Annotated in this window: 54 protein-coding genes, 2 tRNA genes and 1 pseudogene (1 of these 57 cut by a window edge); 26 read left to right on the forward strand and 31 right to left on the reverse strand. The window is 56.9% G+C overall.

Annotated elements, in window-relative coordinates; translation table 11 throughout:
* Positions 1-94 precede the first annotated feature (94 nt).
* From AX755_RS04905 to AX755_RS04925, 5 genes are read right to left on the reverse strand one after another with little or no spacing between them, the layout of a single operon-like run.
* Positions 95-2,152, reverse strand: coding sequence for a beta-galactosidase (locus AX755_RS04905; protein ID WP_013097213.1), 2,058 nt, complete (start codon positions 2,150-2,152; stop codon positions 95-97).
* Positions 2,153-2,181: 29 nt separating this feature from the next.
* Positions 2,182-3,384 (reverse strand): glycoside hydrolase family 53 protein, encoded by a 1,203-nt coding sequence (locus tag AX755_RS04910; RefSeq protein WP_062856385.1) that lies wholly within the window; start codon positions 3,382-3,384, stop codon positions 2,182-2,184.
* Between the two features lie 2 nt (positions 3,385-3,386).
* A complete protein-coding gene (locus AX755_RS04915; protein WP_013097215.1) occupies positions 3,387-4,238 on the reverse strand; it encodes a sugar ABC transporter permease in 852 nt (283 codons plus the stop codon).
* An 11-nt stretch (positions 4,239-4,249) separates the two neighbouring features.
* Complete coding sequence (locus AX755_RS04920) at positions 4,250-5,554, reverse strand: carbohydrate ABC transporter permease (RefSeq protein WP_029883250.1); 1,305 nt, start codon at positions 5,552-5,554, stop codon at positions 4,250-4,252.
* Positions 5,555-5,611: 57 nt separating this feature from the next.
* Positions 5,612-6,826 carry an extracellular solute-binding protein gene (locus AX755_RS04925; RefSeq protein WP_013097217.1) on the reverse strand — a complete coding sequence of 405 codons (1,215 nt, stop codon included), beginning with the start codon at positions 6,824-6,826 and terminating at the stop codon, positions 5,612-5,614.
* Positions 6,827-7,147: 321 nt separating this feature from the next.
* Between AX755_RS04925 and AX755_RS04930 the strand changes: the two genes are divergently transcribed.
* Complete coding sequence (locus AX755_RS04930) at positions 7,148-8,263, forward strand: ABC transporter ATP-binding protein (RefSeq protein ID WP_062856386.1); 1,116 nt, start codon at positions 7,148-7,150, stop codon at positions 8,261-8,263.
* Here AX755_RS04930 and hpxK read toward each other — a convergent pair.
* The 7 genes from hpxK to hpxU all read right to left on the reverse strand — a co-directional run bounded on the left by hpxK (position 8,260) and on the right by hpxU (position 14,608).
* On the reverse strand, positions 8,260-9,498 hold the full coding sequence (gene hpxK / locus AX755_RS04935; protein WP_062856387.1) for an allantoate amidohydrolase: 1,239 nt from the start codon (positions 9,496-9,498) through the stop codon (positions 8,260-8,262). The genes AX755_RS04930 and hpxK overlap by 4 nt on opposite strands.
* Positions 9,495-10,736 (reverse strand): pyridoxal-phosphate-dependent aminotransferase family protein, encoded by a 1,242-nt coding sequence (locus AX755_RS04940; protein WP_038419062.1) that lies wholly within the window; start codon positions 10,734-10,736, stop codon positions 9,495-9,497. The genes hpxK and AX755_RS04940 overlap by 4 nt, the downstream gene beginning before the upstream one ends.
* Positions 10,737-10,749: 13 nt before the next feature.
* A complete protein-coding gene (locus AX755_RS04945; RefSeq protein WP_013097221.1) occupies positions 10,750-11,487 on the reverse strand; it encodes an amino acid ABC transporter ATP-binding protein in 738 nt (245 codons plus the stop codon).
* Entirely contained in the window at positions 11,468-12,124 is a 657-nt protein-coding gene (locus tag AX755_RS04950; RefSeq protein WP_020689664.1) for an amino acid ABC transporter permease, read from the reverse strand. Before AX755_RS04950 ends, AX755_RS04945 begins: the two co-directional genes overlap by 20 nt.
* Positions 12,124-12,789 (reverse strand): amino acid ABC transporter permease, encoded by a 666-nt coding sequence (locus AX755_RS04955; RefSeq protein WP_040021584.1) that lies wholly within the window; start codon positions 12,787-12,789, stop codon positions 12,124-12,126. The genes AX755_RS04950 and AX755_RS04955 overlap by 1 nt, the downstream gene beginning before the upstream one ends.
* Positions 12,790-12,793: 4 nt before the next feature.
* Positions 12,794-13,576: a transporter substrate-binding domain-containing protein gene (locus AX755_RS04960; RefSeq protein ID WP_040021585.1), complete on the reverse strand. Its 783-nt coding sequence runs from the start codon at positions 13,574-13,576 to the stop codon at positions 12,794-12,796.
* Between the two features lie 192 nt (positions 13,577-13,768).
* Complete coding sequence (gene hpxU, locus AX755_RS04965; protein ID WP_062856388.1) at positions 13,769-14,608, reverse strand: MurR/RpiR family transcriptional regulator HpxU; 840 nt, start codon at positions 14,606-14,608, stop codon at positions 13,769-13,771.
* Between the two features lie 145 nt (positions 14,609-14,753).
* Between hpxU and hpxW the strand changes: the two genes are divergently transcribed.
* From hpxW to hpxZ, 4 genes are read left to right on the forward strand one after another with little or no spacing between them, the layout of a single operon-like run.
* Positions 14,754-16,337, forward strand: a complete 1,584-nt coding sequence (gene hpxW, locus AX755_RS04970; RefSeq protein WP_062856389.1) for an oxamate amidohydrolase — start codon at positions 14,754-14,756, stop codon at positions 16,335-16,337.
* Between the two features lie 10 nt (positions 16,338-16,347).
* Positions 16,348-16,536: an oxalurate catabolism protein HpxX gene (gene hpxX / locus AX755_RS04975; protein WP_023620993.1), complete on the forward strand. Its 189-nt coding sequence runs from the start codon at positions 16,348-16,350 to the stop codon at positions 16,534-16,536.
* Positions 16,533-17,930, forward strand: coding sequence for an AtzE family amidohydrolase (locus tag AX755_RS04980; RefSeq protein WP_062856390.1), 1,398 nt, complete (start codon positions 16,533-16,535; stop codon positions 17,928-17,930). Before hpxX ends, AX755_RS04980 begins: the two co-directional genes overlap by 4 nt.
* Positions 17,927-18,313, forward strand: coding sequence for an oxalurate catabolism protein HpxZ (gene hpxZ, locus AX755_RS04985; protein ID WP_020689671.1), 387 nt, complete (start codon positions 17,927-17,929; stop codon positions 18,311-18,313). The genes AX755_RS04980 and hpxZ overlap by 4 nt, the downstream gene beginning before the upstream one ends.
* 81 nt (positions 18,314-18,394) lie before the next feature.
* Here the strand turns inward: hpxZ and puuE are convergent, their stop codons facing one another.
* The 3 genes and pseudogenes from puuE to AX755_RS05000 all read right to left on the reverse strand — a co-directional run bounded on the left by puuE (position 18,395) and on the right by AX755_RS05000 (position 20,804).
* Positions 18,395-19,294 (reverse strand): allantoinase PuuE, encoded by a 900-nt coding sequence (puuE, locus tag AX755_RS04990; protein WP_227160187.1) that lies wholly within the window; start codon positions 19,292-19,294, stop codon positions 18,395-18,397.
* Positions 19,212-20,088 (reverse strand): annotated as a pseudogene (gene hpxA, locus AX755_RS04995) (allantoin racemase). Before hpxA ends, puuE begins: the two are co-directional and overlap by 83 nt.
* Positions 20,088-20,804, reverse strand: a complete 717-nt coding sequence (locus AX755_RS05000) for a GntR family transcriptional regulator (RefSeq protein ID WP_062856392.1) — start codon at positions 20,802-20,804, stop codon at positions 20,088-20,090. Before AX755_RS05000 ends, hpxA begins: the two are co-directional and overlap by 1 nt.
* A gap of 144 nt (positions 20,805-20,948) precedes the next feature.
* On the opposite strand from AX755_RS05000, the gene AX755_RS05005 reads away from it, so the two are divergent.
* Both AX755_RS05005 and guaD read left to right on the forward strand, forming a co-directional pair.
* On the forward strand, positions 20,949-22,457 hold the full coding sequence (locus AX755_RS05005; protein WP_038985560.1) for an NCS1 family nucleobase:cation symporter-1: 1,509 nt from the start codon (positions 20,949-20,951) through the stop codon (positions 22,455-22,457).
* Complete coding sequence (gene guaD / locus AX755_RS05010; protein ID WP_062856393.1) at positions 22,457-23,773, forward strand: guanine deaminase; 1,317 nt, start codon at positions 22,457-22,459, stop codon at positions 23,771-23,773. The genes AX755_RS05005 and guaD overlap by 1 nt, the downstream gene beginning before the upstream one ends.
* Here the strand turns inward: guaD and uraH are convergent.
* The gene (gene uraH / locus AX755_RS05015; protein WP_013097234.1) at positions 23,753-24,076 is read right to left on the reverse strand and encodes a hydroxyisourate hydrolase; all 324 of its coding nucleotides are present in this window, start codon (positions 24,074-24,076) and stop codon (positions 23,753-23,755) included. The two genes, guaD and uraH, sit on opposite strands and share 21 nt — an antisense overlap.
* A complete protein-coding gene (gene uraD / locus AX755_RS05020) occupies positions 24,073-24,573 on the reverse strand; it encodes a 2-oxo-4-hydroxy-4-carboxy-5-ureidoimidazoline decarboxylase (RefSeq protein WP_045295752.1) in 501 nt (166 codons plus the stop codon). Before uraD ends, uraH begins: the two co-directional genes overlap by 4 nt.
* 240 nt (positions 24,574-24,813) lie before the next feature.
* On the opposite strand from uraD, the gene hpxO reads away from it, so the two are divergent.
* Genes hpxO through AX755_RS05035 form a run of 3 tightly spaced genes read left to right on the forward strand, consistent with a single transcriptional unit; the run spans position 24,814 to position 27,983 of the window.
* A complete protein-coding gene (gene hpxO, locus AX755_RS05025; protein WP_062856394.1) occupies positions 24,814-25,968 on the forward strand; it encodes an FAD-dependent urate hydroxylase HpxO in 1,155 nt (384 codons plus the stop codon).
* A 17-nt stretch (positions 25,969-25,985) separates the two neighbouring features.
* Positions 25,986-27,020: a molybdenum cofactor-independent xanthine hydroxylase subunit HpxD gene (gene hpxD / locus AX755_RS05030; protein WP_062856395.1), complete on the forward strand. Its 1,035-nt coding sequence runs from the start codon at positions 25,986-25,988 to the stop codon at positions 27,018-27,020.
* 12 nt (positions 27,021-27,032) lie between these two features.
* On the forward strand, positions 27,033-27,983 hold the full coding sequence (locus AX755_RS05035) for a PDR/VanB family oxidoreductase (RefSeq protein WP_061772039.1): 951 nt from the start codon (positions 27,033-27,035) through the stop codon (positions 27,981-27,983).
* Between the two features lie 44 nt (positions 27,984-28,027).
* Here AX755_RS05035 and AX755_RS05040 read toward each other — a convergent pair.
* Positions 28,028-28,115: transfer RNA gene (locus AX755_RS05040), tRNA-Ser, on the reverse strand.
* A 236-nt stretch (positions 28,116-28,351) separates the two neighbouring features.
* On the opposite strand from AX755_RS05040, the gene AX755_RS05045 reads away from it, so the two are divergent.
* The 3 genes from AX755_RS05045 to AX755_RS05055 are packed head-to-tail and all read left to right on the forward strand — an operon-like array spanning position 28,352 to position 31,157.
* Positions 28,352-29,356: an ABC transporter substrate-binding protein gene (locus AX755_RS05045; RefSeq protein WP_062856396.1), complete on the forward strand. Its 1,005-nt coding sequence runs from the start codon at positions 28,352-28,354 to the stop codon at positions 29,354-29,356.
* Positions 29,356-30,387: a FecCD family ABC transporter permease gene (locus tag AX755_RS05050; protein ID WP_062856397.1), complete on the forward strand. Its 1,032-nt coding sequence runs from the start codon at positions 29,356-29,358 to the stop codon at positions 30,385-30,387. Before AX755_RS05045 ends, AX755_RS05050 begins: the two co-directional genes overlap by 1 nt.
* Positions 30,384-31,157, forward strand: a complete 774-nt coding sequence (locus tag AX755_RS05055; protein WP_058661152.1) for an ABC transporter ATP-binding protein — start codon at positions 30,384-30,386, stop codon at positions 31,155-31,157. The genes AX755_RS05050 and AX755_RS05055 overlap by 4 nt, the downstream gene beginning before the upstream one ends.
* A 49-nt stretch (positions 31,158-31,206) precedes the next feature.
* Here the strand turns inward: AX755_RS05055 and AX755_RS05060 are convergent.
* Together AX755_RS05060 and AX755_RS05065 are read right to left on the reverse strand one after the other, a co-directional pair.
* Positions 31,207-31,294 (reverse strand) — tRNA-Ser (locus AX755_RS05060).
* Positions 31,295-31,437: 143 nt separating this feature from the next.
* Complete coding sequence (locus tag AX755_RS05065; RefSeq protein ID WP_062856398.1) at positions 31,438-33,066, reverse strand: ABC transporter substrate-binding protein; 1,629 nt, start codon at positions 33,064-33,066, stop codon at positions 31,438-31,440.
* A 269-nt stretch (positions 33,067-33,335) separates the two neighbouring features.
* On the opposite strand from AX755_RS05065, the gene yccA reads away from it, so the two are divergent.
* A complete protein-coding gene (gene yccA / locus AX755_RS05075; RefSeq protein WP_013097244.1) occupies positions 33,336-33,995 on the forward strand; it encodes an FtsH protease modulator YccA in 660 nt (219 codons plus the stop codon).
* Between the two features lie 87 nt (positions 33,996-34,082).
* Positions 34,083-34,412 carry a sulfurtransferase TusE gene (tusE, locus tag AX755_RS05080; RefSeq protein ID WP_013097245.1) on the forward strand — a complete coding sequence of 110 codons (330 nt, stop codon included), beginning with the start codon at positions 34,083-34,085 and terminating at the stop codon, positions 34,410-34,412.
* Here tusE and yccX read toward each other — a convergent pair.
* Positions 34,409-34,690 (reverse strand): acylphosphatase, encoded by a 282-nt coding sequence (gene yccX / locus AX755_RS05085; protein WP_013097246.1) that lies wholly within the window; start codon positions 34,688-34,690, stop codon positions 34,409-34,411. The genes tusE and yccX overlap by 4 nt on opposite strands.
* A 92-nt stretch (positions 34,691-34,782) precedes the next feature.
* Between yccX and rlmI the strand changes: the two genes are divergently transcribed.
* Both rlmI and hspQ read left to right on the forward strand, forming a co-directional pair.
* Positions 34,783-35,973, forward strand: coding sequence for a 23S rRNA (cytosine(1962)-C(5))-methyltransferase RlmI (gene rlmI, locus AX755_RS05090; protein ID WP_013097247.1), 1,191 nt, complete (start codon positions 34,783-34,785; stop codon positions 35,971-35,973).
* A gap of 60 nt (positions 35,974-36,033) precedes the next feature.
* Positions 36,034-36,351, forward strand: coding sequence for a heat shock protein HspQ (gene hspQ, locus AX755_RS05095; protein ID WP_013097248.1), 318 nt, complete (start codon positions 36,034-36,036; stop codon positions 36,349-36,351).
* Between the two features lie 33 nt (positions 36,352-36,384).
* Here the strand turns inward: hspQ and AX755_RS05100 are convergent, their stop codons facing one another.
* Positions 36,385-36,801 (reverse strand): CoA-binding protein, encoded by a 417-nt coding sequence (locus AX755_RS05100; protein ID WP_020689684.1) that lies wholly within the window; start codon positions 36,799-36,801, stop codon positions 36,385-36,387.
* 172 nt (positions 36,802-36,973) lie between these two features.
* Between AX755_RS05100 and csgI the strand changes: the two genes are divergently transcribed.
* Together csgI and mgsA are read left to right on the forward strand one after the other, a co-directional pair.
* Positions 36,974-37,636 carry a curli synthesis inhibitor gene (gene csgI / locus AX755_RS05105; protein ID WP_047351962.1) on the forward strand — a complete coding sequence of 221 codons (663 nt, stop codon included), beginning with the start codon at positions 36,974-36,976 and terminating at the stop codon, positions 37,634-37,636.
* 80 nt (positions 37,637-37,716) lie between these two features.
* On the forward strand, positions 37,717-38,175 hold the full coding sequence (gene mgsA, locus AX755_RS05110; RefSeq protein ID WP_013097251.1) for a methylglyoxal synthase: 459 nt from the start codon (positions 37,717-37,719) through the stop codon (positions 38,173-38,175).
* Positions 38,176-38,257: 82 nt separating this feature from the next.
* On the opposite strand, the gene helD is transcribed toward mgsA, so the two are convergent.
* Positions 38,258-40,312, reverse strand: a complete 2,055-nt coding sequence (gene helD, locus AX755_RS05115; protein ID WP_062856399.1) for a DNA helicase IV — start codon at positions 40,310-40,312, stop codon at positions 38,258-38,260.
* Positions 40,313-40,434: 122 nt separating this feature from the next.
* Between helD and AX755_RS05120 the strand changes: the two genes are divergently transcribed.
* Both AX755_RS05120 and yccS read left to right on the forward strand, forming a co-directional pair.
* Positions 40,435-40,881: a YccF domain-containing protein gene (locus tag AX755_RS05120; protein WP_013097253.1), complete on the forward strand. Its 447-nt coding sequence runs from the start codon at positions 40,435-40,437 to the stop codon at positions 40,879-40,881.
* 19 nt (positions 40,882-40,900) lie between these two features.
* Complete coding sequence (gene yccS / locus AX755_RS05125) at positions 40,901-43,063, forward strand: YccS family putative transporter (RefSeq protein WP_062856400.1); 2,163 nt, start codon at positions 40,901-40,903, stop codon at positions 43,061-43,063.
* Here yccS and AX755_RS05130 read toward each other — a convergent pair.
* A complete protein-coding gene (locus AX755_RS05130; protein ID WP_013097255.1) occupies positions 43,020-43,646 on the reverse strand; it encodes a TfoX/Sxy family DNA transformation protein in 627 nt (208 codons plus the stop codon). The genes yccS and AX755_RS05130 overlap by 44 nt on opposite strands.
* Before the next feature lie 217 nt (positions 43,647-43,863).
* Between AX755_RS05130 and sulA the strand changes: the two genes are divergently transcribed.
* Both sulA and ompA read left to right on the forward strand, forming a co-directional pair.
* The gene (sulA, locus tag AX755_RS05135) at positions 43,864-44,373 is read left to right on the forward strand and encodes an SOS-induced cell division inhibitor SulA (RefSeq protein WP_013097256.1); all 510 of its coding nucleotides are present in this window, start codon (positions 43,864-43,866) and stop codon (positions 44,371-44,373) included.
* Positions 44,374-44,727: 354 nt separating this feature from the next.
* Complete coding sequence (ompA, locus tag AX755_RS05140; RefSeq protein ID WP_028027914.1) at positions 44,728-45,783, forward strand: porin OmpA; 1,056 nt, start codon at positions 44,728-44,730, stop codon at positions 45,781-45,783.
* Between the two features lie 63 nt (positions 45,784-45,846).
* Here ompA and matP read toward each other — a convergent pair whose 3' ends face one another.
* A complete protein-coding gene (gene matP, locus AX755_RS05145) occupies positions 45,847-46,299 on the reverse strand; it encodes a macrodomain Ter protein MatP (protein ID WP_013097258.1) in 453 nt (150 codons plus the stop codon).
* Positions 46,300-46,485: 186 nt separating this feature from the next.
* Here matP and AX755_RS05150 point away from each other — a divergent pair, with 186 nt between their 5' ends.
* Positions 46,486-48,246, forward strand: a complete 1,761-nt coding sequence (locus AX755_RS05150) for an AAA family ATPase (protein WP_040021614.1) — start codon at positions 46,486-46,488, stop codon at positions 48,244-48,246.
* 68 nt (positions 48,247-48,314) lie between these two features.
* Positions 48,315-48,833, forward strand: coding sequence for a bifunctional 3-hydroxydecanoyl-ACP dehydratase/trans-2-decenoyl-ACP isomerase (gene fabA, locus AX755_RS05155; protein ID WP_000227926.1), 519 nt, complete (start codon positions 48,315-48,317; stop codon positions 48,831-48,833).
* A gap of 72 nt (positions 48,834-48,905) precedes the next feature.
* Here fabA and rmf read toward each other — a convergent pair whose 3' ends face one another.
* The 6 genes from rmf to rlmKL form a co-directional block, all read right to left on the reverse strand.
* On the reverse strand, positions 48,906-49,073 hold the full coding sequence (rmf, locus tag AX755_RS05160; RefSeq protein WP_013097261.1) for a ribosome modulation factor: 168 nt from the start codon (positions 49,071-49,073) through the stop codon (positions 48,906-48,908).
* A gap of 256 nt (positions 49,074-49,329) precedes the next feature.
* Complete coding sequence (pqiC, locus tag AX755_RS05165) at positions 49,330-49,896, reverse strand: membrane integrity-associated transporter subunit PqiC (protein WP_013097262.1); 567 nt, start codon at positions 49,894-49,896, stop codon at positions 49,330-49,332.
* The gene (gene pqiB / locus AX755_RS05170) at positions 49,893-51,533 is read right to left on the reverse strand and encodes an intermembrane transport protein PqiB (RefSeq protein WP_045295738.1); all 1,641 of its coding nucleotides are present in this window, start codon (positions 51,531-51,533) and stop codon (positions 49,893-49,895) included. Before pqiB ends, pqiC begins: the two co-directional genes overlap by 4 nt.
* A 4-nt stretch (positions 51,534-51,537) precedes the next feature.
* Positions 51,538-52,791: a membrane integrity-associated transporter subunit PqiA gene (pqiA, locus tag AX755_RS05175; RefSeq protein ID WP_028027912.1), complete on the reverse strand. Its 1,254-nt coding sequence runs from the start codon at positions 52,789-52,791 to the stop codon at positions 51,538-51,540.
* 13 nt (positions 52,792-52,804) lie between these two features.
* Positions 52,805-54,712: an ABC transporter ATP-binding protein gene (locus AX755_RS05180; RefSeq protein WP_062856401.1), complete on the reverse strand. Its 1,908-nt coding sequence runs from the start codon at positions 54,710-54,712 to the stop codon at positions 52,805-52,807.
* A 12-nt stretch (positions 54,713-54,724) separates the two neighbouring features.
* The gene (gene rlmKL / locus AX755_RS05185; protein ID WP_062856402.1) at positions 54,725-56,833 is read right to left on the reverse strand and encodes a bifunctional 23S rRNA (guanine(2069)-N(7))-methyltransferase RlmK/23S rRNA (guanine(2445)-N(2))-methyltransferase RlmL; all 2,109 of its coding nucleotides are present in this window, start codon (positions 56,831-56,833) and stop codon (positions 54,725-54,727) included.
* A gap of 100 nt (positions 56,834-56,933) precedes the next feature.
* On the opposite strand from rlmKL, the gene AX755_RS05190 reads away from it, so the two are divergent.
* Positions 56,934-56,944, forward strand: partial view of a YcbX family protein gene (locus AX755_RS05190; RefSeq protein ID WP_062856403.1) — the start only. Its footprint extends 1,099 nt past the window's final position; 11 of the gene's 1,110 nt are visible here — the first part of the coding sequence; the start codon lies at positions 56,934-56,936; the stop codon falls past the right edge of the window.

Raw genomic sequence — 56,944 nt, forward strand, 5'->3', positions numbered from 1 at the left:
GAAAAAGCTGGGAAAAGAGTACAGTAATATGGTCATGGTGGCATGACCATATTACTGGGGATCCCTCAGCCCACAGGGAGAGGGAGAAAATCAATTACGCTTTACGCCTGAGCACCCGACAGTCCCAGGGCAGCAGAGCGGTATCGCCCGCAGCAGCGGCGTCTGTCATGCAGTCGGTATACCCCTGTGGCAGCGCGATGTACTGCTGCTGTGCCGTGTAGTTCTGCACAAACACCCAGGTGGTTTCGCCATCCGTGCGTGCCGTGGCAACCACGCCCGGCGGGAGTTCACCCTCGATGGCGCGCGGTAGTGCCAGCTCGTTGATAATTCCGGCGAAGAAATCGCGCTGGAACGGCAGATCGTTACGTGAAGCAACATGCCACGCCTTGCCTTTACCGACGCGGTTGACCGTTACCGCAGGGCGACCTGCGTAGAAATCATCGCGGTAGGTCGCCAGCACCTGTGCGGACTCAGCGTGGATCAGCTCGCATAAATGCCGCACCTGATACGGCCCCTGCAAACCTGCCGCGTTGCCTGCCAGCCCCTGAATCAGGTTGCGCTCCCCCTCGCCCAGGCACTCGATTTCTTCTGCCCAGATGCCCAGAAGCTTGCGCAGCGGGCCAGGGAAACCGCCCAGATGACAGAGATCGGTCTCATCCACCACGCCGGTCCAGTAGGTCGTCACCAGATGCCCGCCATTAGCCACAAAGGCTTCTGCCCGCTCGGCAAACCCTTCGCGTACCATATAAAGCATGGGGGCCACCACCAGCGCGTAGTCGCTCAGATCGCCGTCAGCGTCAATGACATCCACCGCAATGCCTTTTTCCCAGAACGGACGATAGTGCTCGTTGACGGTTTTTTCGTACTCCATTCCCATATTGCGCGGACCTTCGGCATCATCCAGCGCCCAGCGGTTTTGCTGGTCGAAGACAATCGCCACCCGGGCCTCGGTACGGCAACCTGCGACCTCCGGCAGGCGTGCCAGCATCTCGCCCAGGCGCGTCACTTCACGCCCGACGCGGGTATCCAGATGACCCACGTGGTCGATAACCGCGCCGTGGAATTTCTCCACCGACCCGCGGCTTTTACGCCACTGGAAGTACTGCACCGAATCCGCTCCGTGCGCCACCGCCTGCATCGACGAGAGAATATGCATCCCCGGCTTTTTCAGCTTGCTGGTTGGCTGCCAGTTGGTGGTGCTCGGCGTCGACTCCATCAGCACGAAGGGCTTACCGCCCTTCAGGCTACGCATCATGTCGTGATACATGGCGGTGTAGCAGGCGAGCGCCGTTTCGTCTTTCTCCTTGTGCCACATCGGGTAGCTGTCCCAGGAGATAAAGTCGATCGCCTTCGCAAGCTGCCAGTAGTCGTAGTCGTAGAAATACTCCATAAAGTTGGTGGTTACCGGCAGTTCCGCATTCGCTACTTTTAGTGGGGCCACTTCATGGCGGCAGAAATCGGTCACCTGTGCGGTATTGAAGCGACGCCAGTCGAGGTTGAGGCCGTGAATCGATACTTCTCCCTGCGGCGCAGGGGACTCTATCTGCGACCAGTCGGTGTAGGTGTGGCTCCAGAAGGTGCTCCACCACGCGTGGTTCAGCGCGTCCAGGGTTTTATAGCGCGCCTTCAGCCAGTCGCGAAAACGTGCCTGACACAGGTGACAGTGACATTCGCCGCCGTATTCATTAGAGATATGCCAGCCCAGCACCGCCGGATGGTGTGAATAACGCTCCGCCAGCAGGCGGTTAATGGTGAATGTCTTCTCACGGTACACTGGCGATGACATGCAGTGGTTATGCCGGCCTCCGTGCAGCGCGGGCACGCGGTTGCGCCCGACGCGCAGCACCTCAGGGTATTTTTGCGACATCCACGCCGGACGCGCGCCGCTTGGCGTAGCAAGGAAAATATGAATACCTGCCGCATACAGTTTTTCAATAATATTATCCAGCCACGCAAAATCATATTCCCCTTCACGCGGCTCCAGCTTTGCCCAGCTAAATATGCCCACCGACATCACATTACATTTTGCCTGCTGCATCATGGCAATATCTTTTTCAATAATACCGGGATAATTCTCCCATTGCTCCGGGTTATAGTCGGCGCCATGCAATAACGCCGCGACCTTTGGGCTTAAAGGCGCAAATTTATTCATATTAAAAACGTCCTGAATGAAGATAAAAATTATTTAAATACCGTTATTGATGGCAGCACTTTTCCCTGGCAATCAAATAACGCCTGATTCTCGCGGGCATTCCCCTCTTTCCATTCGTCATGGATATATTTCATGCCGGCTTTGGTCGCCCACGTGGTGCCCGGTACGGCAATCCAGGTCGGCTCCCAATAAAAGATGCCTTTGCCACGGTGGTCCGGAACATCAATAACGGACTGCATTAAATCGTGAATATAATCGTACTGGCCCTGAACGGTACCCGGATAGCCGCCGTCTTTTTCTTCTTTCGCCTGGAAGCTGTTCTCAGCGTTATCGCAGTTGTCCAGCGTATAGCCGTATGCCGCTTCCACCACAATCACGTCTTTGTTATAGCGCTTGCTGATGTCATCCATATTGGCCTTCAGCGCGCTAATCGGGCCGTTCCAGTAGGTGTACATTGACAGGCCGATGATATCGAATGGCACGTCGCGCTTCGCGATTTCGTCAAACCACCAGCGGAAGGTGTCATTTTTAGTCCCTTCGGCCAGGTGCAGCATGATTTTCACCTGCTCGCCGCCGGTCAGATTCTCTTTTAGCCCGCTAATGGCGGCGTTGAGCAGTCCGGCCAGACGGTCAAACTCGCCGCCGCCCTGCCCCCAGCTTTTGCCTTCCGGCCACAGCATGCCGCCGTTGATTTCGTTACCGATCTGCACCATGTCCGGCAGGACGCCCTCTTGCTTAAAGCGGGCGATGGTGTCGCGGGTGTAGTCATGGATCGCCGTTTTAAGCTGCGGGTAGTCCATCTTCTCCCAGGCTTTCGGCTTGAACTGTTTGCCCGGATCGGTCCAGAAATCGCTGTAGTGGAAATCGAGCAGCAGCTTCAGGCCCTGCGCCTTCACGCGCTTCGCCAGCGCAATCGTGTTTTCCAGGTTGTTACTGCCACCGCCATAGGTCTTGCCGCTCGCATCCTGTGGATCAACCCACAGGCGCAGGCGTACATAGTTCACGCCGTTGGCCTTCAGGATCGCAATCGCATCCTGCTGCTGGCCGTTCTGGTTATAGAATTTCGCGCCGTGTTGTTCGGCTTCCAGTAGGGTCGAAATATCCGCCCCCTTAATAAAATCTGCAGGCATGGCGTTAAACGGACGCGTTTTCACCGCGTCGGCAGCAAAAGCACTCGCGGCAAGGCCACATGAGAGGCAAACGGCGAGCAAAGCGGGTTTGAGTCTTTTCATGGTTATCCTTTGGTACTCCCGGAGGTCAGGCCGGAGACGAAGTATTTTTGTAACGCCAGGTAGAGGATCGCCACCGGCACCGCAATCAGGACCGCGCCTGCCGCGTAGGTGGTGTAGCTGGCACCCATTTTTTGCGCCACCAGGTTATAAAGCCCGATGGGTAAGGTGTATTTGTCCGGGGTGCGCAAAATGGTGCTGGAGAGGATGAAATCCCCCAGCGGCCCGGTGAAGGAGAACAGCGCCACCACCGCCACAATCGGCTTCGAAAGCGGCATGATAATTTCGATGAAAATCCGGAAATTACTGGCCCCGTCCATGCGCGCGGATTCATCCAGATCTTTCGGGATGGCATCGAGGTAGCCTTTCATCAGGTAAGTGTTCATCGGGATCATGCCGCCCACGTAGATCAGCACCAGCGCCAGATGGCTATTGATAAGGCCCAGCAACTGCGACAGCACGAAGATGGCAATCAGCGCCGAGAACTGGGGGATCATCTGCAGCAGCAGGAACAGCATCAGACCGTTCTGGCGCCCCTTAAAGCGAAAGCGCGAAAACGCGTAGGCGGTAAAGCTGACGCTGATTAAGGTCAGTACCATGGTCAGGAAGCTGATTTTCATTGAGTTCCAGTACCAGGTCATGTAGTTCACCTGGCCGTTGAACAGGTCGGCATAGTGCTGCACCGAGAAGTTCTCTGGAATAATCGACGAGCTCAGCAGACTATTACCCGCGTTAAACGACGCACCGACGGTCCACACCAGCGGGTAAATGATGATTATCGAGACCAGCACGATAACCAGCCAGGAGAGCGAGAGGCGAACCCACTTCTCACGTTTAATACTTTGTGATTGAGCCATTGTTACGTTCCTTACGCCATGTCGTCATTTTTGAACGATTTCGTGGCGCGGAACTGCCATAGCGCCAGCCCGACGACAAAGATCGACAGCAGGATAGTGATGGTCGCCGCAATCGCATATTGCGAAGAGGACATCGTCAGTTTGTAGATCCACGACACCAGGATATCCGTCCCACCCGCATTCGACCCTACCACCGCCGGTCCACCGTTATTAAACAGGTAGATGATGTTGAAATTATTGAAGTTGAAGGTGTATTGAGTGATCAGAATCGGCGCAATCGAGTAAAGCACCAGCGGCAGCGTGATGGTACGCAACTTAGTCGCGCTGCTGGCGCCGTCCATGGTCGCCGCTTCGTACAGATCGTCCGGAATGGCCTGCAGCACGCCGGTGGTCATAGCGAAAACAAACGGGAAGCCGAGCCAGGTCTGCATCATAATCAGCGCCGTTTTGGTCCAGAACGGATCGGTCATCCAGGCTTTTGGCGCGATGCCGAAGAAGGCCAGAATGGCGTTGTTGATCACCCCAAAGGAGTCGTTGAACATTCCGGCAAACACCAGGATGGTGACAAAGCCCGGCACCGCCCAGGGCAGAATGAAGATGGTGCGGATCAGCGGCTTAAAGCGCAGATCTTTCTGGTTCACCAGAATGGCCAGCAGCACGCCTACCGAACATTGCAGCGTGGTAGCGAGCAGGGTCCAGACCACTGTCCACTGCAGCACGTCGAAGAAGGTCGAACGCCAGATGGAGAGCGTGAAGATATTGATGAAGTTCTTAAACCCAACCCAGTCCACCAGCTTAGCCGGCGGCGTGTGGTAGAGGTTGTAGTTGGTAAAGGCGATAGCAAAGCCGAACAGGATCGGGAAAACCACTACAAACACCAGCAGGATAAAGCCGGGCGTGATCATCAGATACGGGAAGCCGTCGCTCAGCAGCATCTGGTACTGCTTGCGCACGCTGTTAAGCGCAAGTCCCGCATCGCGTTTTCTGCCATTCACCCACGCATCACGCATCGACAGGTACCAGACCATCACGCCAAACGCGGCGATCAGCACGCTGATGATCCCCTCAGCCAGCAGGAAGATGGAGTTGTCCCGCGGTACCTCCTCGCCCAGCGTCACCAGCCCCCACAGCCCTTCGCGCAGAAAATCGGCAAATACGCCGAGAAAACTGACCAGCAGTACCAGGAAGATGATCCCTTTCAGCCACTGACGATGGTAGAACTGGCCGAAGCCGGGGATGAACGCCAGCAGCAGGCCGGTCCAGGCATGGCGCCCGGCCCCGTGCGGTCTGGCAAAATTTTCCGGGATGATACTCACAGACAACTCCTTTCAAAAAAACGGGAGAGAGTCCTCCCGTTTTGTGACGGCAGAAAATTACTGGTTGCTGGCCTGCATGGCTTCGATTTGCATCTGGACCTGTTTTTCTGCGCTATCCAGCGCGGCTTTAGGATCCTGTTTGCCGGTCAGGCTCAACTCCAGCGCGGCGTTGGCTGGCCCCCAGACTTCACCCATTTCAGGGATGCCCGGCATGGCAGTTGCGCGCGCCGACTGTACCGCGACGGCACTCGCTTTTTCGTCGTTTTTGATAATCGGATCGTCGATCATCGCGGTAAGCGGCGGGATTTCACGCGTGGCGATGTAGCGCGTTTTCACATACTGCGGCTGGTTGATGAATTCGATAAATTTCTGCGCCAGGGCTTTATCTTTGCTCCACGTGGAGACAACGTAGCCTTTCACGCCAAGGAAAGAACTCATAGGCTTGCCGTCGGGCAGCGTTGGCAGCGGCGCAACGCCGTAGTTGATCCCTGCTGCTTCATACGGCTGGAATGCCCACGGCCCATTGATCACGGCTGCCGCTTTCTTCTCGGTGAACAGGGAGTCAATGGCGTTCAGACCGTTATCACCGACTATCCCGGCCGGGAAGATCCCGTCGGCGTAGAATTTTTTAAGGTACGTCACGGCCTCTACCGCGCCCGGCTTGTTCAGGCCAACGTCGCTGGCGTTATAGCCGCCCTTGTCGTTATGACCGAAGATGTAGCCGCCCATCGGAGAAATTGCCCCCCAGCTGTAGTAAATCTGGTCGAACTTGGCGAGCAGGCCGTACTGGTTTTTCGCGCGCTGCTGTTTCGAAAAGTCATACCAGTCCTGCAGCGAATTGAGGGGCTTGTCGATAAGGTCTTTGTTGTAGATCAGCACCAGCGTCTCGACCGCTTTCGGTACGCCGTAGAGGGCATTATCCATTTTGAAGGCATTGATTGAGGCCGGGGTGTACTGTTCGGTCTGCTTAGCCTCCAGATTCAGGGGGGTCAGCAACCCTTGCACTACGGCGCCGCCCAGCTGATCGTTAGGGATCACCAGCACGTCCGGGCCAATGCCCGCCGGGCCATCCAGACGCAGTTTTTCCAGCTGTTGGGCGTAAGGGGTTTCCTGGACGTTGACCTTAACGTCGTACTGTTTTTCAAAGTCAGCCACCGCCTCTTTTATACCGGATGACTTCTTGATGTCTTCCCAGACGTTAAGCTGCGTGGTGGCATGTACCTGCACCGAGAGCGTAGAGAGGATCAGAGCGGCAAGTAGGTTCTTTTTCATTACAAACCTCATGTGAAGGTATAACAATTTTATGGTTGTTATGACATTTAACGCCTTATCTGCCTCATCTAAAATTCAGCAAAACCAGATGCTGCACGTATGACATCAAATATCTTTGGTTTGGTATACGCTACCCTTCACGTCATGATAACTCTACAAAAAACTGTAAGTTGTGTGATCGTCATAACATTAATGGAAAATCTGTATAGGGCGCATGAATACTGGAAGTTATAGTCAATACAGACAAATTGCACCGTCCAGCTATGTTGAACCTGATTGTTATACGTAAAACATAGATAGCGGTTTACTCGGGGAACACTGATGTCAAACATACAGTTAAGGAATGTCACCAAGCGCTTTGGCGACACCGTCACCTTGCACAACGTGAATCTTGAAATTGAAGACGGGGAATTCGCCGTCTTTGTTGGCCCTTCCGGCTGCGGTAAATCGACCATGCTGCGCATGATTGCCGGTCTGGAGGAGATTAGCGAAGGTGAAGTCTTAATCGGTAATGAGGTCATGAATGACGTCGCGCCTTCCCACCGCGGCGTGGCCATGGTGTTTCAGTCCTACGCGCTCTATCCGCACATGACGGTCGCCGAAAACATGGGCTACGGGCTGAAAGTGAATAAGGTCCCAAAAGAACAGATCCGTCACCAGGTGGAGATGGTCGCAAAAACGCTGCAGCTCTCCCACCTGCTGGACCGCAAACCTAAACAGCTTTCGGGCGGGCAGCGCCAGCGCGTGGCAATAGGCCGCGCCATCGTGCGTAACCCGCGCGTCTTTATGTTTGATGAACCGCTCTCTAACCTGGACGCCGAACTGCGCGTCGAGATGCGTCTGCACCTTGCCCGCCTGCATCAGGAGCTGAAAACCACCATGGTGTATGTCACGCACGACCAGATCGAAGCGATGACCCTGGCCGACAAGATCGTGGTCATGAACTATGGCAAGGTTGAGCAGATGGGCGCCCCGATGGATCTCTATTACAAACCGGCAAATAAGTTTGTCGCCGGGTTTATCGGTTCTCCGAAGATGAACTTTCTGCCGGCGACCGTTGAAGCCTGGCAGCCAGGTAAGCTTACCGTCATGCTATCGCAACAGAAGTCGCTCACGCTCGCGATAACCACCACACCGCTGCAGCCGGGAAGTCAGGTCACGCTGGGCATCCGCCCGGAACATTTAACCACCGACCTTCACCGCGGCACGCGGCTGGAATTTAACTGTGAAGTGGTGGAGCGACTGGGAAACAATACTTACCTGTTTGGGCAATGCTATGGCCATGACAACGTGAAGATCTTGCTGCCGGGCGACGTGAAGTTCGCGCCCTGGCAGAAGATAGACGTGGCGTTTGACGACCATCACTGCATGGTTTTTGACGACCAGGATGTACGGGTGAGCGCTGATATCGAAGATGCGGTGCGTTCGGTGGCTTAACGCGCGCCACCGTCAGCCAGCGTCCTCACCGCCCGCCCAAACGCCTCAATCGCCAGCGCGACATCCTCAGCCATCACCGACTCCGCCGGATGGTGGCTGATACCCCCCTTGCAGCGCACAAACAACATCCCCACCGGCCAGCGTTCTGCCAGCGCAATGGTGTCGTGCCCGGCACCGCTCGGCAGCGATAGCGTGCGGCCCTGAACCAATGTCACGGCCTCCCCTAACAGAGATTGCAGTCTGGCATCGCACGGCGTGGCGGCTATCCGGTAAAACTCCTCGGCGTTGAAACGGAGCCCACGCCGGGCTGCGATCTCTTCCGCCTGAATGAGCAGTTCAGTGAGCAGTGCGTCCAGCGGGGCATCCTGCGGGCCGCGAATATCCAGCGAGAGCGCCACCTCGCCGGGAATCACATTGACCGCGCCGGGCAGGCAGCGTAACGCCCCCACCGTGGCAACCAGATTGCCGCCGCGCTGTCGGGTGGTGTTTTCAACCTGCACCATCCATTCGGCAGCTGCGGCCAGGGCATCTTTACGGTGAGCCATCGGCACGGTTCCGGCATGCCCGGCTTCGCCGGTAAAGAGACAGTTCAGACGCCGCGCACCGTTAATGGCTTCTACCACCCCCAGCGCCAGCCCCTCCTGCTCCAGGCACGGCCCCTGTTCAATATGCAGCTCCAGACAGGCGCTGAAATCGTCCTGATGCCGCGCAGCAAGCGATACCCGCGCGGGATCCAGCCCCGCCTGCACCATCGCCTGCGCCACGCTTATGCCACTGGCATCACAGGTATCAAGCCAATTCTCCGGCCAGGTGCCCGTCAGACCGCGACTGCCTAACAGCGTGATGCCGAAGCGGGTTCCCTCTTCGTCGCAGAAGCCAACAATCTCGATGGCCTGCGCCAGGCGCACGCCCTGCTGATGCAGGCTGTCCACCACTTCAATGGCGGTGAGCACGCCGAGCATGCCGTCGTAGCGCCCGGCATTGCGCACGGTATCCAGATGCGAGCCAAGCAGTATCGCCGGTGCGCCCTCCTGCTGCGCCTCATAGCGCCCGCAAATATTCCCGACGCTGTCCTGCCAGACGGTCATGCCCGCCTGGCTCATCCACTGCCCGACCAGCTGGTTGGCCTGCAGATGCTGCGTGGAAAGATAAACCCGCGTCAGGCCGTCCGGGGTTTCGCTGATGGCGGCCAGCGCATCGGCACGGGCCAACACCCGCTCTGCCGCCGGGCTCATTGTGACGTCTCGCGGCGATAATGATCCCACGCGGCCTGCATCGCCGCCCCCTGGGGGGTGGTGAATTTCAGGTAGTTCAGCACCGACTCCAGCGCGCTCAGGGTGGTCATTACGCAGTCTTTACGGGCGTTATAACCCATGGTGCCAATGCGCCATACCTTGCCGTGCAGCGGGCCAAACGAGGTGCCAATTTCGATACCGAAATCTTCCAGCATCAGCTTACGCACCTGATCGCCGTTAACGCCCTGCGGGATCACCACGCCCAGCACGTTGTTCATCTTGTGCTTCAGATCGCCAAAGGTCTCCAGCCCCATCGCCTGAATGCCTTTCAGCAGCGCATCGCCGTGCAGCTTGTGCCGGGCGATGCCGTTGTCCAGCCCCTCCTGCAGGATCAGCCGCGCGCATTCGCGGGCGCCAAACAGCGCGGTGGTGGCTTCAGTGTGATGGTTCAGCCGCTCCGGCCCCCAGTAATCCATCACCATGCCGAGATCGAAATAGTTGGAGTAGATCATCTCCTCGTCGCCGTCGCGATGGGCGTCGGTGCGGATCCCCTCCTCGACGCATTTGCGGCGGCGGATCGCCTCTTCCATGCGTGGGCTCAGGGTGATCGGTGACGTGCCGGACGGACCGCCAAGGCATTTCTGCATGCCAGCGGAGACGGCATCCAGCCCCCAGGCATCGGTTTCCAGCGCGTTCCCCCCCAGCGACGCGGTGGCGTCGGTGTAAAACAGCACGTCATAACGGCGGCAAATCGCGCCGAGCTCGGCCAGCGGCTGCAGCATGGTGGTGGAGGTATCCCCCTGCACGGTCAGCAGCAGACGGGGACGAATACGTTTGATGGCATCCTCCACCTGATCCGGGGTAAACACCTCGCCCCACGGCACCTCGATGGTATGCACTTCCGCCCGGCAGCGGCGGGCGATTTCGCACAGCAGATGGCCGAAGCGGCCAAACACCGGCACCAGCACTTTATCGCCCGGGCGAATGGCCGAAACCAGAATCGCCTCAATGCCCGCGCGGGAGGTGCCGTCCACCAGCATCGTCCAGCGGTTTTCGGTGCGGAACACCCCGCGATAGAGCGCCATTACTTCGTTCATATAGTGGGTCATCGCCGGGTCGTACTGACCAATCAGCTGGCTCGACATGGCGCGCAGCACGCGCGGATCGGCATTGATCGGCCCCGGGCCCATCAGCAGACGCTGCGGCGGATTAAGTTGCGGAAATTGAGCGATATCCATTGTTAAGTCCTTATCAGTTGAGGCCGCGCACGGAGGAGATGAACTGCTTCAGTTCGGTGGTCTGCGGGTTGGCGAAAAGCGTTTTGCTGTCGCCCTGCTCCCAGACTTTCCCCTGGTGCATAAACACCACGCGGTCGCCCACTTCGCGGGCAAAATTCATTTCATGGGTCACGAGAATCAGGGTCATCCCTTCTGCTGCCAGCTGCTCCAGCACCTTAAGCACTTCGCCCACCAGTTCCGGGTCGAGCGCGGAGGTGATCTCGTCACAAAGTAAGACTTTTGGCGACATCGCCAGCGCACGGGCAATCGCCACGCGCTGCTGCTGGCCGCCGGAGAGACTCGACGGGTAGTAATCCAGACGATCGCCGAGGCCGACTTTCTCCAGCATCTGCTGCGCCAGCGCCCGGCATTCGGCGGCACTTTTCTTCAGCACCCGACGCGGGGCGAGCATTACGTTTTCCAGCGCCGTCATGTGCGGGAACAGGTTGAAGTTCTGGAACACCATCCCGACCGAGCGGCTGATTTCACGCGCCTGGGAATCCCGGTCGGTGATGGTCATGCCGCCAAGCTTGATGCTGCCGTCCTGATACCCTTCCAGACCGTTGATGCAGCGCAGCAGGGTGCTTTTGCCGGATCCGCTGCGCCCGATAATCGAAATCACCTGGCCCATGTCGATATCGAGATCGACCCCCTTCAGGACATGGTTATCGCCGTAGTACTTCTGCACCTGATTAATGGTGATGAGAGGCATTGAATTTAGTCTCCAGATAACGGCTGTAACGCGACAGCGGATAACACAGAATGAAGTAGCCCAGCGCCACCAGCGCAAAGACCTTAAACGGTTGATAAGTGACATTGGTGAGCATCGTCCCGGCTTTGGTCAGCTCGATAAAGCCGATGATTGACGCCAGCGCCGTGCCCTTAATCACCTGGACGGCAAAACCGACCGTCGGCGCAATCGCAATCCGCAACGCCTGCGGCGCGACCACCCGATAAAGCGTCTGGCCAAAGGTCAGCCCCAGACAGCGCGACGCTTCCCACTGCCCTTTGGGCAGCGCGCGAATGCTGCCAAACCAGATATCAAGCAAAAACGCGCTGGTGTAGAACGTGAGGGCCAGCGATGCGGCGGTCCATGGCGAGACATCGATGCCGAACAGCGCCACGCCGAAGAACGCCAGAAATAGCTGCATCAGCAGCGGTGTACCCTGAAACAGTTCGATATAGCCGCGGATCAGGCGCATGATCATTCGCCCGCCAGTGAGACGCAGCAGCAGCAGCGGCAGGGTCACCACCGCGCCGCCGACAAACGCCACCAGCGACAGCAGTATCGTCCAGCGCCCGGCCAGCAGCAGGTTACGAATAATGTCCCAGTCGGTAAAGGTGGTCATCATGCCTGTACCCCCAGCCATTTGCGTCCTGCCGCCATCATCAGCTGACGCAGGGTAATCGACAGCGCTAAGTAAATCCCGGTTGTCACCAGATAAACCTCAAAGCTCAGAAACGTTCTGGACTGGATCAGGTTGGCGGCAAAGGTCAGCTCTTCATACGAGACCTGCGACACCACCGACGAGCCGAGCATCACGATAATGCACTGGCTCACCAGCGCCGGATAAATACGCTGTAGCGCAGGCGGTAACACCACGCGAATGAAGGTCTGGGTGCGGGTCAGCCCCAGCACGCGTCCGGCCTCCCACTGCCCTTTTGGTGTTACCTGAATGCCCGCCCGGACAATTTCCGTGCTGTACGCGCCCAGATTGATCACCATCGCCAGCAGTGCCGCCTCACCCGCCGTCATCTTCAGCCCCATATTGGGCAGGCCAAAGACGATAAAAAACAGCTGCACCACAAACGGCGTGTTACGGATAATCTCCACGTAACCGCCCCAGATCCGGCTAAACCACGTCGCCCGCCCGCTGCGAATAGCCGCCCCGAAAATACCAATCGTCAGACCGCCCAGGGTCGCCATCACCGTCAACTGGATGGTGACCCACAGCCCGGCCAGCAGCGCCGGCCAGTGCGGCCAGAGCTCAGAGAAATGGAGTTGCTCTGTCATTGCCTTACACGCCAAGGCTTGCCGGCAGCGGCGCCTTGAGCCACTGCTCAGAGAAGCCGTTCAGGGTGCCGTCTTTAATACCCTGTTCAATCAGCGCATCCACTTTCGCCTTCAGCGCTGGTTCATTTTTCTTCAGCCCGATAAAGCACGGTGAATCTTTCAGCATAAAGCTCGGCACCGGAGCTTTCTCCGCGTTCTGGCGCGAGATGGCCGCCACCACGAGGTTGCCGGTGGCCACATACTGTACCTGTCCGGACAGATACGCCGACAGCGTGGTGTTGTTGTCCTCATAGCGTTTTACGTCTGCGTCTTTCGGCGCCAGGCTGGTCAGCACCATGTCCTCGACCGCGCCACGCGTCACGCCGATGGTTTTACCGCTCAGGGCGGCGGCATCTTTCAGCTCTGCGCCTTTCGGGCCAAACACCCCGAGGAAGAACGGCGCATAGGCGCGGCTGAAATCGATCACCTTTTCACGTTCCGCATTCTTACCGAGGCTTGAAATGACAAGGTCAACTTTGTCGGTTTGCAGATAAGGCACGCGGTTGGCGCTGGTCACCGGAACCAGTTGCAGCTTGACCTTCATCTGTTTGGCCAGATAGCGCGCCATATCGATGTCATAGCCCTGCGGCTGCAGATCGGTTCCGACCGAGCCAAACGGCGGGAAATCCTGCGGCACGGCAATGCGAATGGTGCCGCGTTTCTCGATATCCTGAAGCTGGTCCGCCTTTGCCGACAGGTTAGTGAATAGACAAACGGCCCCGGCCAGTGCAATCAACAATTTTTTCATGGTGCTTCCCCGTAACGTTAACATGAAACAAAAGATTCTTTGAATTGGATTTTGCAACTAATGTGCCAGATAAAGCGAAACGCGGGATTTTGTTGTAAAGCCTGATAAAACAAAGGCGGGGCGAAAAAGCTGTCTCTTTTTCGCCCCGCCTCACTGCACCATTTCAATGCAAAGCACCACACCGATGCCCCATTATCGTTGTTCGAGCTCGTCCAGGTGCTGATACAGGGTGGCGATCTCATGAATGCGCGGACGGCCTTTATCGAGGATTTCATGCAGGAAGGCGTTTGCCAGTAGGTTGATCAGGCTATTGACCGAGGCGTAGCTGTCATAGGCTGAGACGCTGTCCAGCGGAGCACAGAGCTGCCAGCTCGCCAGCGGAAACAGGCTGTGCGCCTGCGGCTCGCACATCAGCAGCACCGGGATACCGCTGCCCTGAAGCTGCTGCAGCAGCGGGCGGATGATGCGCGGGCGGCGGCGAAACGCCATCATCACCACCAGATCGTCGGGGGTGAGATCCACCAGCTCTTCGCTCAGGCTCTGCCCGGGCTGCGGCAACACCAGGACCTGTCCGCGTGCCTGCAACAGCTGCTGACGCAGGTGCAGCGCCGCCGGATAGGCGTTACGCATCCCGATAATGACGATGCGCCTCGCCTTAACCATGCACGCCATCGCGTCGGCAAACTGCCGGGCATCCAGGGCATTCACCCACTGGGTCAGATTAGCCATCTCCTGCTTATAGTGACGCGCCAGCAGCGTATTGCCCTGCACCGCGTCGCGGTTGTCCGTCAGCGGCATACCGCTCTGGCGCAGGGTACGCAGCTCATCGCGCATGTCCTTATACTTCTCATAGCCCAGATGCTTAAACAGGCGGCTCACCGTGGCTTTCGACACCCCGCTCAGCTGCGCCAGCTCGGCGCTGTTGTAGCTGATCAGGTCGTCGAAGTGATCGAAAATAAAATCCGCCACCCGCTGCTCCTGGGGCGACAGTGACGCGTATTGTGCTTTCAGTCGTTCATCAAGCTGTTCCATAACGCCTCTGTAACGTTTGTTTCATCTCTTGCTCTCTATTCATTAAGCATGCCAGCTTATCAGCCGGGATGACATGAAACTTTTCTTTCATACCTGGAACAGCTTTTGCAGCGCCTTGTGACTTTCAGGGTTATGAGGACTGTTCATGCAAAGTAATGTCTCCGTACATGGAATGGCGGTTGCCCCCCATCATCTTGCCAGCCAGAGCGCGCTGTCTGTGCTGCGCGATGGCGGTAGCGCGATTGAAGCGATGGTCGCGGCAGCGGCCACCATTGCCGTGGTCTATCCCCATATGAATGGCCTGGGCGGCGATGGCTTCTGGCTTATCGTGCCCCCCGGCGGCGAACCGATTGCCATCGATGCCAGCGGCGCGGCGGGATCGCTGGCGACGCTTGCCGCCTATGGCGATCTGGCGCACATCCCCCACCGCGGCCCCCGTGCGGCGCTGACCGTGGCGGGTACCGTCAGTGGCTGGGCGGAGGCGCTTAAAGTCTCACACGCGCTGACGGGCAACGCCCTGCCGCTGACGCGCCTGCTGGCAGATGCCATTGACTATGCCCGCAATGGCACGCCGGTCACGGCCTCGCAGGCCACTGCCACCGCCAGTAAATTCGACGAACTGAAAGACCTGCCCGGCTTCGCAGAAACCTGGCTGGTAGACGGCAAACCACCGGAGGTCGGCAGCCGGTTTTATCAACCGGCGCTGGCCTCCACGCTGACGCAACTTGCCGAAGAGGGTCTGGAGAGTTTTTATCGCGGTCCGCTGGCGGCGCGTCTGGCCCGTGGGATGGAGACGCTCGGCCTGCCCATTACGCTGGCGGATTTGAACGCGCATGTCGCCCGGCGCACCACGCCGCTGAAATTAGCGCATCAGCAGGGTGAGGTCTGGAACCTCGCCCCACCGACGCAGGGGCTGGTCTCGCTGGCGATCCTCGGCATCACCGACCGTCTGGCGATGGCCGATGCCGACGACGCCGGGACAGTGCACCGCATTGTGGAAGCCACCAAACTGGCCTTTGGCCTGCGCGATGCCCACATCACCGACCCGCGCGAGCTGAAAACCGATATCCAGAGCCTGCTGGATCCTGCGGCGCTTCAGGCGCTCGCCGACCGGTTTGACGATAACCATGCCGCGCCGTGGGACACCGGCAAAGGCCCTGGCGATACGGTGTGGATGGGGGTGATGGATAACAGCGGCCTGGCCGTGTCGTTTATCCAGAGCATTTATCACGAGTTCGGCAGCGGGGTGGTGCTCCCGGATACGGGTATCGTCTGGCAGAACCGGGGGGCGTCGTTCAGCCTCGATCCCGCACATCTTCTGGCCCTCGCGCCGGGCAAACAGCCGTTCCATACCCTGAACCCGGCCGCGGCGCGTCTGAACGACGGACGGGTGATGGTCTACGGCTCCATGGGCGGTGACGGCCAGCCGCAAACTCAGGCCACGCTCTTTACCCGCTATGTGGTGCAGGGTCTGCCGCTGCAGGAGAGCATCTCCCGTCCGCGCTGGCTGCTGGGGCGCACCTGGGGACAAAGCTCAGACACCTTAAAGGTGGAAGGCCGGTTTTCCCCCGAAACGATCGCACGCCTGCAGGCGCTGGGTCACGAGGTGGAGATCTTCCCGGACTTTAGCGAAGCCATGGGCCACGCGGGCGCGATTGTCCGCCACCCGAACGGGCTGTTTGAAGGCGCGTTCGACCCGCGCAGCAACGGCGGCGCCGCCGGATACTGAGGAGAAAACCATGACAACACAACAACCTGACTGGCATGCCTACCTGGCGCAGATGGAGGCCGTGCTGGGCATTGAGCTGGATGACGCCCGCCGCGCGGAGCTTCAGCAGCAGTTTAGCCGCATTGCCGCCATGGCCGCCCCGCTGATGGCGCTGCCGCTTGATGACCGTCTGGAGATCGCAGGAGTATACAAAGCATGAGGCTACACGAGATGAGTATCAGCGCGATCCAGCAGGCGCTGAGTGCAGGCGAGTTAAGCGCCCGCGAGATCGCCCGTCAGACGCTGGAAGATATTGCGCGCATCAACCCGCAGATCAACGCCTGGACGGCGGTTACCGAAGCGCGGATGCTGGCCGAGGCAGAAAATATCGACACCCTGCGCCGGGAAAAGCGCCCCCTGCCGCCGTTGGCGGGCGTGCCTTACGCGGTAAAAAACCTGTTTGATGTGGCCGGGCACACCACCCTCGCCGGAGCCGAGCTGTTCAGCCAGCGTTCCGCTGCCAGCGCAGACAGCTTTGCGGTTCGCCAGCTACGCAGCGCAGGAGGACTGTTGTCCGGGATGGTCAATATGGATGCCTATGCCTACGGCTTTACCACGGAAAACAGCCACTACGGCGCCACGCGTAATCCGCACGATCTGACGCGCATTGCAGGCGGCTCCTCCGGTGGCTCTGCCGCTGCCGTCGCCGCCGGGCTGGTCCATTTTTCACTGGGTACCGACACCAACGGGTCGATTCGCGTCCCGGCGTCCCTGTGCGGAATTTACGGCTTAAAACCGACCTTTGGCCGCCTGTCACGCTCCGGCAGCCACCCGTTTGTCGCCAGTCTCGATCATATCGGGCCGTTTGCCCGCCGGGTGTGCGATCTGGCGTCCGTGTACGATGCGCTACAGGGACGAGACACCAGCGACCCTTTTCAGGCAGAGTCCTCCCGCGAGCAGACGCGGCCTTTGCTCGATCGCGGTCTGGATGGTTTGCGCTGCGCCGTCCTCGGGGGCTATTTCAGCACGTGGTGTAACGACGACGCCCGGGAAGCCGTCGCGCGCGCGGCACGTGCTCTCAACGTCCAGGAGGAGTTGCAGTTCCCTGAAGCCGCGCTGTCCCGCTCTGCCGCGTTTATCATCAGCGCCTCCGAAGGGGGGAACCAGTACCTGCCGTCACTTCGCCGTGAACCGGAGCGTTTTGAACCACACTCCCGCGAACGCCTGCTGGCTGGGGCGATGATCCCTTCCGCCTGGTATATTCAGGCCCAGCGTTTTCGCGCCCACGCCCGACAGGCCTGTAAAGCGCTGTTTGAACAGGCCGACGTGCTGATCGCTCCGGCAACCCCGCGCAGCGCCACGACGATTGGCGAGCAGATCATGGAGATTAACGGGGAACCACTGCCGGTGCGCGCCAGCATGGGGATGCTGACGCAGCCGATTTCATTTCTGGGTTTACCCGTCACCACCGTTCCGCTACGCACCGCCCGGGGGGCACCGATTGGTCTGCAGCTCATCGCAGCGCCGTTTAATGAACAAGCCTGCCTGCGCGTGGCGCGGGTCCTGGAAGCGAGCGGGATAACCGATGCTCGTCCTGCGGAGATGGCACAATGATGAATCACGACGACATTAACCTTCCCTGGGTGGTGGCGGACGTCACGGCCGCGTTTTATCGCTATGAAGATGCGCTGGTGAGCAACAACATTGCGGTGCTGGATGAGTTGTTCTGGCACGACAAAAACACGGTGCGACTGGGCGCGGGGGAAAACCTTTACGGCATTGATGAAATCCGCGCCTTTCGGGCGGCGCGCCCCTCCGCCGGGCTGCAGCGGACGTTGCGCAATACGGTGATCACCACCTTCGGAGAAGATTACGCGGTGTGCAGCACCGAATTTACCCGCGAGGGGACGGAACGCATTGGCCGCCAGCAGCAGACGTGGGTGCGGTTTGCTTACGGGTGGCGGATCGTGGCGGCGCAGGTGAGTTTGATGTCGTGACGCTGAAAAACCTGCCCGGTGGCGCTGCGGATGTTGTAGGCCGGGTAAGGCGCTGCCGCCGCCCGGCATAATACGACACCGCTATTTCTGAAACGGATGCACGTCCCGCCAGTGGTCAGCAATCTGCTGGCGGGTACAAACCCAGACCCGCTCATGCTGCTGCACATAATCCAGGAACCGCTGCAGCGCGCGAAAACGGCCCGGACGCCCCAGCAGGCGGCAGTGCATGCCGATGGACATCATCTTCGGTGCGCTTTCACCCTCTTCATACAGCACGTCAAAGCTGTCTTTCAGATAAGTATAAAACTGCTCGGCGGTATTAAACCCCTGGGCGGTGGCGAAGCGCATGTCGTTCGCATCCAGCGTGTAGGGCACGATCAGGTGCGGTTTACGGCTGCCATCGCTGCAGGCCACTTCCGTCCAGAAGGGCAAGTCGTCGCCATAGTAGTCGCTGTCGTAGTCAAAACCGCCGTGCTCGACCACCAGCTGGCGCGTGTTGGGGCTGTCGCGCCCGGTGTACCAGCCCGTAGGCGGCTTGCCAAACAGATCGGTCAGCACGTGCACCGCTTTGTGCAGATGTTCCCGCTCCTGGTTGATATCCATGTTCTGATAGTGGATCCAGCGCCAGCCGTGGCTGACCACGTCGTAATCCGCCGCCTTAATCGCCGCGACAATCTCCGGGTGACGCGCCAGCGCCATCGCCACGCCAAAGACCGTCAGCGGCAGGCCACGTTTCTGAAATTCATGATGAATTCGCCAGAACCCGGCGCGGCTGCCGTATTCGTACAGGGAGTCCATGGACATGTGTTTGTCGGGATAGCTTGCCGCTCCAATGATGTCCGAGAGAAACTGTTCCGACCCGGCATCGCCGTGCAGGACGTGGTTTTCTGCCCCCTCTTCATAATTGAGCACAAACTGCACGGCGATGCGTGCCTGATTCGGCCACTGCGCATGCGGCGGGTTGCCTGCGTAGCCACGCAGATCCCGCGGATAACCCTCTTCAAAAAGCCCCATTGCTACCCCCCCAAAAATTAAAATTGATTCAATGCCTGAAAATGTCCGCTTAACGGTTTGTTCTCCGGGAAGGCCAGATCCCCGTGCTTGCTGGTTGACAGCCCCAGCGCCACCAGCGATTCCACCATCTTCACCGCCGCACTGACGCCGTCGATCACCGGCACGCGCAGCTCGCGCGTCAGCTCCTGGGCGAGCGTTGCCATCCCGCCACAGCCCAGCACGATGGCACCGCAGCCATCCTCTTTCAGGGCCTGTATACAGCGCGCGCGCACCTTCTCCTGCGCCAGGCCGCTGCCGTCTTCCAGCGCCAGCACCGGGAGATCAATCGCGTGCAGGGCCGCGCAGTGATCCTGAAAACCATACTGCTGCAGCAGATGACGGGCGATAATCAGCGTGCGCGGCAGCGTGGTGACGATAGAAAAGCGCGTCGCCACTAGCGTGGCCATGTGCATGGCAGCTTCGGCAATGCCGACAACCGGCCCTTGCGCCAGCTCGCGCGCGGCCAGCAGCCCCGGATCGCCAAAGCAGGCAATCACGTGCCCTTCCACCCCCTGCTCTCTGCCTTTTTTGATTTGCTCAAGGACACCCACGGCGGCAATGGCTTCATCAAAATGGCCTTCGATTGAGGGCACACCCGCACTGGGGCAGACCGCGAGGATCTCCGTGCCCGGCGCAGCCACCGCGCGGGCGGCCGCGCCGATGGTTTCCGTCATCGCGAGGCTGGTATTGGGATTAATGACTTGTATACGGACAGACGACATTACGACTCCTTGTGGCTGGCGAACAGCCGGGCAAAATCGGGCAGGCATTCACCTGCCCGTTCGAAACAGAGGCTGGCGATGATGTGTTCGAAATGGTGCATTAAGGCATCACTGAGGGGTTGCAGCGCTTTCTGACGCAGCAGCTCCACAAGCTGTTCGTGGTCATTGCAGCGACACCCCTGACTCCACGGTGCGCCCCAGGTGGCAATCACCAACGAGGAGCGCTGGCTCAGGCGGGTCACCATCTCCGTCAGGACCTGATTGCCGGAGATGGCCTGCAGCTGAATATGGAAATTTGCGGAGTGGCGGATCGCCGCCGGGCCGTCGTAAGCCTCATGCGCCTGCTGCTCCTGACGGATGATTGACGCCAGCGCCGCCAGATGCGGCGGCTGACAGTGCACCAGCACGTCCGGTAGATTGGCGACCTCCAGTAGCGCGCGGGTGCGAAAGATCTGCCGGGCCTCTTCGACCGTCGGGCTGGCAACGTGTGCACCACGTTTGGGCGTTAAGGTGACCATTTGCACAGCGGCGAGTCGCTGCAGCACCTTACGGATGCCCGTACGACTCACGCCAAAGACCTCCGCCAGCGCCTCTTCCGGCAATTTGCTTCCCGGCAGCAGTTGATGTTCGACAATCGCAGTCATCAACGCCTGAAAGATGGATTCGTCTTTGTCTTGCAGGTCTGGCGCGGCGTGCAGACTGTTCACGTTGTTCATTAACCACTCCACTTTTTACTTTTCGCTATCGAATCGTATACATAAAAATAAAATATTGCATACAAGATTTATTATTTTGGCCTGGATCATGCAACACCGTCTGCACTCCCACTCAACGGGTTTTCATTCACAGGAGCAGGTTTCATGCCAAACAGACAAAATACGCAACACGGTACGGCCGCTGATTCCGGTGCGGTATACAGCCCACGGCTTTGCAATGAGGATTTGGCACCGACGCGTGACCAGAACTGGAGCTGGTACAACATCTTTTCTTTCTGGATGTCCGATGTCCACAGCATGGGAGGATACGTGGTCGCCGCGAGCTTCTTTACGCTCGGGCTGGCAAGCTGGCAGGTGTTGCTCTGCCTGCTGGTGGGAATTTGCATTGTGCAGCTGTGTGCCAACCTGGTGGCGAAACCGAGCCAGATGGCGGGCGTGCCGTATGCGGTGATCAGCCGTCAGGCCTTTGGCGTGTTCGGGGCAAACATTCCGGCGGTGATCCGCGGGCTTATCGCCTTTGCCTGGTACGGCATTCAGACCTATCTGGCCGCTAACGCCCTGATGCTGGTGGCGCTGAAGTTCTGGCCGTCGCTCTCGTCGCTCACCACCGGCGCGTTCCTCGGACTGTCGCACCTGGGCTGGGTCTGCTTTGCCATTATGTGGGTATTGCAGGCAATGGTCTTCTGGCACGGCATGAATGCCATCAAGCGCTTTATCGACATCGCCGGCCCGGCGGTGTATGTGGTGATGCTGGCGCTGGCAGGATGGATTGTATACAAGACAGGATTCGACGGGATCTCCTTTACCCTCGCCAGCAAATCCCTGAGCGCGGGCGAGCAGACCTGGCAGATGATCACCGCCACGGCGCTGGTGGTTTCCTACTTCTCAGGCCCGTTGCTCAACTTTGGTGATTTCTCCCGCTACGGCAAAAGCATGGGGGAAATCCGCCGCGGCAACCGCTGGGGCCTGCCGTTTAACTTCCTGCTGTTCTCCATCGTGACTGTGGTGATTGTCTCCGGTACCCAGTCGCTGTTTGGCCGCATGATCACCGACCCGATTGAAACCGTCAGCCGCGTGGGCAACGATCTGGCGGTGGCGATTGGTCTGTTGACCATGATCACCGCCACCATCGGGATTAACATCGTGGCCAACTTCGTCTCCCCGGCATTTGATTTCTCTAACTGTTCCCCGCAGAAAATCAGCTTCCGCACCGGGGGAATGATTGCCGCCGTCGGCTCGATCCTGTTAACCCCGTGGAACCTGTTTAACTCCCCGGAGCTTATTCATTACACCCTGGATGTGCTGGGGGCGTTTATCGGTCCGCTGTTCGGTATCCTGATTGCCGATTTCTACCTGATTAAGCGTGGCAAGGTATCCGTGGACGACCTATTCGATGACACGCCAGAAGGGAAATACTGGTACCGCAACGGCTTTAACCCGAAAGCCATCGGCGCGCTGATCCCCTCGGTTGCCGTCGGGCTGGTGATAAGCTTCATCCCGGCGCTGCATGAGGTGGCAAACTTTAGCTGGTTCATTGGCGTGTTCCTTGGCGGGGTAACCTACCGCTGGCTGGCGCGTGAAGAGCGCGAAGGGGCGTCCGCCGCTCACTTCACGGCACGCGAGGCCACGCAAACAATCAGACAGGAGCCGTGATGGATTACCAGACTGCGATACGCGGTGCATTTTTCGATATCGCCCGGGTCTGCGACAGCGCAGACCTGATTGCCGACCATGCGCGCTACCAGGAGGACGGCCTGCTGTTTATTTACCACGGGAAAATCGTGGCGCTCATGGCCTGGCAGGAGGGAGAGCAATATCTTGACCCGCACAAGGGTTACACCGACCTGCGCGGCAAACTGCTGCTGCCCGGCTTTATCGATACCCACGTTCATTACCCGCAGACCGAGATGATCGGCGCCTTCGGCGAGCAACTGCTGGAGTGGCTGACCACCTATACGTTTCCGGTGGAGAGCCAGTTTGCCGACGAGAGCTACGCAAAAGAGATCGCGGAATTTTTCATAAATCAACTGGTGAGCCACGGCACTACCACCGCACTGGTATTTTGCACACTGCATCCGCAATCGGTGGATGCGCTGTTGACCGAAGCATCGCGCCTGAATATGCGCCTTATCGCCGGGAAGGTGATGATGGACCGGCACACCCCGGACTACCTGACCGAAACGGCACAACAGAGCTACCAGCAGACGCGGGATCTAATCCAGCGCTGGCACCACCATGGACGGCTGGGGTATGCCATTACGCCACGCTTTGCGCCCACCTCATCACCGGAACTGCTGGCAGCGGTGCGTTTACTCAGAGAGGAGTTTCCGGACACCTGGCTGCAGACCCATCTGAGCGAAAACCCGAACGAAGTGGCCTGGGTTAATGACCTGTGGCCGGAGCATAAACGTTATCTGGATGTCTATCACCACTACGGCCTCACCGGCGAGCGCAGCGTGTTTGCTCACGGGATCCATCTGCACCACAGCGAGTGGCAGTGCCTGCACGACACCGGATCGGCGGTGGCGTTTTGCCCTACTTCCAATCTGTTTCTTGGCAGTGGGCTGTTTCGGTTACCCGCCTGCTGGCAGCACAAGGTGCGAATGGGTATCGGCACCGACGTCGGCGCGGGTACCACCTTCAGCATGCTGCGCACGCTGGGGGAAGCTTACAAGGTGGGTCAGTTGCAGAGCTATCGCCTGCGCGCCAGCGAGGCCTTTTATCATGCCACGCTGGGTGGCGCGCATGCCCTGCGTCTGGATGACAAAATTGGCAACTTCGTACCGGGCAAAGAGGCCGATTTTATCGTGATCGACCCGGCCGTCACCCCGCTGCAGCGCCTGCGTAGCGGACGCTGCAAGGATATCTACGAGCAGCTGTTTGTGCTGATGACCCTGGGCGACGAGCGTAATATCAGCCAAACCTGGGTCAACGGCGAGCCAGTGTGGTCAGCTGCCGCGGTAGGTTGACCAGCCGCCAGGAGCAATCACAAACGGCAGATGGAAGTGCTCATCTGCCGTTTCGCCGATAAGAAAATCAATCTGCGCGCAGGGATAGAGCGTGTCGCGCCCCGTTTCGCTAAACCAGGCGCCAGTCTCGGCCACCAGCCGATAGCGGCCCGCAGGCAGGACGGGAACAAATTCGGTGATGCGGCCCTGCGCGTTGGTCACGCCAGTTGCGATGATCTCCGCGTCCTGTTCAAGACGTACCGTCACCCCCTGCGCGGGTTTGCCCGTCGAGATATCCAGAATATGTGTACTGAGCGTGCTCATGCGCCAATGACTCCTTCCAGTCGTAATAAGGTAATTTCCCGCAGCTGATCCAGTGCGGCCTGCACCTCCTGCGCATCGCTGTTTTCCAGCCGCGCGTTCAGGGCCTGGAGGATCTCCTCCCCGCTGCGGCCTTTGGCGCGGATCAGAAAGACGCGCCCGAAACGGCTTTCGTAGCGGGCATTGCCTGCCCGTAACGCCTCAGCAAGCCGGGCATCATCATGATTCACCGCTCCCTGCTCCCGACGCGACAGCGCCGCCTCCGCCTGCGTGCCCATGGGCTTCTCACCGATGCGCGGATGCGCGCTCAGGGCCCGCGTGAGCGCGTGTTCATCCCAGCTTTTCGTCAGCGCCTGGGCCGCATCAAACAGAGCATCCCGGCTCGGATAAGGCCGCCCGGCGACCAGCGCCTCGGCCCAGCCGGGAATGGCCACGCAAGGGTGTAATAGCGTAAGCACCTCTTCGTGACTCCGGTAATTAAAATCGTCCAGCGTTATCATGGTTCCTCCCGTGTCATCATCGTCCCTGAACATTGCACAAAACACGCCACTCTTGCCTGAGACCTGAAACAGTTGATTCCTTAACCCTAAACCGGAAATTATTGATTCATAAAAAGGCATTCCCACCGCGATAACGCACCTTAGCAGTGCAAACATCCCTCCCACAACGCCCTTTACCGCACTCTGCAGCCTGGTACGCAAATTGCTGATGTTAATGACACCCGGCAAAAGGAGAGAAGCATGAAAGCAATCGTCATTGGTGCGGGCATTGGTGGCCTGAGCGCCGCTGTCGCGCTGGAAAAGGCGGGCATCGACTGTACCGTGTTTGAAGCAGTAAAAGAGATCAAACCCGTTGGCGCGGCCATCTCCATCTGGCCCAACGGGGTGAAATGCATGCAGCACCTCGGCATGGGCGACATCATTGAGACATACGGCGGGCCGATGCGTTTTATGGCCTACAAGGATCACCGGCGCGGCGACACGTTGACCCGCTTTAGCCTGGCCCCGCTGGTGGAGCGCACCGGGGGACGCCCCTGCCCCGTCTCGCGCGCTGAACTGCAGCGCGAGATGCTGGACTTCTGGGGTCGCGAGCGGGTGCAGTTCGGCAAGCGCGTCGAACACGTCCGGGAAGATGATGCTGTCGTCAGCGTAACATTTACCGACGGCAGCACGGCGACGGGCGATTTTCTGATTGCCGCCGACGGCAGCCATTCGGCGGTGCGCCCGTACGTGCTGGGGTATACCCCCGAGCGCCGCTACGCCGGTTACGTTAACTGGAACGGACTGGTGAAGATTGATGAAGAGATTGCCCCCGCCCACCAGTGGACCACGTTCGTGGGTGAAGGCAAGCGTGTGTCGCTGATGCCCGTCTCCGGTGGCCGCTTCTATTTCTTTTTTGATGTCCCGCTTCCCCTCGGTCTGGCGGAAGATCGCACCACCCTCAGAGCCGATCTCACGGGTTACTTCCGCGGCTGGGCGCCGCCGGTGCAGAAGCTGATCGCCGCGCTGGATCCGGATACCACCAACCGCATTGAAATCCACGACATTGAGCCCTTCGACAGCCTGGTACGCGGCCACGTGGCGCTGCTCGGCGATGCGGCGCACAGCACCACGCCGGATATCGGCCAGGGCGGCTGCGCGGCGCTGGAGGATGCGGTTGTGCTGGGTGATTGTCTGCGCGAAAACCACAACATTACGCTGGCGCTGCGGCAGTACGAAGCCCTGCGCTGCGACCGGGTACGCGACCTGGTGCTGAAGGCTCGCAAGCGCTGTGACGTCACGCACGGTAAAGATATGGCGTTAACCAGAGCCTGGTATCAGGAGCTGAGAGAGGAGACCGGGGAGCGCATTATCAACGGTCTGTGCGACACCATTCAGGGCGGACCATTAGGCTGAACGTAAGAGGAATACACATGAATAAAGCATCTGTACCACCCGCCCATTGCACGTTTGAGCCAGAGGACTGGCTGCGTCTGGCAAAGTGCTGGCATCCGGTTGCGCGCGCCTGCGACATTGGCGCGGCGCCGGTTAAGGCGACCCTGCTGGACGAAGCGCTGGTTATCTACCGCGTGAAAGGCCAGGTCGTGGTCGCTCGCGACGTTTGTCCGCATCGCGGCGTGCCGCTGACGCTGGGCTTTCATGATGAGCACGGGATTATCTGCCCCTACCATGGCCTGCGCTTCGGGGAAGATGGCCGCTGCAACCGTATTCCCTCCAGCCCCGACCAGCCGGTACCGGCGAAACTGAACCTGATTAACTACGCCGTGGAGGAGCGCTTTGGCTTGATCTGGACGTGTCTGGCGTTTGACCCGGACAACCCGATGCCGCTGCCCACCATGCCGCACTGGGATGACGACGGCTTTCAGCAGATCAACTGTCCGGCGTTTGAGGTGAATGGCTTCGCTGGCCGCCAGGTGGAAGGATTTTTGGATGTGGCGCATTTTGCGTGGATCCACACCAGCACCTTTGCGGACCCGGATAACCAGCTCGTCCCGACCTATCAGCCACAGGAAACACCGTTTGGCTTTGTAGCGGACTACTGGAGTTCGGTGAGCAATTATCCCGCGAGCGCTGACGTGCAGGCGCCGGAAGGCTTCCAGTGGCTGCGCCATTTTGAAATGCATTTGCCGTTTACCGCCACCCTGACGATCCATTTTCCGGGCGAATCCCGGCTGGTGATCATGAACGCCGCGTCGCCGGTCTCGTCACGCGTCACCCGCATGTTTGCCCCGATTGCGCGCAACTTTGATCTGCATATCCCGGTGGAAGAGGTGCATGCCTTTAACCTGCGGATTTTTGAGGAAGACCGCCTGATGGTCGAGACCCAGCGCCCGGAAAGTTTGCCGTTGGATCTGACCCTTGAAGCCCATATTCCCGCGGATAAAAGCTCGATTGCCTATCGCCGGGGGCTGAAAAAAATGGGTTTTGGCGCGTTTTTCCTGGTCTGATGGAGGGCTGTCATGAGTGATATCTTAAGCGTTATCGTCGACGGGCTGTGGCGTCAGGGGAACAAAAGCCTCGCCGTCAGGCTGGTGGCGGAAAACGGTGAAGCGCTGCCAGAGTGGCAGCCCGGTGCGCATATCGACGTGCATCTGCCCTGCGGGGTTATACGTCAGTATTCCCTGACCGGCCCATGCGGGAGTGAAGGCTATCTGATCTGCGTGGGCCGGGAAACCGCCTCGCGCGGCGGGTCGCGCTATATTCATGAGACGCTGCGTCCCGGTCAGACGCTGCTGATCTCCGCGCCGCGCAATCTGTTTGCCCTGCAGGAGGCCGAACGGGTGTTGCTGCTGGCTGCGGGGATCGGGATTACGCCACTGTATGCCATGGCCCTGCAGCTGGAAGCAGCCGGAACCCCGTTCACTCTGCACTATTATGTCAAACACGCTGAAAGCGCGGCTTTCGCCCGCGAGCTGGCGCAGCTGAAGCACGGCGAATGCGTTATCCATACCACCAGCCCGCGCACGTTGCTGGCAGAGCATATCCCGGTGGCCGCGGCGGGTCTTCACGCCTGGGTCTGTGGCCCGGCCGGGTTTATGGAAAAAGTACGTGAGGTGGCGACGGCGAAAGGCTGGGATGGCGCCACGATCCACAGCGAGGCGTTTCAACCCGCTGCGCCTGATACCGGCGCTGAAAGTGGCGAGATCTTCACGGTTAAACTGGCCTCCACCGGAGAGCGCTGGCCTGTGCCGGCAGATAAAACTATTGCCCAGGTGCTACAGGAAAACGGTGTGGCCGTACCGCTCTCCTGCGAGATGGGGATCTGCGGTGCGTGTCTGACACCAGTGATTGACGGCGTGGTGGATCACCGGGACAGCGTACAGTCAGAGGCAGAGAAAAACGCCCCGAACCCGCATGTGGCGCTGTGTTGCTCAAGAAGTCATTCCGCTGAGCTGGTGATTGGGCTGTAAAACGAAAAAACCCTGCGATAGAGCTATCGCAGGGTTTTCGAATTTGGCGGAAGCGTAGAGATTCGAACTCTAGAACCCTTTCGGGTCGCCGGTTTTCAAGACCGGTGCCTTCAACCGCTCGGCCACGCTTCCAAAGTGAGGCGCACTATAAACATCTCTGAGCATGATGTAAAGCGTGAAATTGCATAAAGTTACACTTGCTCACCATCACCCCGCCCTCTGGCGTCATGACTCACTTCGGCGACGTTAATCTGAATATGAAGTTTCCCTCTCATTACAGGCACCGGCAAATGTCCGGCAGGCAGCGTGTTGCGCTCAATCACAATATATGTATTATGTTATAACATAACAATTTGGGATTGATTCTTATGCTTCTGAAAAAAGGGTTATTACTGACAGTACTGCTGGCCATGGCACCAGCCACGTTTGCAGCAACAACTTACCCGCTGACGATTGAAAATTGCGGCGTCAGGCAGACCTTTACGCAAGCGCCACAGCGCGTCGTTACCGTGGGTCAGCATGAAACGGAATTGATGCTCGCGCTGGGGCTGGAAAAATCTGTCGCCGCAACCTCAGTCTGGTTCGGCAAACTCCCGGATTCGCTGGCTGATGCCGGAAAAAAACTCCCCCGGCTTGCGGATAACTCCCCCTCTTTTGAAGCCGTGGTGGGACAAAAACCGGAACTCGTCCTCGCTCAGTATCACTGGCATATTGGCCCGCAGGGCGAGGTGGGAACACGCGAGCAGTTTGCAGCCCTGGGGATTAAGACGTGGATCTCCCCTGCCGACTGCACGGACAAAACGGTGACGGCAACCTCAAACGCTGACGGAGCACGGAGCACGCCGATTTCACTGGCAGAAATAAAACACGAAGTCACAGACCTGGCCGCCATCTTTGATGTTCCCGCGCGCGGCGAGCAGCTCAATCGTGAGCTGACAGAACGGATTCAGAAAGCGCAGGCGCGCATCTCAGCAAAACCCCTGAAGGTTGTCTTCTGGTTTTCAAGCAGCCGCCTGAATGGCGATCCCTGGGTGGCAGGGAATTACGGCGCGCCTGGCTGGATAAGCCGCACGCTGGGGTTAAAGAACGTTATCGACTCCCGCGACGAATGGCCCGCCGTCACCTGGGAGCATATTGCCCAAATGCAGCCAGACGTTATCGTCATCGCTCAGATGTCACGCAGGCTCTACCCTGCCGATGACGCCGCGGTAAAAGAGGCCTTTTTACGACGCGATCCGGTGACAAGAAACATTCCGGCGGTCAGGAATAATCAGATTATTGTGGTGCCCGCAATGTCGTTAAACCCTTCTTTGCGTAACGTCGACGCGGTTGAGCTTATCAGCGATCGGCTGGCTTCATTCCAGGGCGAATAATGAGTCATGTATCTTCTCCCCGCCGCCAGCAGGGGTTAATGGCGGCAGGCGCAGTGGCATTGCCGCTGATGCTGGTCTTTGCCGCGAGTATCGGCGATATGCCGGTATCATATGCCGTTACCGGAAAAGCGATCCTCAATGGTCTTGGGCTGACTGCATACGTTCTGCCGCAACCCGAGGAAGGCATCGTCTGGCAGTACCGCATGAGCCGCGCATTAATGGCAGCATGCAGCGGCGGCGGCCTGGCGCTGTGCGGGCTGGTGCTCCAGTCAATACTGCGCAACCCCCTGGCGGAGCCCTATCTGCTGGGCATCTCCGCAGGCGCTTCGCTGGGGGCCGTCTGCGTGATGCTGCTCGGTATCGGGGGGAGCGTGATTGGCGTGAGCAGCGGTGCGTTTGTTGGCGCCTGCGCCGCTTTTGCGCTCATCATGTTGATTACAAACGGCATGAGCGCAAGCCCGTCTCGCATTTTGCTGGCAGGCATTGCGGGCACACAGCTCTTCAACGCCATGACCGCGTATATCGTCAGCACCTCCGCCAATGCCGAGCAGTCGCGTAGCGTTATGTTCTGGTTAATGGGCAGCCTGAGCGGTGTGCGCTGGCCGGACGCGCTGCTGGCGCTGGTCGTTACGTTGACGGGCCTGCTGATGGTATGCCTCTTTTCGCGGGCGCTGGACACCTTTACCTTTGGAGACGAGGTCTCTACCACCCTCGGGATTCCGGTGACCGCTGTACGAATTATCCTGTTGCTGACCTGCGCGTTCGTCACCGCAACCCTGGTCAGTGCCATAGGCGCAGTGGGATTTGTGGGGCTGGTCATTCCCCATGTGACGCGCATGCTCAGCGGTCCGGGCCATCGCCGCACGATCCCACTGACGTTTCTTATCGGCGCGCACTTTATGATCCTGGCCGATGTCGTGTCACGCACGCTGATTGTGCACCAGGTGCTTCCCATTGGCGTGGTGACGGCACTGGTGGGCGCACCTGTCTTTGTGGCGCTGCTTTATCAAAACCGGAAGGAGCATCCATGAATATTTCCGTCTCGGGGTTAAGTGTGACCCGACAAGCACAGACGGTGCTTGAGGATATCGATCTCGACCTGTCATCCGGGCAGATTGTCGGCCTGTTAGGGCCAAACGGCTCGGGCAAATCAACGCTGTTACGCTGTCTTGCCGGGCTGTTTCCACACCACAGTGAACGCGTCGCGCTTAATGGCACGTCGCTTAGCGTGATGCCGTTAAAAACGCGCGCGCGGCAGTTAGCTTTCGTCCCACAACATGCCGACGTTGAGGGAGAACTGACCGTCGAGGAAATCGTGCGGCTGGGACGTACGCCTTACCGGAAGGCGTTTCAGAGAAGCACTCGCGATGATGATATGGCGGTGGAAGAGGCGATTAGCCTCATGCGGCTATGCGGATTACGCCAGCGGCGGTGGCAGCAACTGTCTGGTGGGGAGCGTCAGCGAACCCAGATAGCGCGAGCGCTGGCACAGCAGCCCCGGGTGTTGCTGCTTGATGAGCCGACAAACCACCTGGACATTCAGCACCAGCTGGAGCTGATGCGACTTATATCGCAACTGCCTCTTACGGTGGTGGTGGCGCTGCACGATCTCAATCTGGCGGCTAACTACTGCCAGCGGCTGATCCTGCTGAAGGCCGGGCGTATCGCGGCCACGGGCGCGCCTGCGGAAGTGCTCACCCCTGAAAATATCGAGCAAACCTGGTGTGTCAAAGCGAGCGTCTACAGGGCAGACGCCGGGATGACGATCGGCTACAACATGGGCGGCATGGCGGAGGTGTAGAGCCAAAGCAAAAAACCCTGCGATATTGCTATCGCAGGGTTTTCGAATTTGGCGGAAGCGTAGAGATTCGAACTCTAGAACCCTTTCGGGTCGCCGGTTTTCAAGACCGGTGCCTTCAACCGCTCGGCCACGCTTCCTAAGTTAGGCGAACTATAAACACCTCACCGCAGGCTGTAAAGAGCACGCGCATTCGTTCGCTTTAAAAATAGCCAAATTACGTTTAATCGGTTGAATAGACAACATATTGGCCATTTTGCCAGCACAATCTCCAGCGATTGTCTTAGTGTTTTTTGATGTACATATCTTTCGTATAGTAGTACCCGAGCTTATCCGGCGTGAATCCCCCCACCCACGGTTTCACCAGGTGCGTACGAACGTAGTGATAGACAGGGATCGCCGGCACATCACGCCCCAGCAAATCCTCTGCCTGTTGATAAAACTTACCGCGCTCTTGTGCCGTTTTCGACTTCGCCGCATTCACCAGCGCTTGATCGTACTCAGGATTGCTGTACTGCGTGGTGTTTTGGCTATCCCCGGTACGGAAGTTATTCAGGAATGTGGAGGCGTCATCGTAATCGGCAATCCAGGCGTAGCGCACCGCGTCAAAGTTATGGGTGTGCATGGTATCGAGCATGGTTTTCCACTCCTGGTTCTGCAGCTTCGCCTCGACGCCGAGATTTTTCTTCCACATTGAGCTGGCAGCAATCGCGATACGCTGGTGCGTTTCAGAGGTGTTATACAACAGATTAAAACTCAGTGGATGGCTGGCGTTATACCCGGCCTCTTCGAGCAGTTTTTTCGCCTCGGCAATTCGTTTGTCCCGCGGCCAGCTGGCGTAATCCGGATTCTGTAACTTAACGCCACCAATGTCCGGCTGGCTGATAAGCCACGCCGGACGCTGTCCCTGCCCCATCACTTTATCTGCGATGATGTCTTTATCAAGCGCCATATTGAGCGCCTTACGCACGCGCGCATCGTTGAACGGCGGACGGGCGGTGTTGAATTCGTAATAGTAGGTGGCAAGCTGCGGAGAGACATCCAGCTGGCTGCCCAGCGTTTTCTTAAGCTGGGCAAACTGGTTGACTGGCACCGTGTAGACAATATCGATTTCTCCCGCTTTATAGCGGTTCACATCAGCCGCCTCGGAGGTGATAGGCAGATATGTCACCTTGTTGATCACAGTATGGGCATTATCCCAGTAGCGCGGGTTACGCTCCGCCACAATGCGTTCGTTAACTACCCATGAGGACAGCTTATAGGTACCGCTGCTGACGATGTGCTCGGGCTTGGTCCACTTATCGCCGAAACGCCCCACCAGGACTTTATCTATCGGCACCAGAGACGGGTGTGCCAGCATCGCCAGGAAAGCAGCATTAGGCTGAGAAAGCGTGACCTCCAGCGTGGTGTCATTGATGGCTTTCACGCCCAGCGTATCGGGCGCTTTTTTGCCTTCGGCAATTTCATTACCGTTGACGATAAGCATGCTTCCGGGATAACTGGCATACGGTGAGGCGGTTTTTGGGTCAACCAGTCGCTGCCAGCTCCAGACGATATCTTCCGCGGTGATGGCGGTACCGTCGCTCCAGGTGATGCCCGGGCGCAGATGGAACGTCCAGACGGTGTTGTCCTTGTTCTCCCATTTTTCCGCCAGCCGTGGCTGGATTTCACCCGCCGGGGAGACACTGACCAGCCCGTCGAATAAATCGCTGATAATATTGAATTCGACGTCGCTTTCGACTTTATGCGGGTCGAGCGAAGCGGGTTCACTTCCGTTATTCCTGACCAGTTCCTGCTTATCGGCCAACTGCGTTCCTGCCGGCACGTTAGCCGCCCAGGTTGCCGTGCTGGCGCACAGGATCCCGGCCGCCAGTAAAGAGAGTGTAAAGTGAGTGCGTGTTTGTGGTTTCATTTCCTTCGCCTTATTGTCTGTTTTGTGACGATCCGGAAATAACTCTTAGCGGCCTTATGTTAATAAGGCAATATTTTTCAGTAACCTATAAGAGCTTGATCTGATTAATTGTGCCAAACCGCTGTTCATACTGATGAAACGTCTTTCTGCAGAATAAATAACCAGCTCCGGCGCTAACCTGCTGAGTAAAGATGGGTAAAACCACTTTGAGACTGGCGCGCCGTTTCCTATTCTTTCCGTTAATTACATCTGTCATAAGAGAGTGACTCATGGATCGTATAATTACTTCCTCACGCGACCGCACATCGCTACTCAGCACCCACAAGGTGCTGCGCAATACGTACTTTATGCTCAGCCTGACGCTGGCGTTTTCGGCGATCACAGCTACCGCCAGCACCGTGCTGATGCTGCCGTCTCCGGGGCTGATCCTGACGCTGGTGGGGATGTACGGTCTGATGTTCCTGACCTACAAAACCGCTGACAAACCGGTCGGTATTCTCTCCGCGTTCGCCTTTACCGGCTTCCTGGGTTATATCCTGGGGCCAATCCTGAACGCGTACCTGTCTGCCGGCATGGGTGATGTGATCGGTATGGCGCTGGGCGGCACCGCGCTGGTGTTCTTCTGCTGCTCCGCCTACGTGCTGACCACCCGCAAGGACATGTCTTTCCTCGGCGGTATGCTGATGGCAGGTATCGTGGTGGTGCTGATTGGTATGGTGGCTAACATCTTCCTGCAGCTCCCTGCCCTGCACCTGGCGATTAGCGCGGTGTTTATCCTGCTGTCATCCGGCGCGATCCTGTATGAAACCAGCAACATCATTCACGGCGGTGAGACCAACTACATCCGCGCCACCGTGAGCCTGTATGTGTCGCTGTACAACATCTTCGTCAGCCTGCTGAGCATCCTGGGCTTCGCCAGCCGGGATTAAGCCAGAGTGTTGTGTACCGAGCCCCGCTTATGCGGGGCTTTGTTTTTTGGTACACTGCGGCGGTTTTTGACTGATGCGTGAATAACTATGTTGAGCTTTGAAGGTAAAGAGATCGAAACCGATAACGACGGTTATCTGAAAGACAGCCACCAGTGGAGCGAGGCGCTGGCGGAAGTGATTGCAGAAAAAGAGGCGATCGCGCTCTCCCCTGAGCACTGGGAAGTGGTGCGCTTTGTGCGCGAGTTCTATCTCGAATTCAATACCTCTCCGGCTATCCGGATGCTGGTTAAAGCCATGGCCAATAAATTCGGTGAAGAGAAAGGCAACAGCCGCTATCTGTATCGTCTGTTCCCGAAAGGCCCGGCCAAACAGGCCACCAAAATTGCCGGCCTGCCTAAACCGGTGAAATGCATTTAGTAGCGAATACCGAAGTTCATGTATTCCCGGCCGGGTTGATGCGGTTCGGTTAAGACCTTATCAACCCGGGCACTGCGCGGCCCACCCGCTTTCAGCCACGCCAGCAGTTTTTCAACCTGCTCTGCCTCGCCACAGGCGACCACCTCAACGCTGCCATCATCCATGTTTCGCGCATATCCCGTTAGCCCAAGCTGAACGGCCTCGCGCTGCGTGCTGTAGCGGAAGCCCACGCCCTGAACGACGCCGTGAACCCAGGCGATAGTGCAGACTTTTGACATCTTCCTTCTCCTTATCCGTCTGGCGCGTTGCATTTCCCCGGCGAACTCGGGAAAATGGCGGCCATTTTCTTGAATCGACAGAATAGCAAATTATGAGTGTACGTTTAGTGTTAGCCAAAGGGCGCGAGAAGTCATTACTGCGCCGTCATCCCTGGGTCTTTTCCGGCGCGGTTGCCCGTATGGAAGGTAAAGCCAGCCTCGGTGAAACCATTGATATTGTTGACCATCAGGGGAAATGGTTAGCACGAGGCGCCTACTCGCCAGCCTCCCAGATCCGCGCGCGCGTCTGGACCTTCGACAAAGATGAAACCATCGATATCGACTTCTTCGTGCGTCGTTTGCAGCAGGCGCAGCAGTGGCGCGACTGGCTGGCCAAACGCGATGGTCTGGACAGCTACCGCCTGATTGCCGGAGAGTCCGACGGTCTGCCGGGCGTGACCATTGACCGCTTCGGTAACTTCCTGGTCCTGCAGTTACTGAGCGCTGGGGCGGAATACCAGCGCGCCGCGCTGATAAGCGCCCTGCAGTCTCTGTTCCCGGAGTGCGCCATCTACGACCGCAGCGATGTGGCTGTGCGTAAAAAAGAGGGAATGGAACTGACCCAGGGTCCGGTGACCGGCGAACTGCCGCCTGCCCTGCTGCCTATCGAAGAACACGGCATGAAGCTGCTGGTGGATATTCAGGGTGGTCATAAAACGGGCTATTACCTCGACCAGCGTGACAGCCGTCTGGCTACGCGTCAGTACGTTGCCGACAAACGCGTGCTCAACTGCTTCTCTTACACCGGCGGCTTTGCGGTATCGGCTTTAATGGGCGGCTGCGCGCAGGTGGTGAGCGTGGATACGTCTCAGGAAGCGCTGGATGTGGCAAAACAGAACGTCGAGCTGAACAAGCTGGATCTGAGCAAAGCCGAATTCATTCGCGACGACGTCTTCAAACTGCTGCGTAAATATCGCGATCAGGGTGAGAAGTTTGACGTTATCGTGATGGATCCGCCTAAGTTTGTGGAGAACAAAAGCCAGTTGATGGGTGCCTGCCGCGGCTATAAAGATATCAACATGCTGGCCATTCAGCTGTTGAACCCAGGCGGCGTGCTGCTCACCTTCTCCTGCTCTGGACTGATGACCACAGATTTATTTCAGAAAATCATCGCCGATGCCGCAATAGATGCTGGTCGTGATGTACAATTTATAGAGCAGTTCCGTCAGGCAGCCGATCACCCGGTGATCGCTACCTACCCGGAAGGGCTGTATCTGAAAGGGTTTGCCTGTCGCGTCATGTAACTTGAAAAGAGAAATATTGCCCGCACATAGAGTGTAAGTAGTGTTTCCCGGGAGGTGACTATGATTGCCAGCAAATTCGGTATCGGCCAGCAGGTCCGCCACACTTTGCTCGGGTATTTGGGTGTGGTCGTGGATATCGACCCGGAGTATTCCCTTGATGAACCGTCGGCGGATGAGCTGGCGGTGAACGCAGAGCTTCGCGCCGCACCCTGGTACCATGTGGTGATGGAAGGTGATGATGGACAACCCGTCCATACCTATCTTGCTGAGGCGCAGCTAAGCAGTGAATTGCAGGATGAGCATCCGGAGCAACCCACGATGGATGAACTGGCTCAGACAATCCGCAAACAGTTACAGGCTCCGCGCCTGCGGAACTAAGCGTGTAAAAAAAGCCCGATAACGGGCTTTTTTTTATGACTTTGTCAGCCCCAGCCGGGGGATTTCAATTGCCGGACAGCGATCCATCACTACCTTCAGCCCCGCCTCGCGCGCCAGCACCGCAGCCTGTTCGTTAATAACGCCTAACTGCATCCACAGCGTTTTCGCACCGATGGCAATGGCCTCCTGCGCCACGCCCCATGCAGCCTCGGAATTACGGAACACATCCACCATATCCACCTTTTCCGGTACGTCGTTTAGCGTGGCGTATCCTGGCTGGCCCAGCAAGGTCTTACCGGCCACTTTTGGTGACACAGGGATGACGTGGTAGCCCTGATCGAGAAGGTACTTCATTACCCGATAGCTTGGACGATCCGGTTTATCGCTCGCCCCCACCAGCGCAATGGTGCGTGTGGACGTCAAAATCTCGGCAATATCATTCTCTTTCATGCTTTTCCTCCTGGCTTTTTAACAAGTGTATGTCAAAGCGCACATCTCAACCATCCATCCCATACAGATGTATGAGAGCAAAAGGCCAGAATATGTCTATATGTTAGTAAACATGATTATCGACAAATTTAGATACATTATCGCGGTAAGCGTACGTTAAACAGGAGCCCCTATGAAAGCCGGCCTTGCCACTGCTGTGATTGCGTTAGTGATGCCGGTTTGCGTTTTTGCAACCACGCTTCGGCTTTCTTCCGACATTGACCTGCTGGTGCTGGACGGGAAAAAAGTCTCCAGTTCGTTATTACGCGGTGCCGACAGCATCGAACTGGATAACGGCCCTCATCAGGTGGTGTTCCGGGTGGAAAAAACCATCCGCCTTGCTAATCATGAACAACGAACGTATCTCTCTCCCCCGCTGATTATGAGCTTTAACACCCAGCAGGTAAGCCAGGTGAACTTTACGTTGCCGCGTCTGGAAACGGAAAAAGAGTCGGCGACGTTTGACGCCTCGCCGCGTGTGGAACTGGTGGATGGCGATGCCACCCCGATCCCGGTGAAGCTGGATATTCTGGCGCTGACGTCGTCACCGAAGGGCACAGATTATGAGGCCGCAACGCAAGCCTATAACAAAGCGGGTAAGCGCGCCTCGCTGCCCCGGTTTGCCTCCATGATGGCTGACGACAGTACGCTGCTGTCCGGCGTCTCAGAGCTGGATGTGATCCCCCCTCAATCCCAGACGCTGACAGAACAACGCCTGAAATTTTGGTTTCAGCAGGCCGATCCCGACACGCGAGCCCGTTTTTTACAGTGGGTGAAGCAACAACCTTCGTCGTAAGCCACATTTTTTTCGCCTTTCTCTTGCAGCATCAGGCGGTTCCCGTCATCGTGTAGCCAGTTAACCTGATGGATATGATTATGGAACTGACAACACGCACATTACCGGCACGCAAGCACATTGCGCTGGTTGCGCACGATCACTGTAAACAAATGCTGCTTAACTGGGTTCGTCGCCATCAGTCCTTGCTGGAAAAGCACGCCCTCTCGGCGACGGGCACCACCGGTAACCTTATCCACCGCGAAACGGGTCTGGAGGTGAACGCCATGCTGAGCGGCCCGATGGGTGGCGATCAGCAGGTGGGCGCACAGATTTCTGAGGGGAAAATTGATGTTCTGATCTTCTTCTGGGATCCGCTGAATGCGGTTCCGCATGACCCGGACGTGAAAGCGCTGCTGCGTCTTGCCACCGTCTGGAATATTCCGGTGGCGACAAACCTGTCGACGGCGGATTTCATCATTGAATCACCGCAGTTCAACTCGCCGGTTGAAATTCTCATCCCGGATTATCAGCGTTATCTTTCCGAGAGACTGAAGTAGCGTTATGCCCGGCGGCGCTACGCTTGCAGGGCCAACGAGTTTTGTCGGCCGGGTCAGGCGAAGCCGCCACCCGGCAATCCCGCTACGGCTTGCGCGCCACCGGCACATCAATACTCTTCAGAATATCGACAAATACTGACGGCTCCTCTTTGTTGAACAGCAGCCACACGCGATGACGCGCGCGGGTGATCGCCACGTACAGCAAACGCCGCTCTTCGGCATCCGGGAAATCCTCCGGTAGCGGCAGTAATGCTTCTTCCATCACCGACTCACGGGCAGGGGCCGGGAACCCATCGCTCCCCTCTTTCAGCCCGACCACAATGACGTAATCGGCCTGCTGGCCTTTGCTTGCGTGGATGGTCATAAAATCAAGCTGCAGCTTCGGCCAGCGAGTCGCCGCCTTTTCCAGCACCGCAGGTTTTAGATGGTGATAACGCGCCAGCACCAGAATACGTTCATCTGGCTTTGCGTAGCCGCTGAGTTTGTCCAGCAGCGGCTCAAGCTGGTCTTCCGCCAGCAGGGTTACGGCTTTTTTATCTCCCGCCCTCAGGCTATTAAGCGGCTTGGCCAGTTGATGGGGGTTCTGCTGAATAAAGCGGTTCGCAATTTCGCCAATTCGGGAGTTAAAGCGGTAGGTGGTATCCAGATCGCTGCGATCGCCTTCGCCAAAATAGTGATGGAACGCGGTGGTCAGTGAAAGCTGCGCGCCGCTAAAGCGGTAGATGGCCTGCCAGTCATCCCCTACGGCAAACAGAGAGGTATGTTTATTTTGCGCCCGTAACGCCGAAAGCAGCGCGGCACGCTGCGGAGAGATATCCTGGAACTCATCAACCAGAATATGTTTCCACGGGCTGACAAAGCGTCCCTTCTCCAGAATGATGATGGCCTGATGGATCAGGCCTGAGAAGTCGACGGCGTTTTCCTCCTTCAGCGCCGTTTTCCAGGCTTTCAGCAGCGGTGCCATCAGTTTGACCCGCTTTGAAAAAAGCGCGCGGATGTCCTCCGGCGCACTCTCAATCATCTCAGCCTGCGTTCCACCGTGCATGCGCATCAGGCTCACCCAGCGGTCGAGACGCGAGCCAAGCCGTCGCGCCAGCTTTTCATCCTGCCAGAAACTGCCTTCCGGCACGTCCCAGTTGAGCTCGTCTTCCAGCCATTGTCGCCACCCTTTCGCCTGCGCTTTTTTCTCGCTGCACTGCTGCCGCCACGCCTTAATAAACAGGGCCTGACGCGCCAGGGTGTCGTTTTCCAGTTTACTGATGGAAGGGACTTTTTTGCTGCCCTGCTGAATGATGTGCAGGGCAAGGGCATGGAAGGTTCGGGCGGTAATATCCCGGGTGTGCAAACGCTCCTGAATGCGTTCGTCCATCTCCTGCGCCGCCTTGCGACCAAACGCCAGCAGCAGGATCTGATCGGCGACGGCCTCGCCCGTTGTCAGCAACCACCCCGCCCGCGCGACCAGTACGGACGTTTTGCCGCTCCCGGCCCCCGCGAGCACCAGCAGCGATTGTTCGCCGTTAACCACGGCGCGAGCCTGGGCAGGATTCAGCGGCGACGACTCCACCGTACTGAAGAAATCGGCATAGCGGGTGAGCATTTCGTCAGTCCACGCCTGGTTATGCGCCAGCCGGCTCTTGTCTGCGTCGCTCAGCCAGGCCTGACACTGTCGCCAGGCGTCACGGCAATTATCAAACTCATTGAGGCGCGTCACCGGTAACGGCAGCGCCGTCAGCGCCTGCCTGATTTTTTGCTGCAGACCGGCGGTCTGCTGACGGGTCAGCCATGTTTGTTGGGCATTACTCTGCGCGATATCACTCAGCACCTGCTGCAGGACCTGTGCGGCTATCACGCTCATATCGTGACTCCACTGCTGCCAGAGCTGGTTCAGATGATGATGAAAACGCTGGGTTTCGCCCCACTCCGTACCGTGAAGACGCACGACTTTATCCGCAGGAAGCACAAACTCCAGTTCGCCCCATACCAGCCCGCGTTTGCAGTGGATGGCCAGGAGTTGATTGAACGGAATGAGATATTCGTGACGTTCACCGGAGACCTTCACTCCTGCGTTGAGGAGGACAACCTTGTCATAAGGGTGTTGCGCCAGGCGTTTGCCCATTGAAGTTGCTTTCAGTTCCATATCCAGCCGGATCCACGAAGAGATAATTGCCTGATAGTTTAACTGCCAGTTTTAAGGTGCTCCAGCCTAAAAAAACGTTACAATCATTGGGCGTTAATTTTATCGAAAGGAAGTGAGGGTTTATGCGTACCGTTCTGAATGTGTTGAATTTTGTGCTGGGCGGTTTTGCCACCACCCTTTCCTGGCTTTTTGCCACCCTGGTGAGCATCGTCCTGATTTTTACGCTTCCCCTGACCCGCTCCTGCTGGGAAATCACCAAACTCTCCTTTATCCCTTACGGGAATGAAGCGGTTCACGTTGACGAACTGAACCCGGAGAATAAAAGCGCGCTGATGAACACGGGCGGAACCGTGCTGAACATTCTGTGGCTGATTTTCTTCGGCTGGTGGCTGTGCGTAATGCATATTTTTGCCGGTATTGCGCAGTGCATCACAATCATTGGTATTCCGGTGGGGATCGCGAACTTTAAGATCGCCGCCATCGCTCTGTGGCCTGTCGGGCGCAGGGTAGTTCCGGTCGAAGTGGCCCAGGCGGCGCGTGAAGCGAATGCACGTCGTCGTTTTCAGTGATTAAGGACTGGCCGCGTCTATGCTAAGCCCACTGCTTCGCCGTTACACCTGGAACAGCTCCTGGCTCTATAACGTCAGGATTTTTATCGCACTTTGCGGCACGGTTGCCCTGCCGTGGTGGCTGAACGATGTCAAGCTCACCATTCCTCTCACGCTGGGGGTGGTTGCGGGGGCGCTGGCGGATCTCGACGATCGCCTTGCCGGGCGTCTGCGCAACCTGGTCATCACCCTTGTCTGCTTTTTTATTGCCTCCGCGTCCGTGGAGTTGCTGTTCCCGTGGCCGTGGCTGTTTGCTCTAGGCCTTACGCTTTCCACCAGCGGGTTTATTTTGCTGGGTGGGCTGGGGCAGCGCTATGCCACCATCGCGTTTGGCGCCCTGCTGATTGCCATCTACACCATGCTGGGGGTGTCGCTTTACGACCAATGGTATCAGCAGCCTGTACTGCTGTTGCTGGGGGCCATCTGGTATAACCTGCTGACGTTAACCGGCCATCTGATCTTCCCGGTTCGCCCTCTGCAGGATAACCTTGCCCGCAGTTACGAGCAGTTGGCCCACTATCTTGAGCTCAAATCCCGGCTGTTTGACCCGGATATCGAAGAGGAGAGCCAGGCTCCGCTCTACGATCTGGCTCTGGCGAACGGCCAGCTTGTCGCCACGCTTAACCAGACAAAAGCGTCGCTGCTTACCCGGCTTCGCGGCGACCGTGGCCAGCGAGGGACGCGCAGAACGCTGCACTATTACTTTGCCGCTCAGGATATTCATGAACGCGCCAGCTCGTCTCATGTTCAGTATGCGGCCCTGCGCGAGAAGTTTCGCTACAGCGACGTTATGTTCCGCTTCCAGCGTCTGCTTTCCATGCAGTCCCAGGCGTGCCAGCAGCTGGCGCGCTCCATTCTGCTGCGCACGCCTTATCAACACGATCCACGCTTTGAACGCGTGTTCAGCCATCTTGATGCGGCAATTGACCGCGTGCGAGCCAGCGGAACGTCGCCGGAGCACATCAAAGCGTTGGGATTTTTGCTCAATAACCTGCGGGCGATTGATGCTCAGCTGGCAACGATTGAGTCTGAACAGGCCATGGCGCTGCCGGGCAATGAGGCGGACAGTCAGCTCGCGGATGACAGCGTGCACAGTTTTAGCGATATGTGGCTTCGGTTAAGCCGAAACTTTACGCCGGAATCTGCCCTGTTTCGCCATGCGGTACGCATGTCGCTGGTGCTGTGCGTGGGTTACACCTTTATTCAGATAACCGGTTTACATCACGGGTACTGGATCCTGCTGACCAGCCTGTTCGTCTGCCAGCCGAACTATAACGCCACCCGACACCGCCTGGCGCTGCGTATTATCGGCACGCTGGTGGGGGTCGCAATCGGGCTACCGGTGCTCTATTTTGTGCCCTCGGTGGAAGGCCAGCTGATCCTCATCGTAATCACCGGGGTGCTGTTCTTCGCCTTTCGTAATGTGCAGTACGCCCACGCGACGATGTTCATCACCCTGCTGGTGCTACTCTGCTTTAATCTGCTGGGTGAAGGGTTTGAAGTTGCCCTGCCCCGCGTGATCGATACGCTGCTCGGCTGTGCCATCGCCTGGGCGGCAGTGAGTTTTATCTGGCCCGACTGGCGTTTTCGTAATTTGCCGCGCGTCCTGGACAGGGCGATGAATGCCAACTGCCGCTATCTGGATGCCATTCTTGAACAGTACCACCAGGGACGCGATAACCGTCTGGCTTACCGCATTGCCCGACGTGATGCGCATAACAGCGATGCTGAACTGGCTTCCGTAGTCTCTAATATGTCAACGGAGCCGCGCGCCACGGCAGAAATTCGTGAAACGGCTTTCCGCCTGCTGTGCCTGAACCATACCTTCACCAGCTATATCTCTACGCTCGGTGCCCACCGCGAAAAACTGACAAACCCGGGCATCCTTGCCTTGCTGGATGATGCTGTCTGCTATGTCGATGATGCGCTACATCACCGCCCAGCCGATCAACCGCGTGTCCAGCAGGCGCTGGATGAACTGGCTCAACGGATTGCGCATCTTGACCCAGGAAACGACAGCAAAGCGCCGCTGGTTCTCCAGCAGATTGGTCTGCTTATCGCTCTGCTGCCAGAAATTTGCCGACTGCAACAGCAAATCGCTACCTGGAGGAGCGATTCTCCTGTGGCTCAGGCAGCGCATTAAACCACTCCGTCAGCTCCCGGCGAATTTCCGCCGGGAGTGCCGCTTCATGCAGGCCCTCAATCGCCCCTTCCAGGGCAAACAGTACTTTGATACTGAGTGCTTTATTTTTTGCCCGCAGCTTTAGCCAGCTCGTTCTGGCTCCCAGCGACCGGAGGGTATCTTCGTTGGTAATCCCGGCTTCACAGAGCAGGACTTCCAGCTGAAAAGTCAGGTTGGGCAGATCCTTTAGCCGGTTTCGCTGGTAGCGCTGGATGCGCTCTTTACGCGCGGCATTAAGCGCGTAAGAGGAAAGCTGAAGCAGCCGCTCCCTGTCCTGCCAGAGACCGTCATCCACACGATAATAGTTGAGAAGGATCGGCCGGCCGCGTTTCATTAAGGTCAAAAAGGAGGATCCGTTTTTTACACAGTACTTCGCACTTTCCTCACAGGCGCGAAGGTAAAGCTCACCGTCTGACACCATGGCAAACACCGCCTCATCGACGGCCAGGGTATAGCCACCAAAAAGCGCACGATGATGAATTTCTCCTAATGGAGAGAGGTATTCCTGGGATTTATAAATCCGTTCATAAGATATCTTTTTCATGATATTTCCATTAAAAATCAGATATTAACGACGACATTTCTTACTAACGGATCCGTTAACAGGAAAATAGGCAACTTATTGCCGATGAGCAAGATGATTTTTTCAGGTTCGCCAGGAATGAATGAATTTTGCGAGTCGCTTTCCGAAATTGAGGTTGATCTTTATGCATACAGGGGTTACTGTATATTCATACAGTAACTACAGGGCTGGAATGATTATGTACACTTCAGGCTATGCAAATCGCTCAACATCTTTCTCTTCTACCGCTGGCGATGTCGCACAGAACGCCGTCGGGCGTGTTTCGACAGGGCTTATCAGTGAAGTGGTTTATCGTGAAGACCAGCCCCTGTTGACCCAACTTCTGTTACTGCCGCTATTGCAGCAGCTTGGTCAGCAATCGCGCTGGCAGCTCTGGCTGACGCCGCAGCAGAAACTGAGCCGGGAATGGGTTCAGTCTGCAGGCCTGCCGCTGACGAAGGTCATGCAAATTAACCAACTCTCTCCTTGCGATACGGTTGAGTCGATGATCCGGGCATTACGTACAGGGAATTACAGCGTGGTGATTGGATGGTTATCAGACGAATTGACAGAGCAGGAACATTTTCGCCTCACCGAAGCGGCAGAAGAAGGCAATGCGATCGGCTTTATCATGCGCCCGGTTCGCCAGGATTCTTACCGCAGAGGACAACTTTCTGGGCTAAAAATTCACTCAAATTTGTATCACTGAGCAAATTTAAGAGTTTTCCTGGAATTTTTTTCGACCTTAAGATGCGCTTTTAGTTCCATCGTCCAAAACGGCGGCAAGGCTTGTCTGGTGCGGTTCTTCTTAATTTTATTGCACAAATTTCGTTCAGAAATTGTTAAATAATCGGTATACGGAACTTTTTTTTTCATATGCCTGACGGACTTCACACTTGTAAGTTTTCAGCTACGTTGTAGACTTTACATCGCCAGGGGTGCTCGGCCTAAGCCGAAGATATCGGTAGATTTATATTTGACCACGCCCCCCGGTGAAGGATTTAACCGTGATTCTCGATTGAGATTTTCATGGCGAATTTTGGATGATAACGAGGCGCAAAAAATGAAAAAGACAGCTATCGCGATTGCAGTGGCACTGGCTGGCTTCGCTACCGTAGCGCAGGCCGCTCCGAAAGATAATACCTGGTATGCAGGTGGTAAACTGGGCTGGTCTCAGTTCCACGACACCGGCTGGTACAACAGCAGCCTGAACAATGATGGCCCGACTCACGAGAGCCAGCTTGGTGCAGGTGCGTTCGGTGGCTATCAGGTTAACCCGTATGTTGGCTTTGAAATGGGTTACGACTGGTTAGGTCGTATGCCATACAAAGGCGACACCGTAAACGGCGCTTTCAAAGCTCAGGGCGTTCAGCTGACCGCTAAACTGGGTTACCCAGTAACTGACGATCTGGACGTGTACACCCGTCTGGGCGGCATGGTATGGCGCGCTGACTCCAGCAACAGCATCGCTGGTGACGACCACGACACTGGTGTTTCCCCAGTATTCGCTGGTGGCGTTGAGTGGGCTATGACCCGTGACATCGCTACCCGTCTGGAATACCAGTGGGTTAACAACATCGGTGACGGTGCTACCGTTGGTGTTCGTCCAGACAACGGCATGCTGAGCGTAGGTGTTTCCTACCGCTTCGGCCAGCAGGAAGATGCAGCACCAGTTGTTGCTCCAGCGCCGGCTCCAGCTCCAGAAGTACAGACCAAGCACTTCACTCTGAAGTCTGACGTTCTGTTCAACTTCAACAAAGCGACCCTGAAACCAGAAGGTCAGCAGGCACTGGATCAGCTGTACACCCAGCTGAGCAACCTGGATCCTAAAGACGGCTCTGTAGTGGTTCTGGGCTTCACCGACCGTATCGGTTCTGACGCTTACAACCAGAAACTGTCTGAGAAACGTGCTCAGTCTGTTGTTGATTACCTGATCTCTAAAGGTATCCCAGCTAACAAGATCTCCCCACGTGGTATGGGCGAATCTAACCCAGTTACTGGCAACACCTGTGACAACGTTAAAGCTCGCGCTGCTCTGATCGACTGCCTGGCACCAGATCGTCGCGTAGAGATCGAAGTTAAAGGCGTTAAAGACGTTGTAACTCAGCCAGCGGCTTAAGTTATCGTCTTATAAAAAAACCCCGCGATGCGGGGTTTTTTATTATCTGAAGAAACTCAAAAGTTATTTTTTACCCAGCAGCGCCTGAAGATCGTTCTTCAGCGTAGACATCTGGTTGGCGTATTTCTCTTTATGCTCGGCATCTTCAATCAACTGCACCACCGTTTCTGACAACGTTTTTCCCCGCCGTTGCGCAAGCCCTGCAAGACGCTGCCAGACCATGAATTCGAGGTCGATGGATTTTTTACGGGTGTGCTGATGCTCAGCATTAAAATGCCGTTTGCGTCGTGCGCGGATAGTTTGCTTCATCCGGTTCAACAGTGCCGGATTGATATGTTTCTCAATCCAGCCATTCACCTGTACCGGTTCATTTTCGAGGGTCAGCAAAATATCCACGGCCTCTTGTGCGGCGCTGGCTTCGATGTAGCAGGTAATCAGCTCCCCTTCTCGGTGCTTTTTGACCAGGTACTTCCATTTCCAGCCGCTTTCGAGATTTTCCAGTTGTTGATATTTCATTGCGATCTCAGTGTTACCACGTAACTCTGTTCAGAATATCAGTTTTTTAGCAATCTGCTGAAAAGAAATCATATCCTGTGAAGCATTGCAGGCGATTCGCTTCCCGAAAACCCCAATCCTGCTTGGGAAGAGCCCCCCGCTTACGGTATACTCCACGGTTTTACATCTGACTAAAAAACATCAACTTTGACCATTACGAAACTTGCATGGCGTGACCTTGTTCCGGATACCGAAAGCTATCAGGAATTGTTTGCACAGCCAGACCTCGCACAAGAACACGAATTCATACTTAGCGATACACAACCGCGTTTGCATTACGCACTGGAGCAGGTGTTAAGCCCGTGGGCGACATCTCCCTTCATGCTGCTCAAAGCCCCGGAAGAAGCCGAGTATTTAACGCTTCTGGGTGATGCCATGCGCCAGTTGCAGCCGGAAGCCAATGCTATTTACGGCGGCCAGTATCGTATTTCAGGACATGATGTCTCTTTCGAACCCGCAGAACAGGCTGATGGCCGTTTTGCGGTAAAGGGCGAAGTGGTATCCGCTAACTGGGCCGAGGCCGAACAACTCTTTGGTTGCCTTCGCCAGTTCAACGGTGAGTTATCGCTGCAACCGGGCCTGGTGCATCGCGCCAATGGCGGCGTACTGATCATTTCCCTGCGTACCCTGCTCTCCCAGCCGCTGCTATGGATGCGCCTGAAAACGATTGTGAGCCAGCAACGATTTGACTGGGTGGGCTATGACGAGTCTCGTCCTCTGCCGGTCTCTGTCCCTTCCATGCCGCTGTCGTTGACCGTGGTGCTGACGGGTGACCGTGAATCGCTGGCTGATTTCCAGGAAATGGAGCCGGAGCTGGCTGCACAGGCGGTGTACAGCGAGTACGAAGACAATATTCAGATTGCTGATGCCGATGACATGGCGCAGTGGTGTCAGTGGGTGATGGCCGTTGCTGCCCGCTTTGCCCTGCCGACGCCTGCGGCTGACGCCTGGCCGGGACTTATTCGCGAAGCGGTTCGCTATACCGGTGACCAGGAGACGCTGCCGCTGTGTCCGCTCTGGATCAGCAAACAGCTGCGTGAAGTGGGTGCGATCAGTGGGAATAGCGCATTTACCGGTGAGCAACTTTCCCAGATGCTGGCCCAAAGAGAGTGGCGGGAAGGCTATCTGGCCGATCGTATGCAGGATGAAATTCTGCTGGAGCAAATTCTGGTCGAGACCGAAGGCGAGCGCATCGGACAGATCAATGCCCTGTCGGTGATTGAATTTCCCGGGCATCCGCGTGCGTTTGGCGAGCCTTCACGCATCAGCTGCGTCGTCCATATTGGCGATGGCGAGTTTACCGACATCGAACGGAAAGCCGAGCTGGGTGGAAACATCCACGCCAAAGGCATGATGATCATGCAGGCGTTCCTGATGTCAGAGCTGCAGCTTGAGCAACAAATCCCCTTCTCTGCCTCGCTGACGTTTGAGCAATCCTACAGCGAAGTGGATGGTGATAGCGCCTCTATGGCCGAGCTGTGTGCCTTAATCAGCGCCCTGGCGGAAGTCCCGATCAATCAGAACATCGCCATTACCGGTTCGGTCGATCAATTTGGTCGTGCCCAGCCAGTGGGGGGCCTGAATGAAAAGATTGAGGGCTTCTTCTCTATTTGTCAGCAACGCGGGTTAAACGGCAAACAGGGTGTGATTATTCCAGCCCCCAACGCACGCCATTTAAGCCTCAGCCAGGCACTGCTGGATGCGGTAGAGCAGGGACAATTCTCCCTCTGGGCCATCGAAGGCGTCGAGGATGCACTACCCTTACTGACAAACCTGGTATGGGACGGCGAGGGACAAACGACCCTGATGCAGACCATCCAGGAGCGCATTGCTCAGGCGACCCAGCAAGATGCTCGTCATCGTTATCCGTGGCCGTTACGCTGGTTAGGTTGGTTTAGTTCAAACTGATCGGACTTGTTCAGCGTACACGTGTTAGCTATCCTGCGTCCTTCACTAAAATAAGGCTTACTGAGAACATGGTAGATAAACGCGAATCCTATACAAAAGAAGATCTTCTTGCCTCTGGTCGCGGTGAACTGTTTGGCGCGAAAGGCCCACAGTTACCGGCCCCGAACATGCTGATGATGGACCGTGTCGTGAAAATGACCGAAACCGGCGGCAACTTCGATAAGGGTTACGTAGAAGCAGAACTCGATATCAATCCGGACCTGTGGTTCTTCGGTTGCCACTTTATTGGCGATCCGGTAATGCCTGGCTGCCTGGGCCTGGATGCGATGTGGCAGCTGGTTGGCTTCTACCTGGGCTGGCTGGGCGGCGAAGGTAAAGGCCGTGCGCTGGGCGTGGGTGAAGTGAAATTCACGGGTCAGGTTCTGCCAACTGCGAAGAAAGTGACCTATCGTATTCACTTCAAACGCATTGTTAACCGCCGCCTGATTATGGGCCTGGCGGATGGCGAAGTGCTGGTAGATGGCCGTCTGATCTATACCGCGAACGACCTGAAAGTGGGCCTGTTCCAGGATACATCTGCTTTCTAAACGCTGCTATACGCGGCTTCAGAAAGGCGAAACCTCCGCATTGCGGAGGTTTCTGTTTTTAAAGAGACGTTATCAGGCTATGAGTGCCCTGTCGCCGATGGCTTCTCGCCAGCCTCCCAGCCATTGTGACCTTTGATTAATCGTCTGATAAGGACACATTTCTTTAGATCGTCCAGCGATGCCGGCCTGATAACCACGTTGATGAGCCCGTTCCAGGCGATCTCGTTTCTGTCTCTTCATGCCTCGTTTCCCTCATTCTTTTGTCTGGTGGAAAGAAAACAGTGACTGCACAATGCGTGCAGGCACAGATAACGAATACCCCGAATTAGTCGTAGCGTCAACGTTCAAAATTCATACGGATGTCATATTTGTGAGCTAGCCAGAAGATCATTTGTACAAAAATTGTGACCCGGGACAAGTAACGGTCTGACGTGAAAACGAAAAAAAAACCGCAATCAGTGGCAGACCGATTGCGGTTTTTGATGATGAATTTTACTTATGGCAGCCGGGAGATTTCTCTCGCGATGTTGGCCGATTCCTGTGCCCACCCCTGGGCAAGCACTTTCACCATTTCATCATAGCCATCTTTTTGCTGCTTGAGCTCCAGATGGAACGGACGCTTAATCAGCTGTCCCTGATGGTTAAGCAGCCATTCTCCGCTGATGACAACGGCACCGTCATAACGACCATGGAAGCCCGTTACCGTCACGTTCAGCGTGTCCTGGTCGCTTCCAAGAGGCTGGGAGGCGACAACCCAGCCCGGAAGCTGGCTGCTGAGATTCGCCACCAGCGTATTGCGCAACTGTTGATCCAGCGGGCTGGCCCACAGGTTATTATTCGCAATCACATACTGCACATCGCTGGTCTGGTAAACCACCCCGTTGCCGGCCAGATAATCTGGCACAGCCACTTGCTCAACCCACAGCAGACGGTTGCCCTGTGAGGCGGTGCTCTGCGTACCCACCTGCGCCATCAGCGGCAGCTGATAGTAGCTTTTCGTTTCACTCCCTGAGCTACAGGCCGTGAGCACCATCGCACCTACAATCGCTAGCCATTTTTTCATTGTTTCGCCCTCTTCGGCTCAGGATCCTTTTTATCTTTTGCTTCAAACACCAGCGCGTTGCTCTTCTCATTGAGCGTTTTCAGTACGGGCTGCAGTTCACGCAAGACCTGATCAAGACGCTGCATATCTGCCACCATCTTGTTGTAGGCCGCCGAACCAGGCTGGAAGCCCTGCATGCTACGGTTCAGTTCACGCAGCGTTTTCTGCATATCCTGCGGCAACTGCTGCATGCTCTGGCTTGCCGTGAGCTTATTGATGTTATCCAGCGTGGTTTGCAGACGCTGCATCGTCTCCTGGCTCTGATGCAACGAGCCTGTCGCCGCTTCAATCATCGGATTCAGTGGCAGATTGTTGATCTTATCCAGTGTTTCCATCAGACGCTGCTGGATTTGAGCCAGACCGCTGCTCACCGTTGGAATGATCTTGTAGCCGCCAAATTCACGGATACCGGTAATAGGCGGAGCTTTTGGATAGAAATCCATATCCACATACAGCGCACCAGTCACCAGGTTGCCAGTCTTCAGCGAGCCGCGTAGGCCACGGTTCATTAAATCGGTAATATGCGCGCCGATATCCTGATTCTCGCCAATCTGGTTAACCAGACGCTCTGGCTCAATGCGGATCAGCACCGGAATACGATAGTCATCATCAAGTACCTGCTGAAGTCCCGGCACAAAGAACGGCACCTGTCCCACCGTACCCAGACGAATACCACGGAACTCAACGGGCGCACCCGGTTGCAGGCCGCGGACGGAATCTTTAAAGAACATCAGGTAATCAATATGATCGGTATAGAGCGCGTCCTGAATGCTTCTTTGATCGTCAAAGAGCCTGAAGGCCGTTTTCTCGGCCACCGGCTGCCCAAGATCCAGTCCTTCCGGCACGTCAAAGCTGACGCCGCCGCCAAACAGGGTGGTCAGCGACCCCATTTCAACGCGCATACCTGCTGAGGTGAGATCGACCGCGATCCCGCTGTCTTTCCAGAAGCGTACATTGCTGGTCACCAGACGATCGTTTGGCGCATTGATGAACAGCTGATAGCTGATGGTCCGTTTTTGCGGATCAAAGGTGCTGGTCTCGACTGAGCCAACACGATAGCCGCGGAACAACACCGGGTCGCCAGGTGAGAGCTGGCCCGCTTTTTTACTGTCGAGAATCACGCGGATCCCTTTTGCATCAGGCGGGGCTAGCGGTGGAGAGTCTAAAAGCTGATACTGGGCTGGCTGCGTCCCTTTTGCCCCCGGCTGTAGCTCAATATACGCGCCCGAGAGCAGCGTGCCTAAACCACTGATCCCTTCCCGTCCGACCTGCGGTTTAACCACCCAAAAAACGGAGTCACCGTGAAGCAGCTTTTCCATCCCGGCATTTAACCGCGCTTTAATTTCTACGTGCGTTAAATCATCCGTCAGGGTGGCGCTTTCAACCACCCCTACATCCACGCTGCGGCTTTTGATGGTCGTTTTACCGCCCTCAATCCCCTCGGCATTAGTGGTGATGAGCGTCACTTCCGGTCCCTGATGGCTGTAATGATAAAACAGGATCCATGCACCGATCAGCGCCGTCACGATGGGAAAAATCCACACCGGTGACCAGTTTTTGACCTTCTGCACTTTCGCCTCTCCACTCTTATTTTCCATGCTCTTACTCTTCCTCATGGCTTGATTCAGGCTCACGATCCCACGATAAACGAGGGTCGAAGGTCATGGCTGCAAACATGGTCATAATCACGACCAGCGCAAACATTAAAGCCCCCATCGCAGGATAAATACTCATCAAACCGCCCATCCGCACCAGTGCAGAGAGAACGGCAATGACAAACACGTCAATCATTGACCAGCGTCCAACAAACTCGACAACTTCATAAATGAGGTGCATGCGTTCGCTGTCGCGCTTGCCGTGCCCTTTCGCATCCCAGCAGAGCCAGGCAATCGCGATCATTTTTAAGGTAGGCACCATAATACTGGCGATAAAAATCACCCCAGCCACCGGATAAGATCCCTCGCCCCACAGCAATATCACCCCGGCGAGGATCGTCGAGGGCATTTTGTCACCGAGCAAATCGGTGATCATGATCGGCAGAATATTCGCGGGAAGATACAGCATCACAGAGGTCACCAGCAGCGCCATGGTCCACTGCAGGCTATTTTTGCGTCGCACATGGCCTTTGGTTTCACAGCGTGGGCAGACGTCCAGATCCGCGGGCAGCACGGCAGTACAGCAGGAGCAAGAGCGCAGCCCCTGGCGGATCCCCGGCACGCCAACCTTCACCGTCTGGGCAAGCGTGGGAGCCGGAGCGATATCATCCCATGCCCAACGTCGGTCAACGCACTGGAATGCACGTAGTTGCAGCACGCAATAGAGACACCACGGGATAAAGCTGCTGCCAATCCCCACGTCACCGTAGGCCATCAGCTTTACGAAGCTGACCAGAATACCCGCCAGAAAAATCTCGGCCATCCCCCAGCTTTTAAGCTGAAACAGGACTCGCGCCAGTTTGATTTTCAGGGCTGCGGGCATTTTTACGCGGTTGACCAGCAAAAGGATGACAACCAGACAAAAAGCCGGAACGATCTGCACAAACAGAAGGAAGAAGGTGCCGAGGCTGGCGTAATCTTCCGAGAACATCACCCCCGGAATTTCAAGCAGATCAACCTGGCTTGTCATCCCTCCCACCTTCATATAGATGAAGGGGAAGAGATTAGAGAGCAGCAACATGAACAACGCGGCCAGCGCATACGCCGTGGGACGCTGTCTTGGCGCGTCCCATTCGGTTGTCAACGTTGTGCCGCAACGCGGGCACAGGGCCTTATGTCCGTGACCAAGCTCTGGCAACGCCACGAGCATATCGCATTGCGAGCATAATATATGCCTGTCGGCATGGTGCTGGTCACACATATGTTATCCCTGTTTATGCGCCGTTTTTCAGAGACTCAAGGTACTCCCAGCGCTCAAATGCTTCTTCCAGAGCTTTTTCAGCTGCGGACAATTCGGCCAGGACTTTTTGAGTATAGTCGTGCGATTGGGTGAAGAAGGATGCATCGGCAACCTGCGCTTGCAGCGCCTCCAGCGCGGCCTCCAGCTCCTCAAGACGCTGAGGCAAACCCTCCAGTTCGCGCTGCAGGTTATAGCTTAGTTTAGCCGAGGTTTTCTTGACAGTTTCTGCTTTTGCTACAACAGGTTCAGTCGTTGTTTTAGACTTCGCCTGTTTTTGCGCCAGCGACTGTGCCTGCTGCCCTTTCGCGTCGTGGTAGCCGCCCACATATTGACCGATCCGCCCTTCGCCTTCGAAGATCCAGCATTCGGTCACGGTGTTGTCAACGAACTGACGGTCGTGGCTCACCAGCATCACGGTGCCCTGATAACCATCGATCAGCTCTTCCAGCAGTTCGAGCGTTTCGACATCGAGGTCGTTGGTTGGTTCATCGAGAATCAACAGGTTGCTTGGTTTCAGGAATAACCGCGCCAGCAGAAGACGGTTTCGCTCACCGCCAGACAGCGCACGCACCGGGGTCATCGCCCGTTTAGGGTGGAACAGGAAGTCCTGGAGATAGCCCAGCACATGGCGCGGCTTACCGTTTACCATGACCTCCTGCTTACCTTCGGCAAGGTTATCCATCACCGTTCTGTCCGGATCCAGCTCCGCGCGGTGCTGGTCAAAATAGGCCACTTCCAGTTTGGTGCCGCAGTGAATTCGGCCGCTATCCGCCTGCAACTGGCCCAGCATCAGCTTCAGCAGCGTGGTTTTACCGCAGCCATTGGGGCCAATCAGGGCGATTTTATCCCCGCGCTGGACCTGGGCGGAGAAGTCTTTCACCAGCACTTTCCCGTCAACCTGATAGTTAACGTTTTCCATCTCGAAGACGATCTTGCCGGAACGGGAGGCCTCTTCTACCTGCATTTTGGCGCTGCCCATCACTTCGCGACGTTCGCTGCGTTCACGACGCATCGCTTTCAGGGCACGAACGCGGCCTTCGTTGCGGGTACGGCGGGCTTTGATACCCTGACGGATCCACACCTCTTCCTGCGCCAGTTTGCGGTCGAATTCGGCGTTTTGCAGCTCTTCCACGCGCAGGTTTTCTTCTTTTTCCAGCAGATAAGTATCGTAATCGCCGGGATAGGTGACCAGCTTGCCACGATCGAGATCGACAATGCGCGTCGCCATATTGCGAATGAAGGAACGGTCGTGGGAGATGAAGATAATGGTACCGCTGAAAGTTTTCAGGAACCCTTCAAGCCAGTCGATCGCTTCAATGTCCAGGTGGTTGGTTGGTTCATCCAGCAGCAGCACCTTCGGCCCGCTGACCAGCGCGCGGCCCAGTGCCGCCTTACGCAACCAGCCGCCAGATAGCGCAGACAGCTGCATATCCGGCTCCAGGCCCAGCTGAGCCAGCACCTCGTTAATACGGTTCTCCAGCTGCCACAGGCCGTGATGATCGAGCATCTCCTGGACTTTCGCCAGTTCGTTAAGATTTTTGTCGCTCGGGTCGGTCATCACCAGATGAGAAATCTCGTGATAGCGCTTCAGGTATTCAGCCTGCTCCGAAATCCCTTCCGCTACGAAATCGTACACGCTGCCGGTGACATGACGCGGCGGATCCTGCTGCAGGCGGGAGACAATCAGATCCTGCTCGTAAACAATACGCCCGTCATCCAGACCCTGCTCGCGGTTGAGGATTTTCATCAGCGTGGATTTACCCGCGCCGTTACGGCCCACCAGACAGACGCGTTCGTTGTCTTCGATGTGCAGTTCAGCATTGTCGAGAAGCGGTGAGTCGCTGAAGGAGAGCCACGCACCGTGCATACTAATTAAAGACATTTATTTTTCCTTTCAGGCCGCGGTGATAAGCCAGCAGTTATGGATCTGACGATTACGGGCAAAGTCCTGAGACAGCGTTTTTTGGCTGATTTCTTGTGCTTTCAGTCCCAGAGCGGCCAGGCCGTCGTGATCCATGCGGAAACCGCGTTTGTTATTCGAGAACATAATCGTGCCGCCTTTACGCAGAAGGCGCTTCAGGTCGGTCATCAGGCGCAGGTGATCGCGTTGTACATCAAAGCTATCCTCCATACGCTTGGAGTTGGAGAACGTTGGCGGATCGATGAAGATCAGGTCGAACTGTTCATCGGTGTCACGCAGCCAGCCCAGAACATCGGCCTGCATCAGACGATGCTGGCGTCCGGTCAGGCCATTGAGACGCATGTTGCGCTCCGCCCACTCCAGATAGGTGCGCGACATATCCACCGTAGTGGTGCTGCGCGCGCCGCCCAGGCCCGCATGCACGCTGGCGCTACCGGTGTAGGAAAACAGGTTAAGGAAGTCCTTACCTTTGCTCATCTGGCCCAGCATACGACGGGCAATGCGGTGGTCGAGGAACAGCCCGGTATCGAGGTAATCCGTCAGGTTAACCCACAGGCGAGCGTTGTATTCGCCCACTTCAATAAAGTCGCCCTTCTCACCCATCTTCTGATACTGGTTTTTCCCTTTCTGACGCTCGCGGGTTTTCAGCACCAGTTTGTTTGGCGCAATGCCAAGCACGGCAATCGTCGCTGCGATCACGTCCAGCATGCGCTGGCGCGCTTTTTGCGCATCAATGGTTTTTGGTGGAGCATATTCCTGAATCACCACCCAGTCTGCATAGCGGTCAACCGCCACGTTGTACTCCGGCAGATCGGCGTCATACAGGCGATAGCATTCAATGCCTTCCTGTTTGGCCCATTTTTCAAATTTCTTCAGGTTCTTGCGCAGACGGTTAGCGTAATCTTCCGCCACGCCCGACGGTTTGCTGTCCGCCGCTTTCTCCGCCAGATGGTAGTTTTTCTGCACACAGTCCAGCGGGCCGTTCTTCGCCTTAAACTGGCGATCGGCACGCAGCTGCAGACAGCTCAGCAGTTCTGGTGAAGCGCTAAACAGGGAGAGATTCCAGCCGCCAAAGTAGTCTTTCATATTGCGGCCCAGCAGGCTGTGCAGGGCAATCAACGCCGGTTCGCTATCCAGACGCTCGCCGTATGGCGGGTTGCTAATAACAGTACCATACGGGCCTTTCGGCAGCGGGTTGGTCAGGTTCGCGACATCTTTCACTTCAAAGGTCACCAGCTCACCGATACCCGCGCGACGGGCATTGCTGCGCGCGCGTTCAATGACGCGCGGGTCGCTGTCAGAGCCATAGAAATGGGAGGTGTACTCCGCCAGGCCTTTACGCGCACGGGCCTGCGCTTCGGCTTTGACCTCTTTCCAGAGTGTTTCATCGTGCTGCGCCCAGCCGCTAAAGCCCCAGTGGCCACGATGCAGGCCGGGAGCGCGGTCGGTGGCCAGCATCGCGGCTTCAATCAGCAGCGTACCGGAACCACACATTGGGTCGAGCAGCGGCGTGCCCGGCAGCCAACCGGAGCGCATCACGATGGCGGCGGCCAGCGTTTCTTTGATGGGCGCCATACCGGTGCGATCGCGGTAGCCACGCAGATGCAGACCTGCCCCGCTCAGATCCAGAGAGATGCTGGCAGTATCGCCATTGAGCCAGACGTTAATGCGCAGATCCGGGTTTTCACGATCGACGTTTGGTCGTTCTTTGTTTTTACGGGTAAAGCAGTCCACGATGGCATCTTTCACACGCAGCGCGCCGTACTGGCTGTTGCGGATCTCATCGTTTACACCGTTAAAATGCACCGCGAAGGTCGCGTCTGGCGTGAAGATCTCTGTCCAGTCGATCATCTGTACGCCGGTATGGAGATCAAGATCGCTGTAGACCTTGCACTCTTTCATCGGCAGCATGATGCGCGACGCCAGGCGGCTCCACATCAGGCTCTGGTAAATAAGCCGTGTGTCGCCCTCAAAATGGACACCACCCTGAACCACCTGGCACTCTTGCGCGCCCAGGGCTTCCAGTTCAGTTTTTAACAGCTCTTCCAGCCCACGGGCCGTACTGGCAAACAGAGAATTCATATCGTCACTTTTACTCTAAGAAAATTGTCGCGCATTATAGCTAATATGACGTGTATGTCATAAAGTTGAAGGCTTATTTTCATTCGAGGGACTGTGCACAGTGGCGACGTT

Origin of the sequence: Enterobacter sp. SENG-6 (genome assembly GCF_001605945.1) — a bacterium.
Lineage (GTDB): Bacteria > Pseudomonadota > Gammaproteobacteria > Enterobacterales > Enterobacteriaceae > Enterobacter > Enterobacter cloacae.

Coding starts and splice junctions, on each gene's coding strand:
- AX755_RS04925 (WP_013097217.1), bottom strand. CDS start 6,826: ATGAAAAAGAACCTACTTGCCGCTCTGATCCTCTCTACGCTCTCGGTG.
- rmf (WP_013097261.1), bottom strand. CDS start 49,073: ATGAAGAGACAGAAACGAGATCGCCTGGAACGGGCTCATCAACGTGGT.
- AX755_RS05100 (WP_020689684.1), bottom strand. CDS start 36,801: ATGAAAGAGAATGATATTGCCGAGATTTTGACGTCCACACGCACCATT.
- AX755_RS04945 (WP_013097221.1), bottom strand. CDS start 11,487: ATGCCTCTCATCACCATTAATCAGGTGCAGAAGTACTACGGCGATAAC.
- AX755_RS04960 (WP_040021585.1), bottom strand. CDS start 13,576: ATGAAAAAATTGTTGATTGCACTGGCCGGGGCCGTTTGTCTATTCACT.
- AX755_RS04930 (WP_062856386.1), top strand. CDS start 7,148: ATGTCAAACATACAGTTAAGGAATGTCACCAAGCGCTTTGGCGACACC.
- AX755_RS05130 (WP_013097255.1), bottom strand. CDS start 43,646: ATGAAAAAGATATCTTATGAACGGATTTATAAATCCCAGGAATACCTC.
- sulA (WP_013097256.1), top strand. CDS start 43,864: ATGTACACTTCAGGCTATGCAAATCGCTCAACATCTTTCTCTTCTACC.
- AX755_RS05055 (WP_058661152.1), top strand. CDS start 30,384: ATGAATATTTCCGTCTCGGGGTTAAGTGTGACCCGACAAGCACAGACG.
- yccX (WP_013097246.1), bottom strand. CDS start 34,690: ATGTCAAAAGTCTGCACTATCGCCTGGGTTCACGGCGTCGTTCAGGGC.
- AX755_RS05050 (WP_062856397.1), top strand. CDS start 29,356: ATGAGTCATGTATCTTCTCCCCGCCGCCAGCAGGGGTTAATGGCGGCA.
- rlmI (WP_013097247.1), top strand. CDS start 34,783: ATGAGTGTACGTTTAGTGTTAGCCAAAGGGCGCGAGAAGTCATTACTG.
- hpxX (WP_023620993.1), top strand. CDS start 16,348: ATGACAACACAACAACCTGACTGGCATGCCTACCTGGCGCAGATGGAG.
- AX755_RS04910 (WP_062856385.1), bottom strand. CDS start 3,384: ATGAAAAGACTCAAACCCGCTTTGCTCGCCGTTTGCCTCTCATGTGGC.
- AX755_RS05000 (WP_062856392.1), bottom strand. CDS start 20,804: ATGAACAACGTGAACAGTCTGCACGCCGCGCCAGACCTGCAAGACAAA.
- matP (WP_013097258.1), bottom strand. CDS start 46,299: ATGAAATATCAACAACTGGAAAATCTCGAAAGCGGCTGGAAATGGAAG.
- AX755_RS05065 (WP_062856398.1), bottom strand. CDS start 33,066: ATGAAACCACAAACACGCACTCACTTTACACTCTCTTTACTGGCGGCC.
- guaD (WP_062856393.1), top strand. CDS start 22,457: ATGGATTACCAGACTGCGATACGCGGTGCATTTTTCGATATCGCCCGG.
- ompA (WP_028027914.1), top strand. CDS start 44,728: ATGAAAAAGACAGCTATCGCGATTGCAGTGGCACTGGCTGGCTTCGCT.
- yccS (WP_062856400.1), top strand. CDS start 40,901: ATGCTAAGCCCACTGCTTCGCCGTTACACCTGGAACAGCTCCTGGCTC.
- tusE (WP_013097245.1), top strand. CDS start 34,083: ATGTTGAGCTTTGAAGGTAAAGAGATCGAAACCGATAACGACGGTTAT.
- hpxK (WP_062856387.1), bottom strand. CDS start 9,498: ATGAGCCCGGCGGCAGAGCGGGTGTTGGCCCGTGCCGATGCGCTGGCC.
- uraH (WP_013097234.1), bottom strand. CDS start 24,076: ATGAGCACGCTCAGTACACATATTCTGGATATCTCGACGGGCAAACCC.
- AX755_RS04955 (WP_040021584.1), bottom strand. CDS start 12,789: ATGACAGAGCAACTCCATTTCTCTGAGCTCTGGCCGCACTGGCCGGCG.
- AX755_RS04905 (WP_013097213.1), bottom strand. CDS start 2,152: ATGAATAAATTTGCGCCTTTAAGCCCAAAGGTCGCGGCGTTATTGCAT.
- helD (WP_062856399.1), bottom strand. CDS start 40,312: ATGGAACTGAAAGCAACTTCAATGGGCAAACGCCTGGCGCAACACCCT.
- AX755_RS05005 (WP_038985560.1), top strand. CDS start 20,949: ATGCCAAACAGACAAAATACGCAACACGGTACGGCCGCTGATTCCGGT.
- pqiB (WP_045295738.1), bottom strand. CDS start 51,533: ATGGAAAATAAGAGTGGAGAGGCGAAAGTGCAGAAGGTCAAAAACTGG.
- hpxZ (WP_020689671.1), top strand. CDS start 17,927: ATGATGAATCACGACGACATTAACCTTCCCTGGGTGGTGGCGGACGTC.
- hpxU (WP_062856388.1), bottom strand. CDS start 14,608: ATGGAACAGCTTGATGAACGACTGAAAGCACAATACGCGTCACTGTCG.
- AX755_RS05035 (WP_061772039.1), top strand. CDS start 27,033: ATGAGTGATATCTTAAGCGTTATCGTCGACGGGCTGTGGCGTCAGGGG.
- hpxW (WP_062856389.1), top strand. CDS start 14,754: ATGCAAAGTAATGTCTCCGTACATGGAATGGCGGTTGCCCCCCATCAT.
- mgsA (WP_013097251.1), top strand. CDS start 37,717: ATGGAACTGACAACACGCACATTACCGGCACGCAAGCACATTGCGCTG.
- fabA (WP_000227926.1), top strand. CDS start 48,315: ATGGTAGATAAACGCGAATCCTATACAAAAGAAGATCTTCTTGCCTCT.
- AX755_RS05045 (WP_062856396.1), top strand. CDS start 28,352: ATGCTTCTGAAAAAAGGGTTATTACTGACAGTACTGCTGGCCATGGCA.
- hspQ (WP_013097248.1), top strand. CDS start 36,034: ATGATTGCCAGCAAATTCGGTATCGGCCAGCAGGTCCGCCACACTTTG.
- AX755_RS04915 (WP_013097215.1), bottom strand. CDS start 4,238: ATGGCTCAATCACAAAGTATTAAACGTGAGAAGTGGGTTCGCCTCTCG.
- AX755_RS04940 (WP_038419062.1), bottom strand. CDS start 10,736: ATGGATATCGCTCAATTTCCGCAACTTAATCCGCCGCAGCGTCTGCTG.
- hpxD (WP_062856395.1), top strand. CDS start 25,986: ATGAATAAAGCATCTGTACCACCCGCCCATTGCACGTTTGAGCCAGAG.
- pqiA (WP_028027912.1), bottom strand. CDS start 52,791: ATGTGTGACCAGCACCATGCCGACAGGCATATATTATGCTCGCAATGC.
- yccA (WP_013097244.1), top strand. CDS start 33,336: ATGGATCGTATAATTACTTCCTCACGCGACCGCACATCGCTACTCAGC.
- AX755_RS04950 (WP_020689664.1), bottom strand. CDS start 12,124: ATGACCACCTTTACCGACTGGGACATTATTCGTAACCTGCTGCTGGCC.
- AX755_RS05180 (WP_062856401.1), bottom strand. CDS start 54,712: ATGTCTTTAATTAGTATGCACGGTGCGTGGCTCTCCTTCAGCGACTCA.
- hpxO (WP_062856394.1), top strand. CDS start 24,814: ATGAAAGCAATCGTCATTGGTGCGGGCATTGGTGGCCTGAGCGCCGCT.
- pqiC (WP_013097262.1), bottom strand. CDS start 49,896: ATGAAAAAATGGCTAGCGATTGTAGGTGCGATGGTGCTCACGGCCTGT.
- csgI (WP_047351962.1), top strand. CDS start 36,974: ATGAAAGCCGGCCTTGCCACTGCTGTGATTGCGTTAGTGATGCCGGTT.
- uraD (WP_045295752.1), bottom strand. CDS start 24,573: ATGATAACGCTGGACGATTTTAATTACCGGAGTCACGAAGAGGTGCTT.
- AX755_RS05120 (WP_013097253.1), top strand. CDS start 40,435: ATGCGTACCGTTCTGAATGTGTTGAATTTTGTGCTGGGCGGTTTTGCC.
- rlmKL (WP_062856402.1), bottom strand. CDS start 56,833: ATGAATTCTCTGTTTGCCAGTACGGCCCGTGGGCTGGAAGAGCTGTTA.
- AX755_RS04980 (WP_062856390.1), top strand. CDS start 16,533: ATGAGGCTACACGAGATGAGTATCAGCGCGATCCAGCAGGCGCTGAGT.